59 protein-coding genes, 4 tRNA genes, 3 rRNA genes and 1 pseudogene (1 of these 67 running past the window's edge) are annotated in these 57,671 nt (G+C 31.2%); 10 read left to right on the forward strand and 57 right to left on the reverse strand.

Going from position 1 to position 57,671, the window contains the following annotated elements; translation table 11 throughout:
* Positions 1–31: 31 nt before the first annotated feature.
* The 4 genes from BQ5344_RS00005 to BQ5344_RS00020 form a co-directional block, all read right to left on the reverse strand.
* Positions 32–1,543, reverse strand: a 16S ribosomal RNA gene (locus BQ5344_RS00005).
* Positions 1,544–2,173: 630 nt separating this feature from the next.
* Positions 2,174–2,250: transfer RNA gene (locus BQ5344_RS00010), tRNA-Met, on the reverse strand.
* Positions 2,251–2,253: 3 nt separating this feature from the next.
* Positions 2,254–2,330, reverse strand: a tRNA-Met gene (locus BQ5344_RS00015).
* Between the two features lie 25 nt (positions 2,331–2,355).
* Positions 2,356–2,443: transfer RNA gene (locus tag BQ5344_RS00020), tRNA-Leu, on the reverse strand.
* Between the two features lie 284 nt (positions 2,444–2,727).
* Here BQ5344_RS00020 and BQ5344_RS00025 point away from each other — a divergent pair.
* The 5 genes from BQ5344_RS00025 to BQ5344_RS00045 all read left to right on the forward strand — a co-directional run bounded on the left by BQ5344_RS00025 (position 2,728) and on the right by BQ5344_RS00045 (position 7,814).
* Positions 2,728–3,624, forward strand: coding sequence for a peptidyl-prolyl cis-trans isomerase (locus BQ5344_RS00025; protein ID WP_071123688.1), 897 nt, complete (start codon positions 2,728–2,730; stop codon positions 3,622–3,624).
* 182 nt (positions 3,625–3,806) lie between these two features.
* Positions 3,807–5,312, forward strand: coding sequence for a hypothetical protein (locus BQ5344_RS00030; RefSeq protein ID WP_071123689.1), 1,506 nt, complete (start codon positions 3,807–3,809; stop codon positions 5,310–5,312).
* Positions 5,313–5,418: 106 nt separating this feature from the next.
* Positions 5,419–6,168 carry a phosphonate ABC transporter ATP-binding protein gene (phnC, locus tag BQ5344_RS00035; RefSeq protein WP_021768824.1) on the forward strand — a complete coding sequence of 250 codons (750 nt, stop codon included), beginning with the start codon at positions 5,419–5,421 and terminating at the stop codon, positions 6,166–6,168.
* Positions 6,169–6,180: 12 nt separating this feature from the next.
* Complete coding sequence (locus BQ5344_RS00040) at positions 6,181–6,975, forward strand: PhnE/PtxC family ABC transporter permease (RefSeq protein ID WP_071123690.1); 795 nt, start codon at positions 6,181–6,183, stop codon at positions 6,973–6,975.
* A gap of 32 nt (positions 6,976–7,007) precedes the next feature.
* Positions 7,008–7,814, forward strand: a complete 807-nt coding sequence (locus BQ5344_RS00045; protein WP_235846081.1) for a PhnE/PtxC family ABC transporter permease — start codon at positions 7,008–7,010, stop codon at positions 7,812–7,814.
* 204 nt (positions 7,815–8,018) lie between these two features.
* On the opposite strand, the gene secY is transcribed toward BQ5344_RS00045, so the two are convergent.
* From secY to BQ5344_RS00180, 27 genes are all read right to left on the reverse strand, one after another.
* Entirely contained in the window at positions 8,019–9,326 is a 1,308-nt protein-coding gene (gene secY, locus BQ5344_RS00050; protein ID WP_036070397.1) for a preprotein translocase subunit SecY, read from the reverse strand.
* 46 nt (positions 9,327–9,372) lie between these two features.
* Positions 9,373–9,987, reverse strand: a complete 615-nt coding sequence (gene rplO, locus BQ5344_RS00055) for a 50S ribosomal protein L15 (protein WP_021768820.1) — start codon at positions 9,985–9,987, stop codon at positions 9,373–9,375.
* 5 nt (positions 9,988–9,992) lie between these two features.
* Positions 9,993–10,172, reverse strand: a complete 180-nt coding sequence (gene rpmD / locus BQ5344_RS00060; protein WP_006806072.1) for a 50S ribosomal protein L30 — start codon at positions 10,170–10,172, stop codon at positions 9,993–9,995.
* Positions 10,173–10,193: 21 nt separating this feature from the next.
* Positions 10,194–10,703 carry a 30S ribosomal protein S5 gene (gene rpsE / locus BQ5344_RS00065; RefSeq protein ID WP_021768819.1) on the reverse strand — a complete coding sequence of 170 codons (510 nt, stop codon included), beginning with the start codon at positions 10,701–10,703 and terminating at the stop codon, positions 10,194–10,196.
* Between the two features lie 18 nt (positions 10,704–10,721).
* The gene (gene rplR / locus BQ5344_RS00070; RefSeq protein ID WP_006806074.1) at positions 10,722–11,084 is read right to left on the reverse strand and encodes a 50S ribosomal protein L18; all 363 of its coding nucleotides are present in this window, start codon (positions 11,082–11,084) and stop codon (positions 10,722–10,724) included.
* 13 nt (positions 11,085–11,097) lie between these two features.
* Complete coding sequence (rplF, locus tag BQ5344_RS00075) at positions 11,098–11,631, reverse strand: 50S ribosomal protein L6 (RefSeq protein ID WP_006806075.1); 534 nt, start codon at positions 11,629–11,631, stop codon at positions 11,098–11,100.
* 32 nt (positions 11,632–11,663) lie between these two features.
* The gene (gene rpsH / locus BQ5344_RS00080; protein WP_006806076.1) at positions 11,664–12,059 is read right to left on the reverse strand and encodes a 30S ribosomal protein S8; all 396 of its coding nucleotides are present in this window, start codon (positions 12,057–12,059) and stop codon (positions 11,664–11,666) included.
* A gap of 21 nt (positions 12,060–12,080) precedes the next feature.
* Positions 12,081–12,368 (reverse strand): 30S ribosomal protein S14, encoded by a 288-nt coding sequence (gene rpsN, locus BQ5344_RS00085; protein ID WP_006806077.1) that lies wholly within the window; start codon positions 12,366–12,368, stop codon positions 12,081–12,083.
* A 30-nt stretch (positions 12,369–12,398) separates the two neighbouring features.
* Entirely contained in the window at positions 12,399–12,953 is a 555-nt protein-coding gene (gene rplE, locus BQ5344_RS00090) for a 50S ribosomal protein L5 (protein WP_071123692.1), read from the reverse strand.
* 25 nt (positions 12,954–12,978) lie between these two features.
* Positions 12,979–13,362, reverse strand: coding sequence for a 50S ribosomal protein L24 (gene rplX / locus BQ5344_RS00095; RefSeq protein WP_021768817.1), 384 nt, complete (start codon positions 13,360–13,362; stop codon positions 12,979–12,981).
* Between the two features lie 15 nt (positions 13,363–13,377).
* A complete protein-coding gene (gene rplN / locus BQ5344_RS00100) occupies positions 13,378–13,746 on the reverse strand; it encodes a 50S ribosomal protein L14 (protein WP_012806357.1) in 369 nt (122 codons plus the stop codon).
* A 97-nt stretch (positions 13,747–13,843) separates the two neighbouring features.
* Positions 13,844–14,104 carry a 30S ribosomal protein S17 gene (rpsQ, locus tag BQ5344_RS00105; protein WP_006806081.1) on the reverse strand — a complete coding sequence of 87 codons (261 nt, stop codon included), beginning with the start codon at positions 14,102–14,104 and terminating at the stop codon, positions 13,844–13,846.
* 11 nt (positions 14,105–14,115) lie between these two features.
* A complete protein-coding gene (gene rpmC, locus BQ5344_RS00110) occupies positions 14,116–14,307 on the reverse strand; it encodes a 50S ribosomal protein L29 (RefSeq protein ID WP_006806082.1) in 192 nt (63 codons plus the stop codon).
* A complete protein-coding gene (gene rplP / locus BQ5344_RS00115) occupies positions 14,307–14,732 on the reverse strand; it encodes a 50S ribosomal protein L16 (protein ID WP_006806083.1) in 426 nt (141 codons plus the stop codon). Before rplP ends, rpmC begins: the two co-directional genes overlap by 1 nt.
* 1 nt (position 14,733) lies before the next feature.
* Entirely contained in the window at positions 14,734–15,390 is a 657-nt protein-coding gene (rpsC, locus tag BQ5344_RS00120; protein ID WP_006806084.1) for a 30S ribosomal protein S3, read from the reverse strand.
* A gap of 25 nt (positions 15,391–15,415) precedes the next feature.
* Entirely contained in the window at positions 15,416–15,754 is a 339-nt protein-coding gene (rplV, locus tag BQ5344_RS00125) for a 50S ribosomal protein L22 (RefSeq protein ID WP_006806085.1), read from the reverse strand.
* A 46-nt stretch (positions 15,755–15,800) separates the two neighbouring features.
* Positions 15,801–16,073, reverse strand: coding sequence for a 30S ribosomal protein S19 (gene rpsS, locus BQ5344_RS00130; RefSeq protein WP_006806086.1), 273 nt, complete (start codon positions 16,071–16,073; stop codon positions 15,801–15,803).
* Positions 16,074–16,285: 212 nt separating this feature from the next.
* Positions 16,286–17,113: a 50S ribosomal protein L2 gene (rplB, locus tag BQ5344_RS00135; protein ID WP_021768816.1), complete on the reverse strand. Its 828-nt coding sequence runs from the start codon at positions 17,111–17,113 to the stop codon at positions 16,286–16,288.
* A 210-nt stretch (positions 17,114–17,323) separates the two neighbouring features.
* Complete coding sequence (gene rplW, locus BQ5344_RS00140) at positions 17,324–17,608, reverse strand: 50S ribosomal protein L23 (protein WP_006806088.1); 285 nt, start codon at positions 17,606–17,608, stop codon at positions 17,324–17,326.
* The gene (rplD, locus tag BQ5344_RS00145; RefSeq protein ID WP_021768815.1) at positions 17,608–18,252 is read right to left on the reverse strand and encodes a 50S ribosomal protein L4; all 645 of its coding nucleotides are present in this window, start codon (positions 18,250–18,252) and stop codon (positions 17,608–17,610) included. The genes rplW and rplD overlap by 1 nt, the downstream gene beginning before the upstream one ends.
* Positions 18,253–18,273: 21 nt before the next feature.
* The gene (gene rplC, locus BQ5344_RS00150) at positions 18,274–18,900 is read right to left on the reverse strand and encodes a 50S ribosomal protein L3 (protein ID WP_021768814.1); all 627 of its coding nucleotides are present in this window, start codon (positions 18,898–18,900) and stop codon (positions 18,274–18,276) included.
* Positions 18,901–18,967: 67 nt separating this feature from the next.
* A complete protein-coding gene (rpsJ, locus tag BQ5344_RS00155; protein WP_012806349.1) occupies positions 18,968–19,273 on the reverse strand; it encodes a 30S ribosomal protein S10 in 306 nt (101 codons plus the stop codon).
* A gap of 193 nt (positions 19,274–19,466) precedes the next feature.
* The gene (gene tuf / locus BQ5344_RS00160) at positions 19,467–20,651 is read right to left on the reverse strand and encodes an elongation factor Tu (protein WP_071123693.1); all 1,185 of its coding nucleotides are present in this window, start codon (positions 20,649–20,651) and stop codon (positions 19,467–19,469) included.
* A 78-nt stretch (positions 20,652–20,729) separates the two neighbouring features.
* Positions 20,730–22,814 (reverse strand): elongation factor G, encoded by a 2,085-nt coding sequence (gene fusA, locus BQ5344_RS00165; protein WP_071123694.1) that lies wholly within the window; start codon positions 22,812–22,814, stop codon positions 20,730–20,732.
* A 157-nt stretch (positions 22,815–22,971) separates the two neighbouring features.
* Positions 22,972–23,442 carry a 30S ribosomal protein S7 gene (gene rpsG / locus BQ5344_RS00170; RefSeq protein WP_012806346.1) on the reverse strand — a complete coding sequence of 157 codons (471 nt, stop codon included), beginning with the start codon at positions 23,440–23,442 and terminating at the stop codon, positions 22,972–22,974.
* A 32-nt stretch (positions 23,443–23,474) separates the two neighbouring features.
* Entirely contained in the window at positions 23,475–23,843 is a 369-nt protein-coding gene (gene rpsL / locus BQ5344_RS00175; protein WP_006806098.1) for a 30S ribosomal protein S12, read from the reverse strand.
* Between the two features lie 592 nt (positions 23,844–24,435).
* The gene (locus tag BQ5344_RS00180; RefSeq protein ID WP_071123695.1) at positions 24,436–25,149 is read right to left on the reverse strand and encodes an N-acetylmuramoyl-L-alanine amidase family protein; all 714 of its coding nucleotides are present in this window, start codon (positions 25,147–25,149) and stop codon (positions 24,436–24,438) included.
* A gap of 259 nt (positions 25,150–25,408) precedes the next feature.
* Between BQ5344_RS00180 and BQ5344_RS00185 the strand changes: the two are divergent.
* Positions 25,409–26,884, forward strand: a pseudogene (locus BQ5344_RS00185) (carbon starvation CstA family protein).
* 146 nt (positions 26,885–27,030) lie between these two features.
* Positions 27,031–27,582: a phosphatase PAP2 family protein gene (locus BQ5344_RS00190; protein WP_021769636.1), complete on the forward strand. Its 552-nt coding sequence runs from the start codon at positions 27,031–27,033 to the stop codon at positions 27,580–27,582.
* Here BQ5344_RS00190 and BQ5344_RS00195 read toward each other — a convergent pair.
* The 22 genes from BQ5344_RS00195 to BQ5344_RS00300 form a co-directional block, all read right to left on the reverse strand.
* A complete protein-coding gene (locus tag BQ5344_RS00195) occupies positions 27,551–29,020 on the reverse strand; it encodes a tetratricopeptide repeat protein (RefSeq protein WP_071123696.1) in 1,470 nt (489 codons plus the stop codon). The two genes, BQ5344_RS00190 and BQ5344_RS00195, sit on opposite strands and share 32 nt — an antisense overlap.
* 62 nt (positions 29,021–29,082) lie before the next feature.
* Positions 29,083–29,706, reverse strand: coding sequence for a protein adenylyltransferase Fic (gene fic, locus BQ5344_RS00200; RefSeq protein ID WP_071123697.1), 624 nt, complete (start codon positions 29,704–29,706; stop codon positions 29,083–29,085).
* 29 nt (positions 29,707–29,735) lie between these two features.
* Entirely contained in the window at positions 29,736–30,638 is a 903-nt protein-coding gene (locus BQ5344_RS00205) for a regulator (protein ID WP_071123698.1), read from the reverse strand.
* Between the two features lie 94 nt (positions 30,639–30,732).
* The gene (locus BQ5344_RS00210; RefSeq protein WP_071123699.1) at positions 30,733–32,664 is read right to left on the reverse strand and encodes an ABC-F family ATP-binding cassette domain-containing protein; all 1,932 of its coding nucleotides are present in this window, start codon (positions 32,662–32,664) and stop codon (positions 30,733–30,735) included.
* 179 nt (positions 32,665–32,843) lie between these two features.
* Positions 32,844–33,815 (reverse strand): transposase, encoded by a 972-nt coding sequence (locus tag BQ5344_RS00215; protein WP_071123700.1) that lies wholly within the window; start codon positions 33,813–33,815, stop codon positions 32,844–32,846.
* 177 nt (positions 33,816–33,992) lie between these two features.
* Positions 33,993–35,399, reverse strand: coding sequence for an MFS transporter (locus tag BQ5344_RS00220; protein ID WP_071123701.1), 1,407 nt, complete (start codon positions 35,397–35,399; stop codon positions 33,993–33,995).
* 79 nt (positions 35,400–35,478) lie between these two features.
* Positions 35,479–35,838 (reverse strand): fluoride efflux transporter CrcB, encoded by a 360-nt coding sequence (gene crcB / locus BQ5344_RS00225; protein ID WP_071123702.1) that lies wholly within the window; start codon positions 35,836–35,838, stop codon positions 35,479–35,481.
* A 114-nt stretch (positions 35,839–35,952) separates the two neighbouring features.
* A complete protein-coding gene (locus tag BQ5344_RS00230) occupies positions 35,953–36,531 on the reverse strand; it encodes a DUF937 domain-containing protein (protein ID WP_071123703.1) in 579 nt (192 codons plus the stop codon).
* Positions 36,532–36,567: 36 nt separating this feature from the next.
* The gene (locus tag BQ5344_RS00235; protein WP_071123704.1) at positions 36,568–37,218 is read right to left on the reverse strand and encodes a lipoprotein; all 651 of its coding nucleotides are present in this window, start codon (positions 37,216–37,218) and stop codon (positions 36,568–36,570) included.
* A gap of 226 nt (positions 37,219–37,444) precedes the next feature.
* Positions 37,445–37,684: a 30S ribosomal protein S18 gene (gene rpsR, locus BQ5344_RS00240; protein ID WP_021769626.1), complete on the reverse strand. Its 240-nt coding sequence runs from the start codon at positions 37,682–37,684 to the stop codon at positions 37,445–37,447.
* A 56-nt stretch (positions 37,685–37,740) separates the two neighbouring features.
* Positions 37,741–38,160 carry a single-stranded DNA-binding protein gene (locus tag BQ5344_RS00245; RefSeq protein WP_071123705.1) on the reverse strand — a complete coding sequence of 140 codons (420 nt, stop codon included), beginning with the start codon at positions 38,158–38,160 and terminating at the stop codon, positions 37,741–37,743.
* A gap of 103 nt (positions 38,161–38,263) precedes the next feature.
* Complete coding sequence (rpsF, locus tag BQ5344_RS00250; protein ID WP_036071314.1) at positions 38,264–38,548, reverse strand: 30S ribosomal protein S6; 285 nt, start codon at positions 38,546–38,548, stop codon at positions 38,264–38,266.
* 222 nt (positions 38,549–38,770) lie between these two features.
* Positions 38,771–39,892 carry a cell division protein FtsZ gene (gene ftsZ / locus BQ5344_RS00255; protein ID WP_071123706.1) on the reverse strand — a complete coding sequence of 374 codons (1,122 nt, stop codon included), beginning with the start codon at positions 39,890–39,892 and terminating at the stop codon, positions 38,771–38,773.
* 60 nt (positions 39,893–39,952) lie between these two features.
* Complete coding sequence (locus tag BQ5344_RS00260) at positions 39,953–40,621, reverse strand: cell division protein FtsQ/DivIB (RefSeq protein WP_036071311.1); 669 nt, start codon at positions 40,619–40,621, stop codon at positions 39,953–39,955.
* A gap of 94 nt (positions 40,622–40,715) precedes the next feature.
* Positions 40,716–41,579, reverse strand: coding sequence for a UDP-N-acetylmuramate dehydrogenase (murB, locus tag BQ5344_RS00265; protein WP_071123707.1), 864 nt, complete (start codon positions 41,577–41,579; stop codon positions 40,716–40,718).
* 37 nt (positions 41,580–41,616) lie between these two features.
* Positions 41,617–42,972, reverse strand: coding sequence for a UDP-N-acetylmuramate--L-alanine ligase (gene murC / locus BQ5344_RS00270; protein ID WP_021769620.1), 1,356 nt, complete (start codon positions 42,970–42,972; stop codon positions 41,617–41,619).
* Between the two features lie 33 nt (positions 42,973–43,005).
* Positions 43,006–44,055: an undecaprenyldiphospho-muramoylpentapeptide beta-N-acetylglucosaminyltransferase gene (gene murG, locus BQ5344_RS00275; protein WP_071123708.1), complete on the reverse strand. Its 1,050-nt coding sequence runs from the start codon at positions 44,053–44,055 to the stop codon at positions 43,006–43,008.
* Between the two features lie 43 nt (positions 44,056–44,098).
* Entirely contained in the window at positions 44,099–45,223 is a 1,125-nt protein-coding gene (locus BQ5344_RS00280; RefSeq protein ID WP_071123709.1) for an FtsW/RodA/SpoVE family cell cycle protein, read from the reverse strand.
* Positions 45,224–45,263: 40 nt separating this feature from the next.
* Complete coding sequence (gene murD, locus BQ5344_RS00285; RefSeq protein ID WP_071123710.1) at positions 45,264–46,643, reverse strand: UDP-N-acetylmuramoyl-L-alanine--D-glutamate ligase; 1,380 nt, start codon at positions 46,641–46,643, stop codon at positions 45,264–45,266.
* Between the two features lie 182 nt (positions 46,644–46,825).
* Positions 46,826–47,914: a phospho-N-acetylmuramoyl-pentapeptide-transferase gene (gene mraY / locus BQ5344_RS00290; protein WP_021768803.1), complete on the reverse strand. Its 1,089-nt coding sequence runs from the start codon at positions 47,912–47,914 to the stop codon at positions 46,826–46,828.
* 90 nt (positions 47,915–48,004) lie between these two features.
* Positions 48,005–49,384 carry a UDP-N-acetylmuramoyl-tripeptide--D-alanyl-D-alanine ligase gene (locus BQ5344_RS00295; protein ID WP_071123711.1) on the reverse strand — a complete coding sequence of 460 codons (1,380 nt, stop codon included), beginning with the start codon at positions 49,382–49,384 and terminating at the stop codon, positions 48,005–48,007.
* A gap of 252 nt (positions 49,385–49,636) precedes the next feature.
* Positions 49,637–51,058 carry a glycoside hydrolase family 1 protein gene (locus BQ5344_RS00300; protein ID WP_071123712.1) on the reverse strand — a complete coding sequence of 474 codons (1,422 nt, stop codon included), beginning with the start codon at positions 51,056–51,058 and terminating at the stop codon, positions 49,637–49,639.
* Positions 51,059–51,478: 420 nt separating this feature from the next.
* Between BQ5344_RS00300 and BQ5344_RS00305 the strand changes: the two genes are divergently transcribed.
* The 3 genes from BQ5344_RS00305 (at position 51,479) to BQ5344_RS00315 (ending at position 54,172) form a co-directional block, all read left to right on the forward strand.
* Positions 51,479–52,951: a hypothetical protein gene (locus BQ5344_RS00305; protein WP_071123713.1), complete on the forward strand. Its 1,473-nt coding sequence runs from the start codon at positions 51,479–51,481 to the stop codon at positions 52,949–52,951.
* A 103-nt stretch (positions 52,952–53,054) separates the two neighbouring features.
* Positions 53,055–53,531 (forward strand): phage head-tail adapter protein, encoded by a 477-nt coding sequence (locus tag BQ5344_RS00310; protein ID WP_071123714.1) that lies wholly within the window; start codon positions 53,055–53,057, stop codon positions 53,529–53,531.
* 89 nt (positions 53,532–53,620) lie between these two features.
* Positions 53,621–54,172, forward strand: coding sequence for a hypothetical protein (locus BQ5344_RS00315; RefSeq protein WP_071123715.1), 552 nt, complete (start codon positions 53,621–53,623; stop codon positions 54,170–54,172).
* Positions 54,173–55,077: 905 nt separating this feature from the next.
* On the opposite strand, the gene BQ5344_RS00320 is transcribed toward BQ5344_RS00315, so the two are convergent.
* The 4 genes from BQ5344_RS00320 to BQ5344_RS00335 all read right to left on the reverse strand — a co-directional run.
* Positions 55,078–55,509: a DUF6314 family protein gene (locus tag BQ5344_RS00320; RefSeq protein ID WP_071123716.1), complete on the reverse strand. Its 432-nt coding sequence runs from the start codon at positions 55,507–55,509 to the stop codon at positions 55,078–55,080.
* 297 nt (positions 55,510–55,806) lie between these two features.
* A tRNA-Asn gene (locus tag BQ5344_RS00325) sits at positions 55,807–55,883 on the reverse strand.
* Positions 55,884–55,898: 15 nt separating this feature from the next.
* Positions 55,899–56,011: ribosomal RNA gene (gene rrf, locus BQ5344_RS00330) — 5S ribosomal RNA — on the reverse strand.
* A gap of 61 nt (positions 56,012–56,072) precedes the next feature.
* Positions 56,073–57,671, reverse strand: a 23S ribosomal RNA gene (locus tag BQ5344_RS00335) (it continues 1,307 nt past the right edge of the window).

The following is a 57,671-nucleotide window of genomic DNA, read 5'->3' on the forward strand; positions in this document are numbered from 1 at the left end:
GAAGAAGCAGTGTAATGAATTAACTCCTTAGAAAGGAGGTGATCCATCCGCACCTTCCGGTACGGATACCTTGTTACGACTTCACCCCAATCACTATCCACACCTTAGATGCCTTCCTCCTTGCGGTTAGACCGGCAGCTTCAGGTGCAAACAACTCTCGTGGTGTGACGGGCGGTGTGTACAAGACCCGAGAACGTATTCACCGCAGCATTGCTGATCTGCGATTACTAGCGATTCCAGCTTCATGAAGTCGAGTTGCAGACTTCAATCCGAACTTGGACCGGCTTTAAAGATTCGCTTGGCGTTGCCGCTTTGCAGCTCTCTGTACCGGCCATTGTAGCACGTGTGTAGCCCAGATCATAAGGGGCATGATGACTTGACGTCATCCCCACCTTCCTCCTGCTCTTCGCAGGCAGTCTCGCTAGAGTCCCCAACTTAATGATGGTAACTAACGATAGGGGTTGCGCTCGTTGCGGGACTTAACCCAACATCTCACGACACGAGCTGTCGACAGCCATGCACCACCTGTCTCTACGTTCCCGAAGGCACTGCCTGTTCTCACAGGCATTCGTAGGATGTCAAGATCTGGTAAGGTTCCTCGCGTTGCGTCGAATTAAACCACATGCTCCACCGCTTGTGCGGGTCCCCGTCAATTCCTTTGAGTTTCAGCCTTGCGGCCGTACTCCCCAGGCGGATTACTTATCGCATTTGCTTCGGCACGGACACTCTTCATGCCCACACCCAGTAATCATCGTTTACAGCTAGGACTACCAGGGTATCTAATCCTGTTCGCTCCCCTAGCTTTCGCACTTCAGCGTCAGTTGCCGTCCAGTGAACTATCTTCATCATCGGCATTCCTGCACATATCTACGAATTTCACCTCTACTCGTGCAGTTCCGTCCACCTCTCCAGCACTCTAGCCAAACAGTTTCCAGGGCAGGCTTGCGGTTGAGCCGCAAGTTTTCACCCCAGACTTGTCTGGCCGCCTAGATGCCCTTTATGCCCAATAATTCCGGATAACGCTTGCGACATACGTATTACCGCGGCTGCTGGCACGTATTTAGCCGTCGCTTCTTCTGCAGGTACCGTCACTTTCTTCTTCCCTGCTGAAAGCACTTTACAATCCGAAAACCTTCTTCGTGCACACAGAATTGCTGGATCAGGGTTGCCCCCATTGTCCAATATTCCCCACTGCTGCCTCCCGTAGGAGTAAGGGCCGTATCTCAGTCCCCTTGTGGCCGTTCACCCTCTCAGGCCGGCTACCTATCATCGCCTTGGTGAGCCGTTACCTCACCAACAAGCTAATAGGACGCAAAGCTCTCCTGCAGCATCTCTTTTCATTGCCAGGCACATGCGTGCCGGCAATTGTATCAGGTGTTATCAGTCGTTTCCGTCTGTTATCCCTATCTGCAGGGCAAGTTCTTTACGCGTTACTCACCCGTCCGCCTTGGCTAGGCTGTGCAAGCACAGATTTGCCAAAGACTTGCATGTGTTAAGCATTCTGTCAGCGTTCATCCTGAGCCAGGATCAAACTCTTCATTCAATATATTTTACATATATTTAAATTTCACCTTTATCTTGACGAGAATCTTGTTTTACAACAAGAGCTCTTGACTATTATTTATCTTTTACACATTATTGCTTCTTCTATTCTTATCTCAATTGTCCTGCGACACGATTTCGTATCGACAAGATATATATTATCATAACTGAATTTATTTGTCAACTACTTTTTTTCAAAAAATTTGTGTTTTTGTATAGCTGTATTGTACAATCAAGTATAATACTAAAATATATCATAAAATTACATACTAAATTTCTCTCTATTTAAAGTAAAATATTTTCTTAACTATAAAACTTAGTTGATAAATAACTACACAAAAAATTAGAAAAAAGTGTCTAATATTTAATAATGATTTTTTTTATAACTTTAGTTACGTTTGTTGTACTCAGAAATCAATGAGTTTTATTTAATATCAAAATTTGAAGATAGGATGAAATGTAAGTTTATTTTTCTACTGGAATATACTTAATTTAATAGACTCATTTTAATTTATCAATTTTTCCTTTTAAAACTTAACTAAGAATATGAATCCTTGTTAATTTAATATGTATATTTTTGTTTATAAAAAAAATACCTACAACAATTGTAAGTATAACTTGATTAATATAGTGGTGCCTAGAAGAAGATTCGAACTTCCGACCCTACGGGTATGAACCGTATGCTCTAGCCAACTGAGCTATCTAGGCATTTGGTGGCGGGAGCTGGATTTGAACCAACGACCTTCGGGTTATGAGCCCGACGAGCTACCATGCTGCTCTATCCCGCGACAATTAATGTAGTTTATTATTAAGTGGTGCCTCGGGCCGGACTTGAACCGGCACGGGATAAATTCCCACAGGATTTTAAGTCCTGTGCGTCTACCGATTTCGCCACCAAGGCTTAACTTACTTAAAAAGTAAACTTACAGATAATATTATATAGTATTTTTTTGCATTTGTCAACAATTTTTTTAACAGAATATAATAAAAAATGTTCTAAGATAATACATATGTAACAAGAGTATACAAAAAATAAAGGTTTTTGAGTTTTATCTTTTTTGATTTTATTTGTTTGAACCTAAATTTTTACTCTGTCAAAGAAATTAAAAGTTTGAAATGTTTGTAATGTTATGATATACTAAAAACATAAATTAAATATAAAAATTAGTTTGGAGGACAACTATAATGAAAAATAAAATTAAAGTAGGCATTTTGACCTTATTATGTATATTTGTAATTGCTTGTGGAAATAATAGTGGGCAAAGTGGGAAAGTTTTGTTTGAATCATCAGATAAAAAAATAAAGGTATATGAAAATGAAGTTAATAATGAACTGGAAAAGGGATTATTTTCTAATGGTCTAACTGCAAAAGATCTTAGTCCTGAACAAATTGCACAGATGAAACAGTCTATTATAAAAAATATTGCTATAAATAGAGCAATTGCTTTGAAAGGAAAAGAGCAAAAACTTAATAATGATAAAAAATATACTGAAAGCCAAAATATTTTACAAGAGCAGTTATTAGCTAATCTAGCTATATTTAATGAACTTAATGAAAAAGCAAAAGTTAGTGATGACGATGCAAAAAATATTTATGATGCAAATGCAGCTAATTTTACACGTCAGGAAGATACTGTGAGATTACAACTCATTGTATTTAACACTTCTGATTCTGCAAAGGCAAATCAAGTATTAAAAGAAGCTGTTGCAAACCCTGCCAATTTTACTGCCTATGCACAAAAATATAATGCAAGTATTCAAGGGGTTACTGAAAATGGTGAAACTCAGGAAATTCCATTGAGTCAATTAGAAAGCCGTTTTGGTCCTTTAAATGAAGCTATTAAAAATGTATCTGCTGGACAAATTGTAAATAACGTAGTTACTGTTGGAAATGATTTATACATTGTAAAAGTTTTAGAAAAAAATACAAAAGGATTGATTCCTTTTGAAAAAGTTAAGGAAGCTATAAAAAGTCAATTAAAAACTCAAAAAAGACAAGTTGAACAACAAAAATTTGTAAAATCTATAACTGACGAATATAAATTGTCAAATATTGATGAAGCAATAAAAAATATTAAATAACTTATTTGTATTTAAAATTAAATAAAAATTATATTTTAAAGTTTAAAATTCAATTTTGAATTATTTTGGATAAGTTTCAGAAAGGAGCTGTTTTAAATAGATATAAAATTTATAGCATCTATTTTTAACAGCTTATTTAATGTAAATATTAAAATAATAAATTCTTAAAAGGAGGTTATTTTGTGAAAATATTAAAATGGCTATTAAGCCTTGTTTTAATAGCTTTGTTCGTACTACTTTGTAGTGTAATGTTTTCCAGTAACATTGTTTCGTATATGACAAAAACTAAACATTCAGAATTTGAGAATGTAAAATTTTCTATAAAAAATAATGAGATGGTTTTTGATAATTTTGTTGTTAATGGAAAAAATTTGGGAAAAGGACGAGCTAATGTTGGAGTTATCGGAACTGGGCTGTTTAAGCTTGTTCCAAAATTGACACTATCTAACTTAAAGCTAGAAGATGTGAATCTGGAGGATATTTATAACGAAAAAAGTTCTCAGATTGATACTTTTACCGATAAAATAAATTCTCTTACTACTCAGGAAAAAGCTGATAAATCAACAGCTGACTTTATTAAAGAAACAACAACTAAAGTTACAACTTTGACAACTAATACTGATAATTTTATTAATAGTAAATTACGTGAAAATATTGAAAAAGTTAATGTGTTAAAACAGGATTATGTGGGACTTACAGATTTAAAAAGTAAAGCTCAAAAAATTATGGAACTAAATAATGAAATAAAACCTTTGGCAAAATCTATTAATATTGAAAAGGAAAATATTGAAAAAACTATAACTGAAATTGAATTGGAGCGAGATATTGCTCTTACAAATGTTTCTGACAACTTGACTAAACTAGAAAAAGAAATTTCATTAAATGATTTTAATAACATTAATTCCAACAATAGTGTTCAAAATATGAATCTATACATATTTTTGGATAAAGGAAAAGACTTAGAAATTTCATTAAACAGTGCCTTAAAAGCAACTGCTCTTATAAAAGAAATAAAAGATTTAAATGTAAGAATAGCTGATATTGATATCAATGATGGAAAAATCGTTGCTAAAGGTCTAAATGGAGATAATACACAAATTAGTGGAGAAGTTGTGATGGAAAATAATGCAAAGGCATTTATAAAAGGACAAAATAATGGTTATGAAATTACGTATAACAAAGATAATTTTACTTCAAAAACAATGTTTTTTGCTAACAAAATCAGTACAATTATTGAATACTCAAAAAATGATTTACTCGAAGGAAAAATTATAAAATTAGCTTCAGAGCTTGTTCTTGAAAATAACAATTTTAAAAACTTGAATCATACTGTGCTAACTGATGAGGAAAAAACTTTATTGACTCAAAAAATTGAAAATTTAAGAAATAACAATTACCAACAAATTATGGCTAAATATGAAGAAGATAATAAAAATATTGAAACGCTAATTGACAATGTTTATGTACAAAAAAATAAACTTGATAAACTTCAAAGAGATTTATTATCGCTAGGAACTATTATTACATTTGAACAACCAACAACTAATACAGCTACAGAAAATACTAATCAAACTAATAATACTTCGATTAATATTTTAAATAATTCAAGTAATAATAATAGCAATGGCAATATGAAAAATACAAACGAAAATCAAAATCCAAATAAAATTAACATTGGAAATAGATAAATTTTTAGAAACTATAATAGGCATACTACAACTGATATGCCTTATTTTTTAAACTTTTATTTGTATAGTAAAACTACTTTAATAATCTTATAGAAAGGAAATATTTATGTTATTAAGTATAAAAAATGTTGAAAAAAAATATAACAATGGGACAAATGCCTTGAAAAATATTTCATTTGATGTCGAAAAAGGTGAATTTATCTCGATTATTGGTCCTTCAGGATCAGGAAAATCAACATTACTTAGAAGTATGAACAAAATGATTGATATTTCACAAGGTTCAATTTTATTTGAAGATAAAAATATTGAGAATTTGAAAAAAACGGAAATAGAAATTGTAAGACGAGAAATTGGAATGATTTTTCAAAGTTATAATCTTGTGGAAAGGCTTACTGTTATTGAAAATGTGCTTCATGGAAGGCTTGGATATAAATCGGTAATTGCTGGAATATTAGGTATTTATTCAGAGGAAGAGAAAAAGGAAGCTTTTAACTTTCTGGAAAAAGTAAATATGACTAAGTACGCCTATCGAAAATGTAACGAATTATCTGGAGGTCAGAAGCAACGTGTAGGGATTGCAAGGGCAATTATGCAAAAACCAAAACTATTACTTTGTGATGAGCCAATTGCCTCTCTTGATCCTAAAACTGCTGAAAATATAATGGACTATTTAAAAAAAATTGTTTCCGAACTGAAAATTACGTGTATTGTGAATCTTCATCAAGTTGATATTGCCAAAAAATATTCTGACAGGATCATTGCCTTGAATAAAGGCGAGAAAATTTTTGACGATAAAACAGAACGGCTTACAGATGATATGATCGAATTTATTTATAAAGATGAAGAAAATACTTGATAAGGAGGTTTTATGAAGTTAAGTAAAAAAGATATTTTTAAGCAAAGATTTTACTCTAAAATTATATTTATATCAGCAATTATTCTAATTTATACAATATCCTCCATTATTGCAGGCTTCCAGAATGGGATGGCATTTTCTTCAATTCCAGCTGGAATCTTTTGGCTTTTACAAAAATTTATCCCTACACAGAATGCTTTGCAGTATTTTCCAGAAATTATGGATTCCGTAATAAAAACAGTTTTACTTGCCATAACTTCCACAACAATTTCCGCAACTTTTGCGCTATTTCTTGCAATAATCGGATCTAATTCAACTGGAATAAATATTTTTACAAAAATTATAACAAAGATAATTGCTTCTTTTTTTAGAAATATTCCAATTGTAGCATGGGCGTTAATACTTGTATTTTCCTTTAAGCAAAGTCAATTTACAGGATTTCTTGCACTATTTTTGATAACATTTGGATATTTAACACGTGCCTTTTCCGAAACAATTGACGAGGTGGCAAGTGATGTAATTGAAGCACTAAAATCAGTAGGAGCTTCCTATTTTCAGATAATATTCTGCGGAGTTATCCCAAGCGTTTCCTCACAGCTCCTGTCTTGGCTTCTGTTCTTTATTGAAACTGGCGTGCGGGAATCTACACTGGTTGGTATTTTAACAGGAACTGGAATAGGATTCACATTTAACCTGTATTACAAAAGTTTTAGGTATGATGCCGCTGGACTCGTAATTTTAACAGTTACGGTTATTGTAATTGGAATAGAAATTCTGTCTAACAAACTTAGAAAAGAAATGATGTAAAACAAATTAACAGAAGGAAGGTGAATTTTCTTTTGGAAAAAATAAAGATAAGAAAACTTACAAAATCAAAAATTTATTTATACGCAACTTTATTCCTATTGTCAATTATTACAATTTATACATTGATTACAATGGATTTTGGCAATGTAAATATCGCTGAAGCTGCTGACCATTTTTTTAAAGATTTGAAAACGATGTTCTTTTCTCCAAAATTATCAGATAGATACACCTATAGCCAAGTTTTTCAAAGCCTTATGGTAACAATTGCTTTAGCAGCTTTAACAACAATTATAGGTTCTTTTATAGCTCTATTTCTATCTTTCTTTGCAGCGCAAAATTTATCAAGCAAATATGTTTCTAAAATTATAAAATTAAGCATAACATTTTTCCGTGCTATTCCAACAATATTATGGGTTATGGTATTTTCAGTCGTTGCAAATGTTGGTGTAGAAGCGGCAATTATAGGAATGACTTTTCACAGCGTTGCTTACCTTGTAAAAGCCTATTCTGAAAGCATAGAAGAAATTGACAACGGAATTATCGAAGCTCTTAGAGCAACAGGTGCTTCATTCTGGAAAGTTATTTTTCAGGCTGTATTGCCAAGTACAAGCACTTCTCTTCTATCATGGACATTCATCCGTTTTGAAATCAATTTTACAAATGCTGTTCTTGTTGGAGCTGCTGCAGGTGCAGGTGGAATTGGATACGATATGTTTATGTCGGGAAGCATGTATTTTGATATACGAGAAATTGGGATATTTGTATATCTGATATTTGGTGTTGCAATTATATTGGAACTTATTTCATATTTATTAAGAAAAAAATATTTGAAAAATTAACTACTACATTTTAATAACTATTATTTTTTAGTAATTTTTTTAGAAATGTTGTGAGATAATACATATGTGACAAGAATATACATTTGAAATTATCAATAGAATAAATATTATTATGCAAGGGAATCAAAACCCCCTTGTTCAAACAAAAAAAGCACACATTTAGTGTGCTTTTAAAATTATATTTTAATTATTAAATTTTTATTTTTAACGATTTCTTTTGTTTATAAAACCTTTCATTTGCTTAACTGCCAAGTAAGAATCTATTTGTAATAGTAATTCTACTGCAGTTCCAACTAAGATTAGTAAACTTGTTCCTCCAAGCATAACTGGAAGTTTTAAGATATACCCAAACCATATATTTGGCATAATTCCCAATAATGATAAAAATATCGCACTTCCAAATGTTACTCTTGTTGCAACTTTTTCCAAATAATCAGCAGTTTCTTTTCCAGCTCTTACTGTTGGAATTGTTCCTCCGCTTTGCTTCAAATCATCAGACACTTTGTCTGGATCAAAAGCAATAGTAAGTGTGTAGAAAAATGAAAATACTGTAATTAATATTGCAAATAATAATAAATATAAAACTCCTTTTGGCTCAAACTGAGCTGCTAAAAAGTTTTTTAAATCTCCAGTTTTCATCATTGAAACTAAAAACGGTGGGGCTGCCATTAATACTGATGCAAAGATTATTGGCATTACTCCAGACATATTTATTTTTAATGGTAAATATGTTCTTTTTCCAACTGTACTTTGTCCCCCACCAAATCCAAGACTACCTTTTCCTGCATATTGAATAGGTATTCTTCTTTCAGCAAGCTGTACAATTACCATTAGTGCAATAAATACCACAAATGCTACAATTGATAATCCTAATAGAACTTTTCCCATTCCGCTAGGTAATCCAGTAAACATAGCACTGATAACAGACGGAAGTCCTGCAACAATATTTAAGAAAATCAACATTGACGTACCATTTCCAATACCTCTTATTGAAATTCTTTCAGAAATCCACATTAAGAATGAAGTTCCACCTGTAATTAGAACTACTGTACTAAGTATGAATTTTGGACCTGGTTCCAATACTAATCCTTGATTTTGCATTAAAACTGCAATTCCAAATGATTGAATTATTGCCAATACAATTGTTACATATCTTGACCATTGAGTTATTTTATCTCTTTCTTTTCCACCTTCTTTTTGCATTTCATCTATTTTAGGGAAAATAACTCCTAATAATTGAAATACGATGGAAGCATTAATATATGGGACAATTCCCAACGCAAAAATTGAAGCTCTTTCAACAGCTCCACCCGAAAATAAATTTAAAAATTGAGCAATTGCATTTCCCTGCTGGAAATTTTTAAAAGCCTCTGTATTAATTCCCGGAACTGCTATATGAATTCCAACTCTTGCAACCATTATCATAAGTAATGTAAATGTTACTCTTTTTTCTAGTTCGGGTATATTAAAAATAGCTTTTACCCTGCTTGTTACTGCTTCAGCTAGAGTCAATTCTATCACTCCTTTAGTGTATGAAGAAAAAGCAAGATATTAAATCTTACTTATTCCCATCTTCTTTTTTATTATTTCCTGCTTTAGCTGAATATGATTTTACTTCTAATAATTCTACATTTCCTCCAGCTTTTTCAATTAATTCTTTAGCTGTTTTAGAAACTTTGTGTGCTTTTACAGTTAGTTTTTTATTAACTTCTGCATTCCCTATGATTTTTAACAAACTTGTAAAATCTTTTTCCTTTACATATGATTCAATATTTACATTTAAATATTCTCTTACAGCTCTTCTACCTTTTGTATTTCTTAAAGCTTCATCCGAATATTTTGTTATAAATTTAGGGTTTTTAACTATTCCATTTTCAACTAATGTTTGTAAACTAACTACATCTCCATCATTAAATCTTTCAACAATGTCAGCCAATGTAATTACTATTATATCTTTTTTAAACGGTGCATTAGAAAATCCTCTTTTAGGAATTCTTCTAATAATAGGCATTTGTCCACCCTCAAATATAGGTGATACATATGAACCTGATCTTTGTTTTTGTCCATTGTGACCTTTACCAGCAGTTTTTCCCCAACCAGTTCCGTGTCCTCTCCCTACTCTTCTTCTTTCTCTTTTCGATCCAGCAGCAGGTCTTAATTCATTAAGATTCATCTATTCTAAACCTCCTCTACTTTAAGTAAATAAGAAACTAATTTAATTTTTCCTTCTATATCAGCAGTTTTGTTATGAACTGCGCTTTGACTGATTTTTCTTAATCCAAGTGATTTTACAGTCGCAACATGATTAGGTTTTCTTCCATTAATTCCTTTTACAAGCGTTACTTTTACTTTAGACATTAATTTTACCTCCTAACCTTATTATCCTAAAATTTCTTCAACTGATTTTCCTCTAAGTCTTGCTACATCTTCAAGAGAACGCAATTGTTTTAATCCTTCTAAAGTTGCTCTTGCAACATTATCTTTAGTTTTTGAACCTCTAATTTTTGTAAGTACATCTTTTACACCTGCTAGCTCTAATAATTCCCTAGTTGCTGAACCAGCGATAACTCCTGTCCCTTTTGAAGCTGGTTTCAATAATACAGAAGTTGCATTATATTTACCAATTTGCTCATGTGGCAATGTTCCACCTTTTAATGAAACAGTTACTAAGTTTTTCTTAGCATTTGCAATAGCTTTTCTGATTGCATCAGGTACTCCGTTAGCTTTTCCTAAACCGATACCTACTTTTCCTTTTTCATCTCCAACAGCTGCTAATACTGAGAACGAAATTCTTCTTCCTCCTTTAACAGTTTTAGAAACTCTGCTTATTCTTAAAAGTCTTTCTTTATATTCACTTTCTCTTTCTCTGTTATCTCTATCTCTAGCCAAAATAAATCCTCCTTATCTTTAGAATTTTAATCCTGCTTCTCTCGCAGCATCTGCAACAGCTTTAACTCTTCCTGTGTAAACGTATCCTCCTCTGTCGAATACAACAGTAGTAATCCCTTTATCTAATGCTTTTTTAGCAATTCTTTCTCCTATTTGTTTAGCTGCTTCGATATTTGAACCTTTTTCAATTTTTGCACCTTTTTCAATAGTTGATGCAGAAACTAAAGTATTTCCTGTTGTATCATCAATTACTTGAACGAAGATATTTTGTAAACTTCTATACACAGCAAGTCTAGGTCTTTCAGCAGTTCCAACGATTTTTTTTCTAATACTTCTATGTTTTTTTTGTCTTAATTTATTTCTATCAAGTTTTTTTACCATTAAAATCTACCTCCTATCCTTTCTTACCTTCTTTTCTTCTAATTACTTCATCAGCGTATTTAACACCTTTTCCTTTATATGGTTCAGGTGGACGTTTAGCTCTGATGTTTGCAGCAACTTGTCCAACTAATTGTTTGTCAATTCCTTCAACAGAAATTTTAGTATTTCCTTCAACTTTGAAAGTAATTCCTTCTACTGCTTCAACTTCAACTGGATGTGAATATCCTAAAGATAATGTTAATCCTTTTCCACTAGCTTGTACTCTATATCCTACTCCGACTAATTCTAATCCTCTAGTAAATCCTTCACTTACTCCAACAATCATATTGTTTAAGTTTGCTCTTGTAGTTCCATGAAGAGCTCTTATATTTGGTAAATCATTTGGTCTTTCAAATGTAATTTCATTACCATCAATATTTACTTTAATTTCACTGCTTAATTCTCTTACTAATTGTCCTTTTGGCCCTTTTACAGTAAAAGTGTTCCCATCCTGCTTAACTTCAACACCAGCAGGTATAGTTATAGGTTTCTTACCTATTCTTGACATTGTTTATCCTCCTAATTTATAAAATGCGTAAATTACCACACGTAGCAAAGAACTTCTCCACCAACATTATGCTTTCTGCATTCCTTGTCTGTAATAACACCTTGTGGTGTTGAGACAATGGCAATTCCTAATCCACCTAATACTTTAGGTAAATTTTCTACAGATGTGTAAACTCTTCTTCCAGGTTTTGAAATTCTTTTCAATCCTTTAATTACAGCTTCTCCATCTACAGTTTTTAAAGAAACAACTATATTTTTTATAGCTCCTTCTTCTTTAATTTCGTAACCGTTTATATATCCTTCATTTTTTAATATATTTGCTATACTTTCTTTAATTCTTGAAAATGGTACTGCAACTTGTGCATGTTTAGCCATGTTTCCGTTTCTGATTCTAGTAAGCATATCAGCAATAGGATCTGTTAAATACATTAATTCTTCCTCCTCTCAAAATTACCAACTTGATTTTTTTACTCCAGGGATAACTCCCTCTCCTGCTAATTGTCTGAACATAACTCTTGAAATACCAAATTCTCTCATATATCCTCTTGGTCTTCCGTTAATTTGACATCTATTTCTAACTCTTGTAGGCGAAGCATTTCTTGGTAATTTAGATAATTCTAAAATTGCTTCTCTATCACCTTTTTTAGCTCTTGCTTTTAATTCAGCTCTTTTAGCTGCATATTTATCAACTGTTTTTTCTCTTTTTAAGTTTCTTTCAACCATTGCTTTTTTAGCCATTGATTAAATTACACCTCCTTCAAAATAATACTATTTTGCAAACGGCATTCCGAATGCTTTTAATAAAGCTCTTCCTTGCTCATCATTTTGTGCTGTAGATACAATTGTAATTCCTAATCCGAAGATTTTATCTACTTTATCAATTTCGATTTCAGGGAATACGATTTGTTCTTTTAATCCTAATGTGTAGTTTCCTCTTCCATCAAATCCTTTAGATGAAACACCTTCAAAATCTCTTACCCTTGGTAATGTGATACTGATTAATCTGTCTAGGAATTCATACATTTTTTCTTTTCTTAATGTAACTTTTGCTCCAATTTTTTGTCCTTCTCTTAATTTAAATCCAGCTTCTGATTTTCTAGCAGCTCTTGCTACAGGCTGTTGTCCTGTAATTTGTGCTAATTCAGCAATAGCTGTATCTATTAATTTAGGATTGCTTACTGCTTCTCCAATCCCCATATTCACTACTATTTTATCAAGTTTTGGCACTTGCATAACATTAGATAAATTTAATTCTTTCAATAATGATGAAACTATTTCATCTTTGTATAATTTTTGTAATCTTGGAATATATTTTTCAGCCATTTATTACATCCTCCTCTCTAAAATATTATATTTCATTACCAGATACAACTGATATTCTTACTTTTTTTCCATCTCTTATTTCTTTTCTTACTCTTGTAGGTTTTCCTGCTCCTTCATCCCAAAGCATTACTTTAGATGAGAAGATTGGCATTTCTCTTTCTACAACTTCGCCTTGTGGGTTCATTGCATTAGGTTTAATATGTCTTTTTTTGATATTTACACCCTCAACAATTATTTTTCCAGTTTTAGGGAATACTTTTAATACTTTTCCAATTTTTCCTTTATCTCCAGTTTGTGTACTGTTTTCATTACGTAACAAATCTTTTGATCTACCACTAATTACAATAACTGTATCTCCAGTTTTAACATGTAATCTTCTAGGTACTGATTTTAAGTTTGGTTTAGCCACGTTTAACTCTCCTTCCTATAATACTTCTGGTGCTAGAGAAACTATTTTCATAAAGTTTTTCGCTCTTAATTCTCTTGCTACAGGTCCAAAAATTCTTGTCCCTCTTACTTCTAATGCCGTATTCAAAATAACTGCCGCATTGTCATCAAATTTTATATATGAACCATCTGCTCTTTTTAATTCTTTTCTAGTTCTAACGATTACAGCTTTAACTACATCACCTTTTTTAACGTTTCCGTTTGGTATAGCTTCTTTTACAGTTGCTACTACGATGTCTCCAATTTTACCGAATCTTCTTCTTGATCCACCTAATACTCTAATAACCATGATTTTTTTAGCTCCAGTGTTATCAGCAACATTAAGCATCGATTGTTGTTGAACCATTTAAAATTTCCTCCTCTCAAATATTAACTCACACTATTTTCTTCTTAATTTTAATATTGAAAATAAAACATCAAGCAATTTTCTTAATAAGATCAAATTATTTAGCTCTTTCTAAGATTGTAACAACTCTCCATCTTTTATCTTTACTTAATGGTCTAGTTTCCATAATTTGCACTTTATCTCCGATTCCACAATCATTGTTTTCATCGTGTGCTTTATATTTTTTAGAAGTTTTTACTCTCTTTTTATAAAGTTTGTGTAATTTCATTGTTTCTTCAATAACAACTACAGTTTTATCCATTTTATTAGAAACAACAATTCCTTCTCTTACTTTTCTTTCGTTTCTTTTATTTTCCACTCTTGATCCTCCTATTTACCAGTTTTTTCAGTTACAACAGTTTTTAGTCTTGCTATTGTTCTTTTAACATCTCGTATTTTAGCAGTGTTTTGTAATTGTCCAAGAGTTTTTTGAAATTTTAAATTAAACAATTCTTGTTTCAATTCATTTACTTTAACTTCCAATTCTTCCAATGATAATTCTCTAATTTCGTTAATTGTCATTACTTATCACCACCTACTTCTTCTTTTCTAACAAATTTAACTTTTATAGGTAGTTTATGTCCAGCTTTTCTTAATGCTTCTTTGGCTTTCTCTTCTGATACTCCACCAACTTCAAACATTATTTTATTCTTTTTAACTACTGCTACCCAACCTTCTGCATTACCTTTACCTTTACCCATTCTTGTTCCTTCAGGTCTTTTTGTATAAGGTTTATCAGGGAATATTCTAATCCAAATTTTACCTTCTCTTTTAAACGTTCTGTTGATTGTTACCCTACAAGCCTCAATTTGTCTTGAAGTAATCCAACCAAATTCTTTAGCGGCAAGTCCAAATTCACCAAAATCAACTTTATTTCCTTTAGTTGCTACGCCACCCATTTTTCCTCTGAACTGTTTTCTATATTTCGTTCTTTTAGGTATTAACATATTATTCGTTTTCTCCTTCCTTTGTAGTAGAAAGAACTTCACCATTAAATATCCATACTTTTAATCCTAAAGCACCGTATGTAGTGTGTGCAGTAGCTGTTGCATAATCAACATCTGCTCTTAAAGTATGTAGTGGTACTCTTCCTGAAAGTGTCCATTCACTTCTTGCAATTTCGGCACCATTCAATCTTCCCGATACCATAACTTTAATTCCTTTAATCCCAGCTTTTTCTGCTCTTTGAATAGCTTGTTGAACTGCTCTTTTATAAGCAACCCTTTTTTCAATTGCAGTTGCAATACTTTCTGCTACTAATTGAGCGTCTTTATTAGGATTTTTGATTTCTTGTACTTTAATTTGTACTCTTTTACCAGTTAATTTTTCCAATTTTACTTTTAAAGCTTCAATTTCTTGACCTTTTCTTCCGATTAAGATTCCAGCTTTTCCAGTTTCTATGATAACTGCTACTTCTGTAGGTGATGTTCTTTCTATTTGAATAGAAGAAATCCCTGCGTGGTAATAGTTTTTCTTAACATATTCTTTTATTTTTAAATCTTCGTGAAAGTTGTTTACGTATTCTTTTCCCTCAGCGAACCATTTTGAATCCCAAGTTCTTGTGATTCCTAATCTTATCCCCCTAGGATCTACTTTTTGTCCCACAGACTTACCTCCTTATTTGTCTAAATTAATCTTCTCTTTCATCAACTTCTACTGTGATATGAGCTGTTGGTTTTCTAATAACATCAGCTCTTCCCATTGCTCTTGGGCTGATTCTTTTTAGTACAGGTCCTTTATCAATTAATATTTTTGAAATAAATAATTTATCAGGATCCATGTTGTTATTATGTTCAGCGTTTGCAATTGCTGATCTTAATGTTTTTTCTATGTATAATGCTGCTTTTTTATTTGTAAATTTTAAAATGTTCAATGCTTGCAATGCATTTTTCCCTCTTACAATATCAGCAACTAATCTTGCTTTTTGAGGGCTTAATCTTTGGTATTTCAATTTAGCTACTACTGCCATTCAAAGTCCTCTCCTTTCATCAATGTATGTATATCGGTTATTTTAATTATTTTTTACCTTTTTTAGCGTCTTTTCCATGTCCATAGAAAGTTCTAGTTGGTGCAAATTCACCTAATTTATGTCCAACCATTTCCTCAGTTACATATACAGGTATATGTTTTTTACCGTTATATACAGCAAAAGTATGTCCAATAAATTGAGGGAATATAGTTGATCTTCTAGACCATGTTTTAATAACTTGTTTTTTACCTCCCAATGCTTCTATTTTTTCTAATAAATATGCATCAACAAAAGGTCCTTTTTTTAATGAACGAGCCATTCTTTCCTCCTTATTTCATTTTTTAAATCGAGAAATGTTACTCAATACATCTCATTTTAATATTCAATTCAATGTATCAAGCAATATTTTTACATTCAGCCAAACTGTTATTTAGATATGTTATCTGTTTGCTTGACTGGCACAGTCCATTTCTGCGTTTTTCATCTAAAAATTGTATTATCAATATTGACATTGACTTTATTTTTAAACTACTATTTTTTTCTTCCTCTAACGATGAATTTATCACTAAGTTTTTTACCTCTAGTTTTCTTACCAAGTGTAGGTTTACCCCAAGGTGTAACTGGTGATTTTCTACCAATTGGAGATCTTCCTTCTCCTCCTCCGTGTGGGTGATCCACAGGGTTCATTACAGATCCTCTAACATGAGGTTTTCTTCCTAAGTGTCTATTTCTTCCAGCTTTTCCTAATGATACTAATGAATGTTCAGAATTTCCTACTGATCCGATTGTAGCCATACATTCTTTATGAATAAGTCTTAATTCTCCAGATGGTAATTCCACGTGGCAGTAAGTTCCTTCTTTTGCAACAAGTCTTGCAGCTGTTCCTGCTGATCTTGCTAACTGTCCACCTTTACCAGGCATAAGTTCTACATTGTGAATAACTGTCCCTACTGGCAGGTCTTTTAATTTTAACGCATTTCCAGGTTTGATATCTGCACCTTCTCCTGCTAATACGATGTCACCTTTTTTAAGTCCATTTGGAGCCAAGATATATCTTTTTTCTCCATCAACATAGTGCAGCAATGCGATATTTGCAGTTCTATTTGGATCATACTCAAGAGTTGCAACTTTTGCAGGCACTCCAATTTTATTTCTTTTCCAGTCGATTACTCTATATAATCTTTTGTGTCCTTTATGTCTGTTTCTACCTGTTCTGTGTCCATAGTTGTCAATTCCATAAGATGAATTTAATGGTTCAACTAAAGATTTCTCAGGTCTTACTTTATCTAAGTCCTTATTAACTAATATCGACATATGCCGTGTCCCACTAGTCATCGGTTTTAATTTTTTTATTGGCATAACTTATGTTCCCTCTCTTCCTATTTCTCTTTTTATTTGTATAATTATTCAAAAAATTTCAAATAATTTCTATAATTTTACATAACTTATCTATTATAGCATTTTTACTAAATAATTTCCACAAAAAAATATAGTTATTTTTACTTTTTCTAAAAATTATTTTTCGGGGAAATCCCCGAGAAATAGATGTTATGATTCTTGTAATTTGTTTTATCCTTCGTAAGCCGCAATAGATTCTCCATCTTTCAACTTAACAATTGCTTTTTTGATAGCAGCTGTTTTATACATTGACATTCTGAATCTTTTGTTTTTTGGTTTAATGTTTAAAGTATTTACACCTTGAACTTTTACATTGAACAGTTTTTCAACTGCATCTTTAATTTGAAGTTTGTTTGCTCTTCTATCCACTATGAAAACATATTCATTGTTTTCCAATAAATTTCTTGCTTTTTCTGTATTAATTACAGGTTTTTTGATAATATCAGTAATATGCATTATGCTAGCACCTCCTCGATAGTTGCAAGAGCTTCTTTAGTTAAGATTACTTTATCTTGTTTGATTAACCAGTAGATGCTTAAATCTCTTGTATTAATTGCTGCAACTTTTTCAATATTTCTAGTTGATAAATATAAGAAATAATCTCTATCTATATTATCAGTATCATCATTTGTTATATATAATTGTTTTACACCATCAAAGTTTAATGCTTTTGCAAAATCAATGAATGTTTTTGTTTTTGGTGTTTCCAATGTGAAATCATCTAATACGATTACATTTCCTTCACTAATTTTTGTTGCTAAAGCTGATTTTAAAGCTAATTTTCTAACTTTTTTATTTACTTTTTTAGCATAGTTTCTTGGTTTTGGTCCGTGAACTACTCCTCCACCTACCATGTGTGGTGCTCTTGTAGATCCTTGTCTAGCTCTTCCTGTTCCTTTTTGTCTAAAAGGTTTTCTTCCTCCACCTCTTACTTCTGCTCTTGTTTTTGTTGAGGCAGATCCTTGTCTAGCTTCAGCTAATTCTGCTACTAAAACTTCGTGCATTACGTGTTTATTTGGTTCGATTCCAAATACGTCATTATTTACTTCAATAGTTCCTGCTTGTGAACCGTCTAATTTATATATATTTAAAACTGGCATGTTATCCTCCTCTCTTTCCTATTAATATTTCTTTACCGATTTTTTGATAACTAAGTAACCGTTTTTGGGTCCTGGAACAGCACCTTTTACTAATAAAAGACTGTTTTCTACATCGTATTTGATAACTTGTAAGTTTTGAACTGTTACTTTTTCAGCTCCAAGTCTTCCAGCCATTTTTTTACCTTTTGGCACATTACTGTTTGATGCGGCTCCTCCTGCGTTAGAACCTCCAAGTCTATGGTTTCTTGAAACCCCGTGTGAAGCTCTGTTTCCACCAAAGTTATGTCTTTTCATAACTCCTGCAGTTCCTTTACCTTTTGAAGTTCCAGAAATATCAACAAATTCGATACCTTCTAATACATCTACTTTGATTTCTTGTCCTAATGCAAAGTCAGCTGGGTTAGTTACTTTAAATTCTTTAAGAAAACTTTTTGGAGTAACTCCTGCTTTTTTAAATATTCCTAATTCAGGTTTTGTTGTATTTTTTTCTTTTTTATCTCCGTATGCTAACGTGATAGCGTTGTATCCTTCTTTTTCTTCAGTTTTTATTTGTGTAACGAAGTTAGTTCCTGCTTCAATTACTGTTACTGGAATTAATTTTTCATCTTCGAAAATTTGAGTCATTCCGATTTTTTTACCTAATATCATTTTTTATTTTTCCTCCTTAATATATTGGTTGACAATTTTCTGTGAAATAGCCAACTTGTACTAAGCCTTATGATTGCTTAATTTCAACTCCCACACCTGATGGTAAGTTTAATGATGCTAATGCATTTACGATTTGTTGATTTGAATTTTTGATTTCTACAAATCTTCTGTGAATTCTCATTTCAAATTGTTCTCTTGAATCTTTATTTACGTGAACTGATCTTAAAACTGTATATTTTTTAGTTTTTGTAGGTAATGGAAGTGGTCCTGCTAATTCTGAACCATTTTTCTTAGCTACTTCTGCAATTTTTTTAGCAGATTGATCCAACAGTTTGTGATCATAAGATTGTAAATATATTCTTATTTTATCCAAAGTTTTTCCTCCTGTTTTATTTTTTCTCTTTGTTTTAGCAATTAGAGAAATTAGATTATAAAACCTAATTTCTCTTTTTATTCAGCATTTGCGAACTATTTTCTATTACATTTCTAAATATTATAACAAATATTTTCATTATCTGCAATATTTATTTTTATTTTATGTCTTAAAGAAAGTCCTTTAAAGAAAACTATTTAGTAATAGTTGCTACTACTCCTGAAGCTACTGTTCTTCCACCTTCTCTTATCGCAAATCTTAATCCTTCTTCCATTGCGATTGGGTGAATTAATTCTACTGTCATTTCAATGTTATCTCCAGGCATTACCATTTCTACACCTTCTGGCAAGTTTACTTCTCCTGTAATGTCAGTCGTTCTGAAGTAAAATTGTGGTTTGTATCCTGTGAAGAATGGTGTATGTCTTCCTCCTTCATCTTTTGTCAACACGTATACTTCTGACTTAAATCCTGTATGTGGATTGATTGTTCCTGGTTTAGCAAGTACTTGTCCTCTTTCCACTTCTTCTTTCTTAGTTCCTCTTAATAATGCTCCTATATTATCTCCAGCTTGTCCTGAATCTAATAATTTTCTGAACATTTCTACTCCTGTTACAGTAGTTTTTGTTGTTGGCTTGATTCCTACGATTTCTACTTCTTCACCAACGTTGATTACTCCTCTTTCCACTCTTCCTGTTACAACTGTTCCTCTTCCTGTGATTGTGAATACGTCTTCAATTGGCATTAGGAATGCTTGGTCTACTGGTCTTTCTGGTGTTGGAATATAGTCATCAACTGCATCCATTAATTCCATGATTCTGTCTACCCATTGAGCTTCTCCATTTAATGCTCCTAATGAAGATCCTTTAATTACTGGAACATCATCTCCTGGGAATCCGTATTCTGTAAGTAATTCTCTTACTTCCATTTCTACTAATTCTAATAATTCTTCATCGTCTACCATGTCAACTTTGTTCAAGTAAACTACGATATAAGGAACTCCAACTTGTCTTGCAAGAAGGATGTGCTCTCTTGTTTGAGGCATTGGACCGTCAGCTGCTGATACTACTAGGATTGCTCCATCCATTTGAGCTGCTCCTGTAATCATATTTTTTACATAATCGGCATGGCCTGGACAGTCAACGTGAGCATAGTGTCTGTTTTCTGTTTCATACTCAATGTGAGCTGTGTTGATTGTAATCCCTCTTTCTCTTTCTTCAGGAGCTTGGTCGATGTTTTCAAAATCAACTTTTTCAGCTAGTCCTTTTTCAGCCAATACTTTTGATATTGCTGCTGTTGTTGTTGTTTTTCCGTGGTCAACGTGACCTATTGTTCCTACGTTTACGTGTGGTTTGCTTCTCTCAAATTTAGCTTTTGCCATTGTTATAATTCCTCCGTTATTTTTAGTTTTTTTTAAGTTCTTTAATTATTTTTCTAAATTTATTCTTTTAAATTTTTATTATTTTCCTTGTCTTTCATCAATTACTTGTTGAGCAATATTTTTTGGAACTTCTACATATTTTTCAAATTCCATTGAGTAAGATGCTCTTCCTTGTGTTTTCGATCTCAAGTCAGTTGCATAACCGAACATTTGTGATAAAGGTACTTCTGCATTAATAATTTTTGCATTATTTCTGTCAGTCATTCCTGAAACTTGTCCACGTCTTGAGTTCAAATCTCCAATTACGTCTCCCATGTATTCTTCTGGAGTAGTAACTTCTACTTTGAAGATTGGTTCCAACAATACTGGATTAGCGGCTCTAAGTCCTTTTTTAACTGCCATTGAACCTGCTATTTTAAATGCCATTTCTGATGAATCGACTTCATGGTAAGATCCATCATACAATGTAACTTTTATATCTTGAACAGGGTATCCTGCAACAACCCCTGCTTCTAAAGCTTCTTGAATTCCTTTATCTACTGCTGGGATATATTCTCTTGGAATAGCTCCTCCAGTAATTTCATTAACAAATTCGTAACCTTTTCCGTGATTAGCTTCAACTTTCATCTTAACATGTCCGTATTGTCCACGTCCTCCAGATTGTTTTGCATATTTTTCTTCAACATCTGTTGCTCCATTAATTGTTTCTCTATAAGCAACTTGCGGTTTACCAACATTTGCTTCCACTTTGAATTCACGTTTCATTCTATCTACGATGATTTCCAAGTGCAATTCTCCCATTCCTGAAATCAATGTTTGTCCAGTTTCCTGGTTAGTTGACACTTTAAATGTAGGATCTTCTTCTGCAAGTTTTGCAAGAGCTGTTCCCATTTTTTCCTGATCGGCTTTAGTTTTTGGTTCAACTGCAATTTGGATAACTGTATCAGGGAATTCCATTTTTTCTAAGATAATCGGAGCATTTTCAGCACTCAATGTATCTCCTGTTGTAGTATCTTTTAGTCCAACTGCCGCAGCTATATCTCCAGAGTAAACTACATCAAGTTCTTCTCTCTTATTAGCATGCATTTGAAGTAATCTTCCCATTCTTTCTTTTTTACCTTTAGTTGAATTTAATACATAAGATCCTTTTTCTAGTACTCCTGAATAAACTCTAAAGAATGATAATCTTCCAACAAATGGATCTGTAATGATTTTAAACGCCAATGCTGAGAATGGAGCATCATCTCCCATTTCTCTTTGAATAGGCTCTTCAGTTTTAGGATCAGTTCCATTAATTTTTCCACCGTTAATGTCTAGTGGTGACGGCATGTAGGCAACTACTGCATCAAGTAATGGTTGAATCCCTTTATTTTTGAATGCTGTTCCACACAACACAGGTACAACAGTTCCTTCAATTGTTGCAGATCTTAAAGCTTTTTTGATTTCTTCTTCAGAGATTTCTTCTCCACCAAAGTATTTCTCCATCAATTCATCATCAGTTTCAACTACAGATTCAATCATATGTTCTCTTGCTGTTTGAGCATCATCTAACAACTCAGCCCTAATATCAACAACTTCATAATCTGCTCCCATAGTTTCATCTTTAAACAAATATTCTTTCATTGTTACCAAGTCGATAATTCCTTCAAAATTATCTTCTGCACCAATTGGCAATTGGATTGGTACACCATTTCCACCTAATTTTTCTTTGATATCGTTTACACACATGTTAAAATCTGCTCCGACTCTATCCATTTTGTTAAAGAAAGCCATTCTTGGTACGTTATATTTGTCAGCTTGTCTCCAAACTGTTTCTGATTGAGGTTGCACTCCGTCAACTGCTGAGAATACTGCAACTGCTCCATCTAATACTCTTAATGATCTTTCTACCTCAACTGTAAAGTCAACGTGGCCTGGTGTATCTATTATATTAATTCTGTGTCCATTCCAGAATGCTGTTGTCGCAGCTGATGTAATTGTGATTCCTCTTTCTTGTTCTTGTTCCATATAGTCCATCGTAGCAGCTCCTTCGTGAACTTCTCCGATTTTATGGTTTACTCCTGTATAAAATAAAATTCTTTCAGTCGTAGTTGTTTTTCCGGCGTCTATATGTGCCATGATACCAATGTTTCTAGTATCTTTTAAAGCAACTTTTCTTGCCATTTAATTTTTCCTCCTTGTTTTTGTAAGCTACTTCTTTATCTATAAAGTATATTTAAAATTTGAAACAATATTTTTATAAATCCAGTTCTGAAAAAATGAATTTCGTAAAAATACAAACATTTTTGAATACTTAACAATCTTTTTTAAACAAATAAAATTACCATTTGTAATGTGCAAACGCTCTATTTGCTTCAGCCATTTTATATGTATCTTCTTTTTTCTTAATTGATCCACCTTCATTGTTAGCAGCTGCAATTAATTCTTTTTTCAATTTGTTTACCATTCCGTATTCTTTTCTTTCTCTCGTATATCTAACTAACCATCTGATTGCTAGAGTTTGCTGTCTTTCTTTTCTTACTTCAACTGGTACTTGGTAAGTTGCCCCTCCGATTCTTCTAGATCTTACTTCTAATTGAGGTCTTACATTTTCCATTGCTCTTCTGAAAACTTCAATTCCTTCTTCTTGAGTTTCTTCAGTTATTTGTTGCAATGCTGAATAAAAAATATGCTCAGCTAATGATTTTTTTCCATCTTTCATTAATCCGTTAATGAATTTAGTTACTACTTTATCGTTAAATTGAGAATCTGGTAATACATCTCTTCTTTCCGCTCTTCTTCTTCTTGACACTTAATTGTCCTCCTTACTTTTTTAAAAATTAATTACCCTTTTTTCGCTCCGTATCTTGATCTACCTTGTTTTCTGTTTACAACTCCTGCTGTATCCAATGCTCCTCTGATTATTTTATATCTAACCCCCGGCAAATCTTTTGTTCTTCCTCCTCTTAAAAGAACGATACTATGTTCTTGCAAGTTGTGTCCGATTCCTGGAATATAAGCAGTAACTTCGATTCCATTTACTAATTTAACCCTTGCTACCTTTCTTAAGGCTGAGTTAGGTTTTTTAGGTGTAGTTGTATATACTCTTACACAAACCCCTCTTTTTTGTGGATTACCTTTCAATGCAGGTGATTTTTTCTTTTTCTCAGTTGTACTTCTACCAAATCTTACTAATTGATTAATAGTAGGCATCTGTTTTCCTCCTCTCAAATTTCTTTGATTTATATATTTATTCTCGCGTTATATTTCAAAACTAAAACTTTTTATAAAGCTCATTTCTTCAATCTACATTTGATAAAGCTGCATTTGACAAAGTTTTTTATTGTTGCTTTTCCTGCAAATTTACTTTATCAAACATAAGTGCATACCTATTTTAAGTATATCGATTTACTCTAAAATTCACTTCAAAACACATTATTTTGATAAATAATATATTTTTTCAAAATTTAGTTATGAGTTCTAACCTAACTATTTTATACTATAAAAGCCCTTTTGTCAAGGGCTATAAAAGATTTTTATTCAATAATTTTTCAAAGGAGTTCTTATTTCAAAAAATATTTTAAATTTTCTTCCTAAATTTCCTATTTTCCATTCTGGCTTGTTCCTTCATACCTTAAAATATTCTTTTGCTTAAACTTTTTCATGTAATATTTTACTTTATTTACTGTCCAGTAGATTATACCCAAAATTTGGACTATTTTATAAAAACATAAATTATATTTTTCAACAAAAAAATAAAGCACCTATCCAAATTTCTTCAAAGCACTTTATTTAAAATTTTAAATTATTTTTCTCTTAAATATTTTTCAATACCATTTACCATTCCTGTTACCATTTTTTCCTGATATTCTGGTGTTGACATTTTTCTGTCTTCTTCTGGATTTGACATAAATCCAAATTCAATCAGCGTATTTGTAACTTTAGACCAGTTTGTTCCTGTTAAGTCGTCACGATAGGATACTCCACGATTTTTGGCTCCTGTCGCTTTTACGTATTCTGATAATATGTCACGTGAAAATTTGTCGCTGGATTTTTGGACACTTTTTGTGTATGGATTTTTTGGTGAAGAAGTCAAAACTGAAGCTCCCTGTGTTGAGGAATTATTAATTCCATCAGCATGAAGTCTTATGTATAATGAACATCCTGCGTTGTTTGTCTTGATTGCACGTTCTTTATTACTAATATCTACATCGTTTGTTTCACGCACCATAAACACTTTATACCCTTTATTTTTTAAAGCATCTCTTAATTTTAACCCAACTTCCAGCGTAAGCTGATATTCGTATTTTTTAGTTGCCACTCCTCTTGTTCCCGATGAAACTTTTGGCTTTCTTGTAGATGAGCCTGGCGCAATTTCTTCCAAAGCTGAATTTCCTCTAACCTGATGTCCTGGATCAATACAAATTAGCTCATTATTATTCCCGGCCGCATTTAATGGAGCCGCCATCATTAAACCTGCTGTCGTCACATATAACATTTTTTTTATTCCTTTTATCATTTTTCCTCCTAAAATTTTTTATTTAACACCAGTATCTCTAAAATTCTCCTTTTTAATTTTAATTTCAACATACTGTCATCATTTCAGTTTAGCACATAATTAGAAAATTAACAACAACTTTTTTTAAATTTATGTTAAATATTTTCAAAATTACACTTGTTTTTTTTAAAAATCAAGCTATTATATTATTAATAGAATAATTTTAAAAATTTTTATATAGTAAATAAATAAATATTTAAAATTATAGGAGGTTTTTATTATGATTTCTTTCATTTTAGCGATTGTCGCACTTATTTTAGGTTATGCATTTTACAGTAAATTTGTAGAAAAAGTTTTCGGAATAGAACCTGACAGAATGCCACCTTCAATCGAATATTACGATGGTGTCGACTATGTGGAAGTTAGCACTCCAAAAGCGTTTCTGATTCAATTTCTAAATATTGCTGGAACAGGTCCAATCTTTGGAGCTATTGCAGGGGCTTTATGGGGTCCAGCCGCATTTTTGTGGATTGTCTTTGGATGTATATTTGGAGGAGCTGTTCATGATTTCTTGATTGGTATGCTTTCACTTAGGGATAAGGGGAGCAGTATTGGTGAACTTGTGGGACAAAATTTAGGCGTTGTGATGCAGCAGATTATGAGAGTTTTCTCAATTGTTTTACTTCTTTTAGTTGGAGTAGTGTTTATAAAATCACCTGCTGATATCCTTCACAATCTGATTCCAGGTGTGAGTGCCATGACTTTTACAATCATTATCATCGCTTACTACATTTTGGCTACAATCCTTCCACTTGATAAAATTATTGCCAAAATTTATCCAATATTTGGTTTTGCATTGCTGTTTATGGCGATTGGTATTGGAGGAATGTTAATTTATGGATAATTTACAGGAGCTTTTGCAATTCCTGAAATTACTGAAATTTTTAAAGGAAATCCACATCCTAAAGGAGTATCAATGTTCCCTTACTTATTTATCTCAATTGCCTGCGGTGCTGTAAGCGGTTTCCATGCTACTCAGTCTCCAATGGTTGCACGTTGCATAAAAAATGAGACTGAAGGAAGAAAAGTTTTTTATGGCGCAATGATTGCAGAAGGTGTTGTTGCATTAGTTTGGGCTGCCGCTGCAATGACAGTATTTGGCGGAATTAAAGAACTTGCCGCTGCCGGAACTCCTGCAGTTGTTGTAAATAAGGCATCTGTTCAATTACTTGGTGTATTTGGAGCATTTCTGGCTGTGCTTGGTGTTGTTGCCTGCCCAATTACGTCAGGAGATACTGCCTTTAGAGGCTCAAGATTAATTATTGCTGATATTTTCAAAATTAAACAGGCCCCAATAAAAAATAGATTTTTAATCGCAATACCTTTATTTATTGTTGGTATTTACTTGACAACTATTGATTTTAACATTATCTGGAGATACTTCGCATGGGCAAACCAAACTTTGGCGGCAGTTTCATTATGGACTGCAACAGTATGGCTTGTTAAGAAAGAAAAACCATTCTTATTCGCATTAATTCCTTCAATGTTTATGACAATGGTTGTTACAACCTACATTGTAATTGCTCCAGAAGGATTTGTAAGATTTTTCAAGAACATTCCTGTTCACACTATTGAATTTTACGGAATATTAATCGCAAGTGTAGTTACAATTATCTGTACAGCATTGTTATTTAATTATAAACATCATTTGCATGGAAAATCTCATCACGCTGGACATTTACACATTGCAAAATAAAATAATTAAATAAATAAAAAAATGCAGTCAAACAAGGTTTTATTCAGAATTCTTTGCTTGACTGTTTTATTTATTTTATTTTTCACTTTATTTTTTGAACTTTTTCATATATAATATCCCTAAAAATAAATTATTTAGGAGAAAAAATGTTAAACTTTATACAAAATATTGATATTTTTATTATTAAACAATTTTACAATTTTCAACACAGCTTAAATTCTAAGTTACTAAGCAGCATATTGATATTTTTTACCAACTTAGGAAATCACGGATTAATCTGGATTACAGTGACATTATTCTTGCTTTCTATCAAAAAATATCGAAAAATCGGATATTTAGCGATAATTTCATTGATTATAAATGCAATTATTGTAAATGTAATTTTGAAAAACCTCACACATAGAGCAAGACCCTTTACAGAAATATCTGACATTATTCTTTTAATCAAAGCCCCAAAGGATTTTTCTTTTCCTTCAGGACATACTTCAGCATCTTTTACAATGGTATATATTTTTTACAAACATTTAAAAAAATATTTTCCAGCTGTACTGATAACAAGCATTATTATTGCCTTTTCAAGGCTATACTTAACTGTACATTTTCCAAGTGATGTTTTGGCTGGATTGCTTATTGGATTGTTTGCTGGGTTTTTGGGGGAGAAAGTTTTTAATAAGAAAAATAATTTGATGAAAAGTTAGGATTTCCTAGCTTTTTTTGTATAAAATATATCAAATCTTCATCATATTCAATTTCGTAATCTTTTGTTAAAATTTTATTGTCAAGATTTTCTCCTAATTCTTCCAACAAATCTTGTACATTTTTTATTATAATTTCTTCAAGTTCGATCAAACCTGATTCATTTAATATTTTAAATGCCCATTCTTTTGATTTTTCTTCATCTTTCTCTCTATTATTATACATCATTTCTTCCATTCCAAATGCATATTTTATATCAGCTGAAGCTTCATATAATTTGTTTACTTCTTCTCTATCTTGTTCAACAAAGTTAATATTACATTCATAAAGCATTCCAAGAGCATAAATCGCTCTGGCATCTCCCATTTCTTTTCCAATTTTATACCATTTTTCAGCTTCTTTTTCGTTTTTTTCGACTGTATCTAGATATTTTCCAATTTCGTAAGCTGCCTCTTTTACTCCCAGTTCATACGCCTTTTCAAATGTTTCCTTAGTCTTTTCTCCATTTCCTTCTAGATAATACGATTTTGCAAGTGCTAAATACCCTCTTTCATTATAATTTGTCGATTCAACAAATAATTTTCGAGCATTTTTATAATCTCGTTTTTTCACAAATTCATTTCCTTGATTAATTAGTTCCGCGTATTTTTTGTCTTTTTCATTTCCAAGCATAAACTCAATATTTTTAATTATTTCAAAAGTTAATCCTGTAATTTGTTTTTCGTTCAGCAATTTTTTCTGCCATTCAACAACTTTTTCTTTCCTGTTCTGTTTAAAGTACAAACTAACGAGATTATATATTATCCTAGCATCTTTTGTATCAATTGTCTTTAAATAAAGTTCTTCTGCTTTTTTATAATCTTTATTTTCTTCAGCAATTTTACCTAGTCTGATTGTTGAATTAATATCCCCTTTTTTCATTCCCTCATTATACCAATCCAACGCAAGCTGAGTATTCCCCTCTATCTCCTCAATCATCCCGAGATAATAAGCCGCTTCTTTCACTCCATCATTATATGCAAAACTAAACATACTAACTGCATTCTGTCTATCTTTTTTACAATAGTAATAAAATTTCCCCAGTTCATAATTCCCTTTTATGCTCAAGCCCGATGCTCTTTCCAATTTTTCCTTTGCCCTTTTAAAATCTCCAAAAAACATATCTTCGTATGCATAGAAAATAATTTTCTGATATTCTTCATTTCTTGCTTCATCATTTTCATGATAATTGTTTGAATAATCAATTTCAACAATATCATCTATTGAAACAACTCTATGTCCAAATCTGTCCACATTATCAGTTTCCTCATCATTTTTCCTATTTTTATTTTCTCTTTCTCTAGAAAAATTATCATATTCATCCATTTTTTTACGATTTCTAAAATTCATCATTATAAAAACTATAACTATCCCAATTATTATTGCTATTACTATTTCCATCCCCACGCTCCTTACTCTTTTGAAACTTCTCCTGCAAACTAGCCCAATTTTAAATATTTACTTTATATGTTTAACACATCATATTTCCTCATATTTTCATATTCATAAGACTGATTTATACCATTCATGAATACATCTCTGCTTTCCACATTTTCCGTCAAATTCTCTTTCAAAAGAAATTTTAATTCCAAATCATTAATCATACTTCTTTTCATCGCTGATAAATAATCATTTCTACTGATATTTTGCCAATTCACACACATTCCAAGCCTTTTTATCAACATCTGATCCAGCCAAATTCTAGTCGCTCTTCCGTTTCCCTCATAAAATGGATGCATTATATTCATCTCAACATATTTCTCAATTATTTCCTCAAAAGTATTTTCAGGCATTTTAGAAACTGTCTTTAAATTATCTTCAAGATACATCGCACGACAAAACACAGTATCGCCTTTCCGAATATCGTGTTTTCGGACTTCTCCAGCCGTTCCAAAACATTCTTGAAATAAATGCCTATATATTTCCTTCAAGCCTTCAAAAGTTCCCACTTGAATATTTTTCAATATTTCATTATCAAATAATTCTCTTGCCCTTTTTTTACTCAAAAATTCTTCATCATCTTGTGAAACTAACCTTTTTAAAATTTTGTCACTTTCATTTTCCGAGCTGTATTTATTATTTGCCATTTGTTTTTCCTGCTTTCATAAAATTATTCTTATTTTTGAAAAACCATTGAATTATACAATGCCTCAAATAAAGGAAGTTTTACTACCGCTGTTGCCCTTTCAGAAAAAATTATTTCATCTTCTCTTGTTTTTATTTCTAACATTCCTCCAAAATTTCTAGAAACTTTTATTGGCTGTAGCCTATTCCACGGATAAATTGCACCATCCACAACTAATCCTTCTTTTTTTATTATTAACTTATTATTTGGCTTTTCAAAAACTTTACTAGCATCATTTTGAAGTCTGTCAAGAGGCACAACTTTATCTCTCATAGCTCGATAAACTCTATCTCTACGCTTTCCAAGAAAATCTCTTTTACGGTAATCGGCTTTTATGTCTTCTTCTGAACGCACACCAAAAACTTCTTCCCCACCTAAATTTATAATTTCTTTGGAAACAGGGATTCTGTCAAGCAGATGGTTTTTTAGAAGACTTTGTATAGTTTGTGATGGAAAAGCTATTTCAGATATTGTTCTCCAGTAATTTTTATTATTTCTATAAGCCAGGAAATCCCCTGAATATGTTGTTATTATAAAATATTTCAAAGATTTATAATCTATATCTTCATTTTCAACATTTGTAACAAAAGTATTTTCCTTCAATTCCACAGTTCTTATCCCATTAAACAATATCGTCATCAATATCGAAAAACAGCAAAATACCGAAACTATCAGACCAAGCATCGTCACTTGAAAAAAAGGCATCAAAATCCCAGAAATTCCACCAATAATAACCCATTTTATTAAATTTCTATACGTAACTGTGCTAAATTTTATAAACACTTTCTGATTGTCTGAAATATCCACACAGTTTACTATTTTTTCTTCTTTCCTCCCTAATTCTAATTGCTCTCTCATTCTTTCCGTTTCTACGTAGCTTTTTTCATTTTGCATAATTTTTATCCTCCTAAGTTTTTTGTATTTTTATTTAAATATTATTTTTTATTATTTTTTATTATTTTTAAATTTTTCCAAATGAATTTAAATCCTACTCCAAACTCTCCAACTCCCCACTCTTCACATCCCACTCTTCGATTTTCTCCATCTCTTCTTCTTCCAACTTGTCCAACTTTTCCTGCACTTCCATCAGTTTTTCCATATTGTTTTCTTTTCCAGCCTTTTCGTATTCTGCGTTCAAGTTTTCTCTCATTTCTGTGATTTTTTCCATTTCCTTTTCCAGTTTTTCAATATCACGTTTCAATTTTGCGATTTTTCTTGACTGTTCCTTCTGCTCCTGATATGAAAGTTTTTTCTCTTCCTTCGTTTCAAGGTCTGTTCCTTGAGAAGCTGTTTTTGCTGTTTTTAGGCTTTCTTTGTAGTCTTCGTAATTTCCTTTGAATTTTGTAAGTCCGTTTTCGTCAAGGCAGTAAATTGTGTTGCAGATTGTGTCTAAAAAGTGTCGGTTGTGAGAAACGACTAGCATTGTTCCGTCAAAATCCTCCAAAGCGTCCTCCAGCACTTCGATGGAATAAACATCTAGATGGTTTGTCGGTTCGTCTAAAATCAAAAAGTTGGCTTTTTCCATGTAAAGTTTCAAAAATGCCACACGGACTCTTTCCCCACCACTTAACATGCTAATTTTTTTCTGTACATCGTCGCCTGAAAACAAAAATCCGCCTGCAAGTGTTCGCAAATATTCTTCTGTTAAGTCAAGTGAATTATTTATTTCCTGTAAAATTGTGCTTTCCTGTGAAAATTCCTGATGATTCTGATCATAATATCCGATTTTTAACCTTGTTCCAAACTCAATTTCCCCTGTATCCTTCGGCAACTTATCCAAAAGTATTTTTAGAAGTGTAGATTTCCCAATCCCATTTTTTCCAATAATTCCAACTCTTTCTCCACGGAAAAGCTCAAAATTTATATTATTCAAAACTTTTTTTCCGTCAAAGCTTTTAGACAAGTTTCTAACTTTCAACACATTTTCCCCGCTCATTTTAGCCGCTTCAAATTTTAGCCTCATTCTTTGCGGATTAAATACAGGATCTTCCATTCTCTCGATTCTATCCAGTATTTTTTGCCGTCCTTTCGCCTGTCTTGCCTTTATTCCAGCTCGAAATCTGTCAATGTATTCCTCCATTTTCTTAATTTTTTCCTGCTCCTTCTCATACCGCTTGATTTCCCCCTTCAAAATCATCTCTTTTTGAAGAATAAACGATGAAAAGTTGCCATCATACTTATGCAATTTTTTATTTTCCAACTCAAAAATTTTTGTACAGACATTATCCAAAAATATTCTATCGTGAGAAACAAGCAAAAACGCCTTATTATACTTTTTCAAATAATCCTCAAGCCACTCAATCGAAATCAAGTCCAGATGGTTTGTCGGCTCGTCTAAAATCAGCAAGTCAGGTTCAGACAAAAGCAGTTTTGCAAGTGAAACACGTGTTCTTTCCCCACCGCTCAAATCCTGCAACAACAAATTCTCATATTCTCCAGTAAGCTCAAGCCCTGTAAGCACCTGCTTAATTTTGTATTCAATCTCATAACCATTTTTTGCCTCGTAAATAGAAGAAAGTTCAGCAGATTTGTTAATCAGCTTTTCCATTTCATCTTCGTTCGCTGTTCCCAAAAGCATATTAACTTTCTGAATCTCATCCCAGATTTTTCTCTCTTCCTCAAAAATGGTCATCATTTCCTCATAAATCGTATTTTTTTCATCTGAAAACTCTGTATTCTGTGACAAATACCCAATTTTTGTAACCCCACTTTTCACAATTTCCCCAAACTCATTAAGATTATTCTCATTCCCATCAATCCGCTCTTCCCCCAAAAGCATCCTGATAATCGTAGACTTCCCAGCCCCATTTACCCCTACAAGCCCAATTTTATCTCTTTCTTCAATCGTAAAATTAACATCTCTCAAAATATATTCCCCTGCAAATTGCTTATATACCTTGTTAAACTGAACTAAACTCATTAAATTTCCTTTCCTTTTCTCTGTTATTTATCAAATTATTTTTATTTAAATTTATTTTTAAATTATATCATTTTTGATATTTGTTTACAATGTTTATGAAATTTTTGAAATCATATAAAACATAACAAAAATAAAAAAAGACTCCATTCAATAAAGAACAAAGCCTTTTTTCATAAATTTTATTTCTCAATTCCCAAAACTTTGCAATTTCTCACAAATAAAAATGAAACATCTTCAACCAATATTTCCGATTTAGCAACAAAAATTCCAGTCATTTTATCTATTTCTTTTAAAATTATTTTCTTGTTATCAAATCTTTCAATTATCCCAAATTTTTCAGAATATGATTTCTCATGCTCAAAATGCACTAATATTTTATTCTCAAAGCACTTTTTCAAAACTTCTTCTATTTTCATTTTTACAATATTTGGAAAAATTTTTTCTAAATTTATATCTTTTGTTTCTATTAAATTAATTCTATCGTTAATTTCTTCAATATCAGAAATTTTTAATATAGTAAATTTATAATCGCCAAAAAATAAATCCTTCTCGTTAATCAAAATATGATTATCATCTTGAAAAATAATATCACCTAAAACATCCTCTAAATCATAAACTTTTATTAATTTATTTTTTTTAATTTCATCGTCTTCTACAATAATATCTTTTATAACATTTTTTCCTGCTCTTATAATTTTTACTCCGTATTTTCTTATAATTTCTTCTTCGTTTTCATCTTCTTCATCACAAAAATGAAACCAAAAAAACTCATCTGAATTTTTAATTAAATAGCCATTGTTATTCCAATCTCTGTCATAAGAAATTTGTAATCTTATTTTATTTTTTATAAAATATTCAAATAAATGTTCAAAAAAATTATCTTTTCTTAAAATAACAGTTTTCCCTTTATTTAAAGTTCTTTCTCGTATTTTCTTCTTCATTAATTCTAAATACCATTTTTTTCTTCCTAATTTCTTTAATTCTTCATCTTTTAAAAATTTGTATCCTTCATACTTTCCATACGGATTAATAGATGTGAAAATATGAAAGTTATTACTGTTTCCAATATAATTCCCAACAGAAAATCTATCTCCTAAGCGTGAATATTCCAACAACTCATCTTTCCCAATTTTCTCTAAAATCTTTTTCATAAAATTCTCCTATTCTACAAAACTTTTACTCATTTTTAAAAGTCTAAAAACCCCAATAAACACAATATTTTTTAATGTTTGATTTCCTTATTTTTCTACATTCTTTGACAAGGGGTCTTGATTCCTTGCTATACTACTCAATTTCTGCAACTTTTTACTCTTATAGCTGGCTACAAATCAATTATATTCCTTAGTTTCATCCAATTTATCATCAACATTCTTTTCCTTATCTACATTTTGTTCATCAGAATCCTCATTTTTTCCTTTATTAGAATGAATAACATATCTTGAGCCTGAAAACATTATTTTGGAAAACATGCTTTTTATTCTACTGCTTCCGCCAGGATACACAAATGTTTTTTCAAATGAATAAACTCTCGTTAATTCCAGCAATGAAAATAATCTCAAAATAAATCCTATAACAAAGGCAAACCTTATTGTGTAAAATTGTTCCCCGAAAATATAAATTACTCCGTTATTTATAAATTTTCCCAGTATTCCACCAAATAATCCGGCTAATATTGCTGAAAGCCCTGAAACCATAGCATAAGCTCCCACATACGCATCAGCAGGCTCGCCTGAAACTTCCATCATAAGATTCAGCAAACTTAATGTTATCGCTGTAAATCCTATCGCATCAATTACTGCGGCTGCAAAAAGCATTGACATTTTATTATCCTGAGTCATTGAAAAGTAGGTAAGTACGTAATATGTTGTAAAAAATATTCCCATTCTTAACATTGTCTTGTTTCCGTATTTATCAGACAATTTTCCATAAACTAGATAAAGTATGCTTGATAATATCGCTGTTAGAACTCCCATTTGGGAAATGAACATTGTATTTACTCCAAGCACTTTTATTCTATAATATTCTGTCATTGGCTTTAGAAATTCCCACGTAAATAGCCACACAGAAGCAAATTTTAAATAAACAACAAAATTTTTATTTTTAAACGCCGTCTTTATGCTCACTTTTTTCATATCACTTTCTGAATCAGGCACATAATGAAGACACATAAATACTGCTGAACCTATTGCCGAAAGCGACATTGCCGTTGTCAAGATGAGCATTGCATTTTTCCTATCTGGTATTGACAAAACATATCCATAAAACAAAGTATAAACCACAGTAGACAACGACGAAAACAAATTACGTTTCCCAAAATATTTTCCTCTTTCCCTTTTATCAATAATCTTTGTCATCACAGCTGTCCAGACATTATTTGAAAAAGGCGAAACAAGAGCATAAATAAACATTACCGCAAAATAGACTTCCTGCCTTCTTATATCAAAAAAAACAGCAAAAGGCATAACACAAATAACCATCCTTGAAACAGTCGCCGCTATTACCATCGTCCTTTTCCTACTCCCAAGCAGAAGATTTACCCGCTTAGTAAATATCTGCAGCAAATATCCTGCTGTTGGCAATGATGATACAATTGATATAAAAAAAGAACTCATATTAAAATAAATCGCCAAGCTCAAAAGCACAAAACTCTGCATCCCTACTGAATACCCATTAAAGAACATAACCTCCAGTATCGCATATTTTTTCGTATTTTCTATTGAATGTTCCTTATCCATATTAACTCCTTCACTAAATATTCAAGTTTTTTCATACCAAAAATTAATAAAAATATTCCAATTTTTTACATTACACTTTTTATGCCGCTCTAACAATCCCTCTTCCAATAAAAACTCCCACAATCGACAGTACAACACTCAAAACCGCATATCCCAATGCAATCCAATTGTTTCCTTTCTCAATCAAGTTATACGTTTCCAGCGAAAATGTAGAAAACGTCGTAAATCCTCCACAAATTCCGACTCTCCAGAATAAACTCCAATTCTGTGAAACCTGCTTCCCAGCCACCACCTCAACAACAACCCCAATCAATATTGCTCCCAAAACATTCGTAACAAAAGTCTGTACAGGAAAGCTCACTTTCAGAGGCACAGCACTAATCAAATATCGAAAAATTGCACCAATTCCCCCACCAATTCCAACCATCAAAAATTTCATTATTTACCATCCTTAATAATTAAAAATTTAGATAAAAAAATTAGGCTTTTGTGAGATAACTTTAAAAATAAAATAGTCCCTTTGCCTAATTAAATACATTTATTTTACAATATTTTATTTTTTGTCACCAAAAAATTTCCCAACTAATCCCATTACATCATCCATAACATTTCCATCTTTATTTGAATCTAAAAGGTTTGTAACCATGCTCATAATTCCACCTTCCCCTGCGAAATTTGCCGCAAGGTTTGATGTCAGATTTCCAATTCCTTGTGCATCCAGGTTATTTTCTTTTTTTTGTTGTCCCAATGCACCTAAAACAAGCGGAGCCAACGTTTGTAAAATTTTCATGCTTCCTTGACTGTCAAGCCCACTTGATTGTGAAACAGCGTTTGCTACATTTTGAGTATTATTCCCAAATAAATGCCCCAAAATTCCTGCTCCATCCTTCAAATCAGGATTTTGTAAATAATTACCTAGATTGTTTAATACTGAACCATCATGTTGATTTAATGCGTTATTCAACCCTTCCGCTTTTTCACTGCTATTTGCATTTTTATTAACTGCCGCCAATATAGCTGGTAATGCTGCCGCAACACCATTTTTAACTTCTGGACTGTTTCCTCCAACCTGTTCAGCCAGTTTTCCTAAATCCTGTCCTTGTAATAATCCTAATAATGCTTCTAAATTCATTTTTCCTCCTGTGTTTTATCTCTTAAATTATTATTTTTATTTTAAATTTACTGCTACTTTATTAACTTTTTCATCCTTATTTTTAAAATTTAAATTTTGAATGCTAGTTACAGCATTTTCAGTTTCCGATTCCCTTGCATAAAATATAAATTCACTTGTTACAGAGTCAATTCTTATGCCATAAGTTATTCCATTTGTATATGTCAACAAACTTGACAATTCCTTATCTCCCAAAGTAGCTAATATTTTTGTATAAATCAATCTAGCTTCGGACTCCTTGATATTTTCGTCAGACACTTGTATCAAATTAATTACCATATTTTCAATTATCGCAAGATTAGCCCCATCAACTTTTCCTACCTTTAAAAATATACTGGTAGCACTTATCCCACTATAATCAAGTGCATAAACAGCATCTCCCTTTGAATGTATTTTAGCATAATAGTAGTTTTTGTTTTCATACACCAATTTTTCAAAATCTCCAATGCTTATTTTATTATCCTTGGACTTTGTAGAAAAAGTTTCAATTATTTTTTCAATCGAATTATTTGAAAAAATGTTTTCCTTTGTAGTTTTATTTTGTACATTTTCTGGATTTTTCTTTTTTTCCTCATTCTCCTTTTTTCCACAACCCACCATAAAAACAAATAAAAAAAGCAAAATTACTACTCTACTTTTATTCAACATTTTACTACCGCCTAATTTTGATATACTAAAATTTCTTCAAAAATGAATTAGTAAGACTTATCTTGATAATCAATTCTTTATTTATAAGAATCCAATTTTGAAGTAATTTTATACATTATACAATATAAATCTTTATTTTTCCATATTTTTTCACAAAAAAAGACTATCTAAAAATAAGTTGTACTCATTTTAAATAGTCTTAAAAATTTATAAAAACAAAAACTTATTATTTTTCAATTTTTGTATAAGGCATTAAAGCGATTTGTCTAGCTCTTTTAATTGCTTTAGCAATTTTTCTTTGAACTTTAGCTTCTAATCCTGTTACTCTCGCTGGAGAGATTTTTCCTTTATCGTTCATAAAGTTTTTTAACAATTCAACGTTTTTATAATTAATATCTTCTATTTTAAATTTAACTTTTGGACGTCTTTTTCTTCTTTTAAATTCTGTAACTGGTTTAGCTCTCATTAATTTGCACCTCCTAAAACTTTTATGGCAAAAATCATAAATTTGCCTAGCTATTATTAAAATGGAAACTCTTCATCGTCATCCATATCATCATTATCAAAATCATCATTTTGCACTGGTTTATTATTGCTATTATTAAAAGATTGTTGTTGTTGATATCCACTGTTATTTCCTGAATTTCCTGCACTCTCGACAAATTCAAAGCTGTTTACAACAACTCTTATCATTCTTCTTTTTTCACCGTTTTGTTCATAACTACTTACACTTAAACGACCTTGTACAAGAATTCTATTACCTTTTCTAAAATATTCAGCAATTGTTTCAGCTGTTTTTTCCCAAACAGTACAGTCAATAAACTCCACTACATCTTTTGTTTTTTGCACAGCTAACGAAAAATTTGCAAATGCTTTTCCTCCTGAAGTAAATTTTAACTCAGGATCTCTTGTCATTCTTCCCATTAGTATTACTACGTTCATGAATTTCCCCCTAATTTTTTATATTTATTTTACAATTTAAAATAACAAAACCTCAAATTTAATTTATAAGTATTAACCCTCTTATAATTTAAGTTATTTCAAATTAGTCATTTTTAACAATCATATATTTCAAAAGTGATTCGTTAATGTTTAATTTTGCTTCAATTTCAGTAAATTGAGTTCCATCAGCTTGGAATGTTGTTAAAACATAATATCCATTTTCTTTTTTCTTAATTGGGTAAGCTAATTTTCTATCTCCCCAGATTTCTGTTTTAACTTCAGTTGCTCCACCAGCTGTCAATGTTTTTTCTACAAATGCAACTCCAGCTTGTTTTTCTTCATCTGTCAATTGTGTAGACAAAATAAACATAATTTCGTAATTTCTCATTTCTTTCTCCTTTCCTATGGCTTTTTAGCCCTACTTCCATAAATAGAGCAGGTTCTATAATTATATCAAAAAAAAATAGCAAAATCAAGTCATTTTCAACAAAATTATTTAATTAACATATTTTAAAAAAATTAATAAACAAAAATAAAACTATTTAAAATGTTTTTATTAAATAGTTTGTATTTTTATGATATTCTTAAACTTAATAAATTTATTTATGAATTACTCTTCAAAAAATGGTGGTAATACAAAATCATTTGCATCTTCCATTTTTTCTTCTTCATAATCGTTTTCTTGATTTTGATAGTTATTTTCTTTATCAACTTGTTCTGTTTTGTTTTCTGCTTCCACTTTTTCTTCTGATGGTGCAAATCTAATTGTTTTTGAAGCTTGTATATTCGTTGTCAAAAATTCTTCTTCAAAATCTGTTGCGACTAAAGAAACACTTATTGTTCCTTCTAATTCAGGTTCCATAATATAACCCCATAATAAATTAGCTTTATCATGTCCAGCTTTTTCTGAAATTGTTTGAGCAACTTCTTGAATTTCTTGTAATCCAATGTCTGGTCCAGCAGTAACATTTATCAAGATTTTTCTTGCTCCTTCAATAGATTTTTCCAATAATGGACTGTTTAATGCCTGAGCTGTTGCACTCTTAGCTTTTTCATCTCCATTTGCTTCTCCAAATCCTAACATTGCAATTCCCGAATTTTGCATAATAGATTTTACATCTGCAAAATCCAAATTTACAATTCCTTGTTTTGTAATTAAGTCAGAAATCCCTTTTATTCCCATTTTCAAAACACCATTTGCTTCTTTAAAAGCATTCATCAATGAAATATTCATTCCTGGTATTTCAAAAAGTCTGTCATTTGGAATAGCAATTAATGTATCAACATTTTCTTGTAAATTACTAATACCTACTGCAGCGTTATTTTTCTTTAATGGCCCTTCAAAACTAAATGGTTTTGTAACAATAGCTACAGTTAAAATTCCCATTGCTTTTGCAACTTCAGCAATAATCGGAGATGCTCCTGTACCTGTTCCTCCACCCATTCCAGCAGTTATGAACAGCATATCTGTTCCTTCTAACACTTCTTTTATTTTTTCTTCGGATTCCTTTGCAGCAATCCTACCTTTTTCAGGGTCTGCTCCAGCTCCCATTCCTTTTCCTAAAAGTACTTTTATAGGTGCCTTTGATCTATCTAAATCTTGCTGATCTGTATTTATAGCTATAAAATCAACAGTTGTTATGTTACTTTCAATCATATCATTTATTGCATTTCCACCTGCTCCACCTACTCCTACTACTTTCAGTTTCGCTGCATTACTAAAGTTATCCATTTTTTCTTTGCTACTTAGATTATTATAACTTATTTAAAGTAGCTTCTCCTTTCTCTTTTTTTACGATTTCACAACAATATCTATAAATCTTAAATCCATAGAAGTTACGGGTTTTTCTTTTTTTATTCTCTCGTATAGCTTATATGCATCATTATATTTTTTTTCTGTTACTAAAGTATCTGTTATAATTTTTACATTATTAATCAGTACTATTTCATAATTTTTTTCAGATTGTCTTATTTCTGAAATCATAGCATAAAAATCTTTATTTTTTATTTTAGAAAGTATTGTCTTTATTTGAGCCAAACTTTCATCACTTGTGTACTCTATTACAGGAATATTTTTCGAAGGATCTTCCAAAATATCACCATATATATTCAAATCTTTATCTGCTAAAAGTGTTTTATCTCCTTTTTTCACGTATGCATAAGGTTCTCTTTCTTCTAAAATTACCTCTATTTTACTTGGAAAAAGTTTTCTTACCGATACTTTTTTTACTCTCACATCGGTTTTTATAAGATTTTCAATTTCATTGGTATTTAGATACACAATATTTTTACCTTTCATATGCTCTAGCTGAGTAGCTATGTCTTGTTTTAGTAATTTTGATTGCCCTTCAATTAGAACTTCCTGAATTTTAAAATAATCTGTATCAATAAATCTTTTACCAAAAAACATCATTCCTGCCAATAAAAATAATAAAATTAATACTTTAACTGACTTTTTCATATTTAAAACTCCGTTTTTTCTATTATTATACACTTTTTTTTGATTTTATTCAATATATTAAATAAATTTATTTAAAATTATTTCAAAATTAAAATTATTTATCATTATTTTTTAAAATTATTATTTCTGTTTCCAATTTTACTCCAAATTTTTCAAATACTACTTCCTTTACATGTTCAATAACTGAAATAATATCGTTAAAAGCAGCATTGCCTAAATTTGTTACAAAATTTGGATGTTTTGGGGAAATTTCCACATCCCCAACTCTATAGCCTTTTAAACCAGCATCTGAAATTAGTTTTGCCGCAAATGTACCTTCTGGATTTTTGAATGTGCTTCCTAAATTTGGCAAATCCAATGGATGTTTTGTTTTTCTTTGCTCCCTTTTGTCCTCTGAAGCAGCCTTATCAAATCCAAAACCAAATTTAAACAAGGCAGAAACTACAATCCATTTATTTTCTTTTATTTCAGTGGTTCTATATTTAAAGTTCAAGTCTGTTGTCTTAATTTTTACAATTTCTCCATCGTTTTTACAAACTTCCACTTCTTCAATGCAGTCAAAAATTTCTGTTCCATAAGCTCCACCATTCATATTTACAAGCCCACCAACAGATCCCGGAATACCAGTAATATTTTCTAGCCCTGAATAATTATTTTTTTCCATAAAATCTATCAAATCATCCAAGTCTAGTCCTGCTTCCACTCTTACCAAATCATAATCACCTTTTTTTTCTTCAACTGTTATATTCTTCAATCTTTTTAATGATAAAAAACTTATATCCAAATTTCCATCATTAATAAGAGTGTTTGTCCCATTTCCTAAAAGAAAAATATTACTTCTAGTTTGCAAAATTTCCTTTAATTCTTTTTTATCATCTATGAAAATAAGCTCTTTTGCAGTTCCGCCAACTTTCATATTTGAATATTCCTTCATCTTGGCATTTTTTATTATTTCCATTTTTTATTTTATTCTCTCCCTCTTTGGATTTTATTTCTTATTTTTCCATCTTTCTCAAATCATTCGCAATCTCATGAGCCACCTTTGATACACTTCCAGCTCCCATAAACACATAGGTATTCCCACTATTTGTATCATTTTTTATTATTTCTTCTATTTCTTCCTGAGTTTGTACTCTGACATTTCCTCCGATTTTTTCTGCAAGCAATTCTGAAGTTACACCATAAGTATTGTCTTCACTTGCTGCATAAATTGGAAGTAAAATCAAGTCGTCAGCATCTTTTAATGAATTTACGAAATCATCAAAGAAAAATTTTGTACGGCTGTATCGGTGAGGCTGGAAAATTACAGTTACTTTTCCTTTTTCAGTATTGTGTGCTGCATTGATTGTTACTTTTACTTCTGTTGGATGGTGAGCATAATCATCAATCAATCTCAAATTATTGTCATAAATAACTTGGTATCTTCTATTTGCACCTTTAAATTTCAAGATCCTTTCTTTCACTTTTTTCATATTACATTTAAACTCGTGTGCAAAATAAATTACTGGAAGTGAATTTGAAACATTGTGCTCTCCAGGGATACTTAGGCTGAATGTTCCTAAATCTTCACCTTTTTTCACAACTTCAAAACTTGTTATTCCATTTTCCACTCTTATATTTTTCGCATAAATATCAGCGGTTTCATCTTTTATGCTATACCAAACTACATTTTTATTTTTTATATTAAGTCCAACTTTCTCTATCGTATCTTTACAAAGTATCGCTATTTTTTCTGTACTGTCTATAAACTGCTCAAATGATTTTTTTATATTTTCAAAAGTCCCGTGATGATCCAAGTGATCAGCTTCAATATTTGTTACAACTGAATATTTCGGTTTAATGTATAAAAATGAATTATCACTTTCATCAGCTTCAGCAATAAAATATTCTGAATTGCCAATCTGGCTGTTACTTCTTATTTCTGGAATAATTCCTCCAACTACTATAAATGGCTCCTTTTCCAAAAGCGCTACGCTCATCATTGAACTTGTTGTAGTTTTTCCGTGAGTTCCTGCCACAGCGATTCCATCAAATCTGTTCATTATTTCAGCAAGCAGTTCCCCTCTTTTTATTTTTTTTATATTATTATCTACAATGTATTTGTACTCAGGGTTTGTTTCCTTAATCGCAGTTGAATATACAAATAAATCTATTCCTTTGTCCTTTACATTTTCCTCAACTTGTCCTATATAAACCTTTATTCCCATTTCTTCCATATCTTCTGTTACAGGCTTTCTTTCAAGATCTGAACCTGCCACGTTAAATCCGTCTGCTGCCAGAATTTTTGCAAGTCCGCTCATTCCAATTCCGTTTATTCCGCTAAAATATACATTATTTATTTTTGTTAGCATTTTTCCTCCATATTTTTTTCCTAATTTTTATTCTTAAAGTCCCATTTCTCCAACTATTGTTTCTGCTGAGTTCCCTTTTTTCAAGGTTTTTACATTTTCACTCATAAATTCCAGCATTGATGCCTGTCGAACTATTGACAAAGCTTCGTCTATTGCTTTTTCTACTGTTTCATTTGTAAAAATTTTTGCACCATTTGCATATTCTAGCACCTCTGCATTTTCCTTCTGGCCAACAAAATCGTATGGAATCAGTACTGATGGCTTTTCAAGCTGAATAAGTTCAGAAATAGTTGAAGCTCCTGCACGACAGATTACAATGTCAGAAGCTGCCATTAATTCTGGAACATTTTCAAAATATGGTTCAACTACTGCTGTTCCAAAATCTCTTATTTTGCAAGTTGATGCTTCATAATTATCTTTTCCAGTTGCCCAAAATAAGCGTATTCTCTCATCTTCTGTTATTGTCTTCCACTTTTTCAAAATTGCTTCATTTATGTTTTTTGCACCAAGACTTCCACCTATAATAAGGATCATTCTTTCATTATCCTTTATTCCAAGTTTTTGCCTTTCCTCCTGCTTGTTTTTCCCATAAAATTCTTCCCGCAACGGATTTCCCGTTACAACAAATTTGCTTTTATATTTTTCCTTAATACTTTCAAGTGTATTTTCAAAGGCAATAAATACCTTTTTTGCACCTTTGTAGAACCATTTGTTAGCCTGACCCATTGTATGATTCTGCTCTTGCAAATAATATGGTATTCGTAATACATTAGCCGCTATTAGCACTGGTATTGTTATATAATTTCCAAATGCCACAATTTTTGTAGGCTTTTCTTTTTTTAGCAGTTTTATTGCACTTGCCGTTGCCGTTATCATTTTAAATCCTGATTTTATACTTCTTAAAGGCAATACATCCAGCCCAATAAATCTAAAATTTTCATTCGGAACAATATCCTTTTCCATTCTATGCTTTGTGCCAATAAACAATGTATCTATGCCTTTTTCTCTAACTTTTTTTGCAATTGACAAGGCTGGATAGATATGTCCACCTGTTCCTCCTGTAGTAAATACTACTTTTTCCATTTTTATTTCCCTCTCGTTTTTATTTATTAGTCAAAATTCAGTTCTACATCATATAATCCATTTCCCTTAGTTTATCAAGGTTTCTTCCCATTTCCTGCTTATATAATGCCCGCAGTATGTTATAAACAATTCCTAGAGTCAACATAACCACTATCATTGTACTCCCACCATAGCTCATCATTGGAAGAGGTATTCCAGTTGATGGTATTAACTGACTTGCGACCGCTATATTTCCAATTATCTGAGTGGTAAGCATTATGAAAATACCACTTAAAAGATATTTTGCATACAAATCCTTTATTTTTCTCAAGGCAATTCCTATTATGATTAGCAAAGCTGCGTACAATCCTAATAAAAATAAAACTCCTAAAAATCCATTTTCTTCAGCAAATCCTGAAAAAATATAATCTGTATGTATTTCTGGCAAAAAATTATATTTTTGTAAACCATTCCCATAAAATCTTCCACTAAATTTACCATTTGCAATGGCAATAAGTGATTCAGCAGTTTGTCCTCCGCCATCTTTAGATTTATATTCAATAAGTCTGTTTACTCTATACCCAGTTGTTGTTATTGCAAGCCATCCACCAATTCCTATTATTGCAGCATAAGTAGAAATTATTGAAAATTTTATTTCTGAAATAAATAAATAAGTCAACGCTATTATTGTAATTTGTGCTGTGCTACTAAAAGACTTTTCCAATAAAATAAGACTCATGTATATGAATGCAACAAACATCATAATTCCACTTGATATTTTAGGAAATTTCTTTATTTTATTTTGAGTTTTATACTTGTACGCAAGTGTGGATAACATAATAATTAAAAATAATTTTGAAAATTCTGAAGGCTGTATAGAAAGCCCTCCGATTTCAAGCCAACGTGTCGCTCCATTTTTTGCTTTTCCTGCAATCAGAACCAACACAAGACCAAAAAGCCCTATAACATATAAATATCTAGCTATACCCTTATATTTTTTATAATTTAAATTAGCTGTAATCCAAAATGATATCCAACCTAAAAACAGCCACAATCCCTGTTTTATTAATTGATAATAACCTTCTTTCCCTTTTGGAAAACTAAGACTTGCTATCGTTATAAGGCTCAATGCTGAAAATATTATAATAATAATTACAAAACTTGTTCCCAATATTTTTTTACTATTCACTTTTTTCTCCTAAATTACATTTTTTTCTAAAAAATAAAAATTATTTCCCTAAAATTTTTTGTGTCAATTCCTTAAAGACTTTTCCTCTATGTTCAAAGCTTTTAAATTGGCAAAAGCTCGATGTTGCAGGTGAAAACAGTACTGTCTGATTTTGTGAAAAATCCACATTTTCCTTCAAGTAATTTAGTACATTTTCAACTGTTTCCAAATTTTTATAATTTTTATATCCAATCTTTTCCATATCGTCAATCAAAATCTGAGCATTATCCCCAATTAAATAAACAAAGTCAACTTTCTCCTTAACTCTTTCAATCAAAGGCATATTATCAATTTTCTTATCATCTCCACCGAGAATCATAATAATCGAATTATTAAATGAATCAATTGCTTTTAATGTTGATTCTACATTTGTTCCCTTAGAATCATTAATAAATATTGTATTTTCTTTCACAAAAAAATTTTCAAGCCTATGTTCAAGAGCGTTCGTTGATTTTAAAAATTCAGCTAATTTTTCATTTTTCACATTTAATATTTTTGCTGAACTTATCAAAAATAACATATTTTCCAAATTATGTCTACCTTTTAATGACAATTCTTCAGTTTTTAATAAAATTTCTGAAATTTCATCAATTTTTTCACCAAAATTCTGAATTTCATCAACCCGTTTACTCAAATCCTTCATTATACGAATATTATTTTCATAAACAAAAACTGTTCCTTTTGTCTCTTTACTTAAATAAACTTTTTGAGCCTTTATTTTCTCCTTTATCCCATTTCTTTCATACAATTCTGCAAAAACTTCATCATCCAGATTAATCAATGCAAAGTCATCATCTGTCTGCTTATCAAAAATCGCAAACTTTGTAATATAATAATCTTCTACCGAATTATATCGTGTCAAATGATCTGGAGTTAAATTGATTATTCCAGCGATATTTGAATGAATTTGCGGATTATTTTCCAGTTGGTAGCTGCTAAGCTCCAGTACAATATAATCCAGCTCTTCTTCATCAGCCACCAATTTTGCAAACGAAAAACCTGCATTCCCAGCAAGTTTTGCACGAAATCCAGCAAAGTTAAGTAATTCTGCCATTTTTGTAGATGTTGTAGTTTTTCCATTTGTCCCAGTAAACGAAATAATTTTTATATTTTTATCCACATATTTATAAGCCAGATCAATTTCTGAAATAATCTTAACACCTTTTTCCTTGGCAACTTTCAAAAGTTCTGCCTTCCACGGAATCCCAGGACTTTTTACTATAAATTCAACCTTTTCCTCATTCAAAAGCCTAATTCCCTCTGCTGATGGCATTGCAGCCTTATCATCTATCAAATACACTTCATATCCATTTTTTTCTAGCAATTCCTTAGCACCAAGCCCACTTAACCCAGCACCAAATACAATTCCCTTTTTATCCATATGATTTTTTCCTCTTTCTATTATTTATTTTATATTTCTAAATTCCAAATTCTTAAGTACTCAACTAAATTAGTTTTTATAAAAATAAATTTATTATATTCTTATTTACAATTTCATTTTTTATAAAACAATAAATAAAAACATAATTTAATTAGTTTGCAGGGGAAAATCCCCCGCTTTATTTATCTTAATTTCAAAATTACAAATGTTAATAGACATGTCATTATTGAAACAATCCAGAATCTTATTGTAACTTTTGTTTCAGGTAATCCCAGCAGTTCAAAGTGATGGTGAATTGGTGCCATTTTGAATACTCTTTTTCCGAAAGTTTTAAAGTGCCAGACTTGAATCATAACTGACAAGGCTTCCATAATAAATATAAATCCAGCAATTGGTAATAACAGCTCTTGTTTTATGAAAATAACAATTATTCCTAAAATTCCACCTAATGTTAAAGAACCTGTATCTCCCATAAACATTTGTGCTGGATAAAAATTGTACCATAAGAAACCGATTAAAGCTCCGATTACTGAGGCTAAATAAACTATCATTTCAGCTGCTTGTGGAACGTAATAAAGATTTAGATATTTTGCATATTTTACATTTCCGGTTAGATAGGTAATAATTAAAAGCGTGATACTTACCACAATTGTAGGTCCGCTCACAAGTCCATCCAGTCCATCTGTCAAATTTACGGCATTTGACGAGCCGATTATTACAAATGCCACAAAAATAAAGAACAGAATTGGAGTTATGTATAAATATGAATTTTTAATTAATGGATTTATTATTGAAAAATCAATTGTTTTGCTTACAAGTCCAAATTTATATACAAATCCAAATGTTAATGCTGTAATTATCAATTGTCCCAGTATTTTTTTCTTTCCAGAAAGCCCTTTCTTGTGCTTTGTCAATTTTAAATAATCATCATAAAATCCAATTGTTGTAAATAAAATTGTAATTATAAACAAAAATACAATAAATTTATTCGTAAAATTACCAGCGATAGCAGTTGCAAATAAAATTGCACCAATTATTAAAAGTCCTCCCATTGTAGGCGTTCCCGACTTGTCAAAATGTGACTTAGGTCCTTCCTCTCTTGCTGTATCTCCGTATTTTTTCTTTTTAAGCCAAGCAATGAAAGGTTTCCCACAAATTAACATAAATAAAAATGCAATCATAAACGCCACAGACGCTCTCAACATTATTGATTTAAAAACACGTAAAACTCTCCAGTTATTTATAAATAACTCTTGCAGTAAATATAACATTCTTTATTATAGAGTTTTTTACCCAATAATCCATATTTAAACAAATTATACAGTAATAAAAAACTCTTCTCCTTTCTTTGTTTATAATATTTATTTTTCTATGATTTCTTCTAATCTCATTCCTCGTGATGCTTTTAACAGCACTGCCTTTTGTTCAGAAATCTGTCTTATTTTTTCTTTTATTTCTTCTTTTTCATCAAAATGTCCAAATTCCTTGTTTTTTAAATTTTCATTGTCCACATTTTCCTTTATTTTTTCGAATAGACTTTTCATCCTTTCTCCAAATAAATAAAGTTTGTCAAATTTTGTAGTTTTTATTGTATTAAAAAGGTTGCTATGAAGTTCCAGTTCATTTTCTCCTAGTTCCAGCATATCTCCTAGAACCATTATTTTCAGTCTGTCGTTATATATTTGGGAAAATGTTTCAAGTGATTTTTCCATAGACATTGGACTTGCATTATAGGCATCGTTAATATATGTTGTATCGCCGTTTTCAATTATTTGAAACCGCATTCCAGTCAAGCCAATATTTTTCACAGCTTCACTGATTATTTTATCTTCCATTCCGAATTGTTTAGCTACAGCAATCGCCATAACTAAGTTTAATACATTATGTTCTCCTAGAACATTCGTCTTATAATTTCTTTCAACTGTACTTTGACAAATTTTTCCAAAATATTTCAGAAAAAAATCAGTTCCATTTTCGTTAAAATGAACGTCCCCATAATAAAAATCAGACGTCTTCTCCCTAAACTCATTATTTCCTAGATTCAAAGCCTTTACAACTTCAATATTTTCAGCTTTTACATTTTTTAAATAATCATCATCTCCATTGATTACAAGTGTATTTTTAATATACGGAATAATTTCCGTTTTTGCCAAAAATACATTTTCCTTCGTTTTTAAAAATTCCAGATGTGATTCCCCAATGTTGGTAATTACATTAATATCAGGCAATGCAATCTGCCCAAGAAGATCAATTTCTCCAAAACCGCTCATTCCCATTTCTAGAATAATAAATTTGTCATCTTCTTCAGCACGCAACAAAGTGAAGGGTAATCCAATATGATTATTGTAATTCCCTTCAGTCTTTTTTCCTTTATATTTTTGTGAAAGCAAATGGTAAATCATGTCCTTTACAGTAGTTTTTCCATTACTTCCCGTAATTCCAATTACTTTTATATCTAAATTTTTTCGCCATTCCCTAGCAAAATTTTGTAAAAATTCAACACTATCATTTACAAAAAATGCACGATTAGCATATTTTTCATCTATTTTTAAAGTTTTACTGTCATAAACAGCAAAAGCACCTTTTTCCAACGCTTCATTAACAAAATTGTTCCCACCTCTGATAGCAACAAAAATATCATTTTTACCAAGTTCTTTCGAGTTAATCGAAATATTATTTATCTCAAAATCTGATATTTCTACTTTATTAAAGAAACTTTGAAACACTTCAGCTTTATTCATAAAATTTCTCCAGATTCCTATCTAATTTAATACTTTTTTCACAATTATTCGCATTATAAAATTATATCATTTGAAGAGCATTTTTTCAATATATTTTTATTTTTTTTTCAAATTTTTCTAAAAGAATTTATCTTATGCACAAATCCGCTTAGAGTCAAGCTGGAAAAATTATATAAACCTAAAATTTCAGCAGAATAACCTCAATTTTTAAGTATATTTTTAAAATAATTTTACCATAAGTATCTAATTTTATTAATTATTTTTAATATCCCAGCCATCAATTTCGTTAGTTTCAGAAACTTTCTTTATCCAATACCCTGATTTTTTTACTGTCTTTATTTGCGTTGGTAAATCTACCGAGATAAATCCGTATCTGTTTTTGTAGGCATTTGTCCAGGACCAGCAGTCTATCGGTGTCCAAGTGTGGTAGCCAAAGCAGTTTGATCCTTCTTCTATTGCTCTATGAAGATGTGTCAGATGTTCCCTAAAAAAATCTATTCTGTAGTCATCTTCAATTATCCCCTGTTCATTCTTAAATTTTTCTTCTCCTTCAACTCCCATTCCATTTTCTGAAATAAACCATTTTATATTTTTATAGTTATCCTGAATATTTTTAGCAATATCATAAATCGCCTGTGGATAAATTTCCCATCCTCTGTAAATATTCATTCTTTTCCCCGGCATATCATAATTTTCAAAATATTTATCAGGCAGCCAGCCATTTTTAGAAATATCAAATTCCGTTTCTCGAGCCTTTATTCTTCTTGGCTGATAATAATTCACCCCTAGAAAGTCAACTGTATTTTCTGCAATAATTTTTAGTTCCTCTTCTGTACTTTCCCACAAGACTCCATCCTTTTCCAGTATTTCTATCAATAATTCAGGAAATTTACCATAAATCGCAGGATCTAAAAATGAATTATTAAAAAACACATCTGATATTTTGGCAGCCTTTACATCCTCTTCATTTTCACTCCTTGGATATGATGGGGTTAAATTCAAAATTATTCCTATTTCCCCATCTTTTTTCAGCGGCTCTGTTTTTCTAAATTCCTCAATTGCTTTTGCTGAAGCAAGTGCTGTATTATATAAAACCTGCATAGCCTTTTTCCCATCTACAATAAGCGGATAATGAAACTGATACATGTACTGTGCTTCCACAGGTACTATCGGTTCATTAAAAGTAGTCCAGTATTTCACCTTGTCCCCAAACAGCTCAAATGCTTTTCTGGCATATTTTACAAACAATTCAACTACATGCTTTGATTCCCAGCCGCCATATTTTTCCTGCAATTCTATTGGCATATCAAAATGGAACAAGTTCATCACAAGAGTAATCCCATTTTTCTCAAATTCCTCTATAACCTCTGTATAAAATCTCACTCCATCCTCATCAACTTCCCCAGTTTCAAAATCCTTTATGAGACGTGTCCATTGAATCGATGTTCTTAATGAATTAAGCCCTATTTCCTTATATAATTTTATATCTTCCCTAAAGCTATTATAAAAATTTGAAGCCACATCCGGACCTATACCATCAAAAAACGCCTTCTTATCCATATCAAACCAGTAATCAAATATATTTCTATTCTTTTTATTAAATCTTCCTTCACTCTGCGGTCCAGAAGTAGCCGATCCCCACCAAAAATTATCTGGAAATTTCAATTTTGCCATACAATATTCCTCCATTTATTTCATATTTCTATTTTCCTTCAATATGTACTTACACCCTCATAAAATCCACTGATAAAATTTTATAATTTCTAAAACCTAAATAATACTTAAAGTGTCATTACTGTTATTATATTCCATTTTTATAAAAAATCAAATCTTTTATAACCAAAAAGTTCACATCTGATCACTCTCATTCCAAGTAAAATCAAAACTAAAATTCCAATCAACTTTTTTATAATATTTCCTTCTCTCATCTTATACTTTTATCATTTTACCTAATTTTTTTTATAATTCTCTTTCGTTTACGTTTTCATTACAATTCTTTTATTTTAAAAATTTTCTCTATAATGAATATATAGAAAATATAATACAATAATGCTATAATAACAAAACAAAATTTGCTAGCAGGAGAGGTAACTTATGAAAGAACTATTTAAAAGTAAAATAGAAATTATCGAATTTTTCAAAAAATTTTTTATACAAAAAAGAAAAAAAGAACTGGAAAATGAACCAAAATTATTAAATGAACTAAATAAAAAATCAACCTTGCTAAATAATCAGCTAAAATTAAAAAATACAAATAAAACTAAAATAAATAAGCAATTGGAAAAAATTCAAAATATAAAAAATGGCAAAATACAAATTATAAATGTAAATAGATATGTTTTAAGGTTTCTGCTAATAGTCCTATTTTATATTTCATTTTTAAATCTTGCGTTAAATCTAAAAGGCTACAACTACTTTATATATGCTTCAGCTGTTATTATAATAATATTATCGTTTTTGTCAATGCTTATAACTTTTATTATTAAAAAGAAAATTTTTACTGCTTATTTTTACGACTATAGTATTAAAAAAATTCTTCCAATGGCTGTAATTTTCTTTGGAGTAGTCTACTTTCTTAATTCTTACAAAAACGAACTTGAAATATTAAATAAAAAATCCATTCTAATAAAAAACGCAGAAATAAATTCAATAGACGAGTTAAAAAACAGCACTCTCGAAATTGTAAACAAAGATGGAAAAACAAAATGGAAAGTAGATAAAAATTTAAAAATTCTTACTTACGAAAACTCTCAAAAGGGAAATATAAATATCACAGATACAGTAATTGACGACAATAACAATGTAAATTTATCTTTTATAAATGAAAAAAATGAAACAATATGGCTAAAAGGAAAGATAATTTATTTCAACTGGGATACCGTAAAAATAAAACTAAAAAATAAAAAAATTATTGAAGGAGAAGTATATGGAAAAATAATTAAGCTGGAAACTGGTGAAACTTTAATATTAAACAATAATTTTGAATTACGGGATGAAAGTAAAAAAATTAGTGATTTTGGTGTGATGGGAACTAGCTTAAATATCAAAAAAATTATAAATAATTTTTTGTTTACATTTTTAATAATTTTTATTTTAATAGAATATGAATACTACAATTTTCCATTTGAAGAAAAAGAAAAAATAGTATCCAAATTAATGCTAAATGAAAAAAATACTCTAACAATAAAAAAATCTGTTTTTTCAATCCTCAGAACAATAAAACTGCTAATGTTCCCAATAGCCTTAATTCAAACGCTACTAATAAGAGATTTTATCTTCAGTCTATTTTTTGACAAAAATCTAAAAAAAGGCTACGACATAATAAACGTCCTCGTATCCTATTTTTCAAAATCATACTTGCTAATTTTTATAATACTCCTGCTCCCAATACTAACAGAGTTATTTAACATTCTAAAATTAATTAAACGCTACATAATATTAAATAAAATAGACAGATTTTCTAACATAAAGAAAAAAAGAAATTATTCTCGAATAATGATTTATAACAGAAAAAAAAATAACCGCTATCTAAATTCTTTTATAAACAGAACTTCTAAAAAAGAGTAATTCTACTAAAAATTTTCCTGTATTAAAATCTAAACTAGATTATATAAATAATATAGAAAATATAATTTGAAAATACGAATAAAGTAAAGAAAGGAGATCAACTATGAATAAGTTTTTCAAATTATCATTGTTATTTACTTTTATAGTTGCTATTGGTCTATTTTATAGAAATCATTTAAAAAAAGCAAGAATAAATGTATCGGATTGTCCAAATAATCGCTATATGGCAAACAGAAAAGAATACTATGAAAAAAATTATAAGATTTTTAAAGAAAGGCAAATAAAATTTTATATAGATGATGAAAATGGAAAAATGCGAGAAATTGCTAATCAAGATGAATTTTTCACTTCATTAAGAGAAGCTAAAGATTATGCTTATGAAATAGTTGGAAAAAAATGGTTCTATACAAAAAGAAAGTTATTTGGAATAGCATTTGGAATTGATAAGGAAGCAAAAATAAAATATATTTCAGTACCAGAAAAAGAAAAGAAAAATATATTAAAAAATATAGATAAATATCCTGAAAAGAATATAGAAAATAAATGTGTGCTAGTAGAAGTGCTGAAAGGCAATTATTAAGAATACTAGAACAAAAATAAAAACAACTTTAAATTTTAAATATTTTTAAAAACAAAAATGAAGCATTAAAATTAAAAAAGGAGATAAAAATGTCAGAATATAGAACAGTATCAGCAGCAGCAATGTTAGGGACATATGAAGATTTTTTAGAATTATTTGAAAAAGGATATGAAGATAAAGAAAGTGTCTTGAAAAGTAATATTTTATATGATGCCTTAAGAAATAATAATGACGAAGCATGTTATAAAATATCAATTTTTTTAATAAATAAAGGTGCTAATATTAAATACAGAACAAAGGAAGGAACTACTTTATTTTTTCCTTTATTTGAAAGTGGAGGGAATGATATAGCTGGAACAACAGAATTATGCAGAATTTTTTTAGAAAAAGGAGCAGATATAACAGCATTATACAAACCATACAGAATTGTAGTTTTTAAAAATATTTTTAATTATTTTACTGATGAAAACGAGATGATTCCACTATATAAATTAATCTTTTCTCAACCAGGATTACAATTATTAACAAAAGATAAATGGGGATTAACAGCTTTAGAATTTGTTAAAAGGTGTCAGAAACCAATAGCATTAAAAATGATGGAAGATTATATAAAAAAATATAATCTAAAAGAAAATAGTTAGAATTTTTAAATAACCGTTGTTGTAAAAGACAGCGGTTATTTTTTTAAATTAATACTACTTCTCATTTAAATAGTAGAAATCAGAAAATTCATCGAATCAAAGCCTTTTGTACAAGATTGTACTATTTACAATCTATGTATTTATAAAATATCCTATAATTAAATTTAATCATTAAGTATTCGTCTTAAATACTTTTGTAATTTTATTTATTAATAATAAGCAGTTTTTCAAAATCTGAATAAAAATCTCCTATACAAATACTTAAAAATTAGATTTGATTTTTTTAACTAATTATTATAAAATTTTATTACTATTTTTTAAATGAATTTAGTATAAGTTACTTTATTTCAATATTTAAAAATAGGCTGTGTCTGAAAACTTAAAATCTATATTATTTTTTTGATTTTAGAAATTGTACAAAGCACAATAAAATAAGCATTTACTATTTTTGATTTTGGAAAATTTGTTAAAAATTTATCATTTTGAAAATTTTCAGATATTCCTTAATATAAATTCTAGATTTTAACTCTATAATCAGTTTAACAAGCAAAAACTGCATTTTAATTTCTTGCTAAAAATATTTTTAATAGACTCGTTCGGCAACTTTATATTTTTTATCTCTAATAAGATGTCTCGCTCCCTTCAGAGTAATATTTATCTCATTACATTTTCAAATTCAACATAGTTATCGAACAGGTTTAATAAATTAATTATTTAAACGAAGTTTAGTATCAAGTATACTAGATGTATTCTCTAACCTAAGTTTTTTCATTTCCACAAAGGGTAACACCCCTGCTTCAGAATATTTATTTTATTAAATTCTAAATACATATAGTTATCAAACAAGCCTACACTAAACACACTCTACTTCAACACTTTTCAAAAGTCCTGAATTGACTAAATTTCTATGTTAAGTACGTGTATTCTAAAACTTCATTCTTCTTTTCCCCCTTTACTTTTATAAACAAACAAATTCTATTATCCAAAATTTTCATTTCTCCATAATATAAATCAGGACTGCACAAATATTCTTTCTTCATCATAAATTCCCCATCACAAAATAAAAACTCAAATATCTTCTCATAATCACCATTTCTAAACCTATAAAATCCAATATAATTTTCCTTAAACTCCCATAATTTTCTATCACTATACCGAATATCATTATCTAGAATAATTTCTTCAATAAAATACAACCTATCTCCTTCTTCTTTAATCACAACATTCCCTTTGCCAACATAATTCCAACCTGTCGAAGACCCTTCCAAACTCTTTGCCTTAAAAGATATCCTACTAACATTTCTCATAATTTCATAAATATCCATAATCCTATCCATACTATTTCTCCCGTAATTCCAAACATCTTCCAATATATTTATTACAGTATATCAAAAATAAAGTACAAAATAAAGAAAACAAATACTATTTATCTATTTTTATAAGAAAAGTTATCCACCTTATAAACAAAAAAAGACAAAATACTTTTTTCAGAAAGTATCCTGTCCAAGTCATCTATATTTTTCATAATGCTATATTATCTTCATCTTTACAAAACTATTTATTAATATATTGCACATCCTCTATTTCTTTTTATTTTAAAATTTATCTACTTTTTGAATATTTTAAAAAAAAAATGGCGTCCCCGGTTGGACTCGAACCAACGACCCTCTGATTAACAGTCAGATGCTCTAACCGGCTGAGCTACGGAGACACACAAAAGAAAAAAGTTTGGCAACTACCTATTTTCCCGGGACGAATCCAAGTATCGTAGGCGTAAACAGACTTAACTGCCGGGTTCGAAATGTAACCGGGTGTATCCCTGCTGCTAACATCACCAAACTTTAAAAACTAAATTGTCAAGTTAAGACAATGAGAAATAAATAGTAGTAGTAAAAGATTAATTAAAAAGCAGATGTAATATTAGTACCAGTCAGCTGAATGCATTGCTGCACTTACACCTCTGGCCTATCAACCATGTGTTCTCCATGGATACTGCGAATACTCATCTCAAAGTCGGTTTCTCGCTTAGATGCTTTCAGCGATTATCCGTTCCAGACGTGACTACCCAGCCATGCCACTGGCGTGACAACTGGTACATCAGAGGTCTGTCCAACCCGGTCCTCTCGTACTAAGGTCAGATCTTTTCAGTATTCAAGCGCCTGCAGTGGATAGGGACCGAACTGTCTCACGACGTTCTGAACCCAGCTCGCGTGCCTCTTTAATGGGCGAACAGCCCAACCCTTGGGACCTTCTCCAGCCCCAGGATGAGACGAGCCGACATCGAGGTGCCAAACACTTCCGTCGATATGGACTCTTGGGAAGTATCAGCCTGTTATCCCCGGGGTAGCTTTTATCCGTTGAGCGACGGTCCTTCCATACGGAACCGCCGGATCACTAACTCCTACTTTCGTACCTGCTCGACCCGTCAGTCTTGCAGTCAAGCTCCCTTATGCGTTTGCACTCTTAGGCTGATTTCCATCCAGCCTGAGGGAACCTTTGAACGCCTCCGTTACTCTTTGGGAGGCGACCGCCCCAGTCAAACTGCCCATCTAGCACTGTCTCCGTTACCAGATTAGAATTTCAACGGCATATGGTTGGTATTCCAACGACGACTCTGTTAAAACTGACGCCTTAACTTCACAGTCTCCCAACTATCCTATACACACACAGCCAAAACCCAATGCCAAACTACAGTAAAGCTCCACGGGGTCTTTCCGTCCTACTGCAGGTAGTCGGTATCTTCACCGACATTACAACTTCGCCAGGTCTCCAGCCAAGACAGCTCCCAAATCATTTCACCATTCGTGCAGGTCGGAACTTACCCGACAAGGAATTTCGCTACCTTAGGACCGTTATAGTTACGGCCGCCGTTCACCGGGGCTTCAATTCGAATCTCTCAATCCTCCTCTTAACCTTCCGGCACTGGGCAGGTGTCAGCCCATATACGTCGCCTTTCAGCTTAGCATAGACCTGTGTTTTTGGTAAACAGTTGCTTGGGACTCTTCACTGCGGCCTGTTTCCCCTTGAGGTGTTTCTCCTCTCAAGTATATCAGGCACCCCTTCTCCCGAAGTTACGGGGCTATTTTGCAGAGTTCCTTAGCTAGAGTTATCCTGTCGGCCTTAAGTTTCTCACTCTGTCCACCTGTGTCGGTTTACAGTACGGGCACTATTTCTCATCGATAGAAGTTTTTCTCGGCAGTGTAGGATCTGTGACTTATGCTAATGCACTTCCCCATCAGGTCTCACATTTAGACACGCGGATTTTCCTGCGTGTCCATGCTACGCCCTTAGAAAGACTATTCCGTCAGTCTTCTCACATACCTTCCTGCGTCACTCCGTCTCTCAAGCGATAATAGTGGTACAGGAATATTAACCTGTTTTCCATTCGCCATCACAATTTTGCTTATGCTTAGGTCCCGACTTCCCCAGGGCGGACAAACCTTCCCCTGGAAACCTTGGACTTCCGGCCGGCGGGATTCTCGCCCGCCTTCTCGCTACT

Source organism: Leptotrichia massiliensis (assembly GCF_900104625.1).
Lineage (GTDB): Bacteria > Fusobacteriota > Fusobacteriia > Fusobacteriales > Leptotrichiaceae > Leptotrichia > Leptotrichia massiliensis.

What these genes read in the sequence shown, in the direction of transcription:
- BQ5344_RS00025 (WP_071123688.1), top strand. Translation starts at nt 2,728, where the DNA reads ATGAAAAATAAAATTAAAGTAGGCATTTTGACCTTATTATGTATATTT.
- phnC (WP_021768824.1), top strand. Translation starts at nt 5,419, where the DNA reads ATGTTATTAAGTATAAAAAATGTTGAAAAAAAATATAACAATGGGACA.
- BQ5344_RS00040 (WP_071123690.1), top strand. Translation starts at nt 6,181, where the DNA reads ATGAAGTTAAGTAAAAAAGATATTTTTAAGCAAAGATTTTACTCTAAA.
- rplO (WP_021768820.1), bottom strand. Translation starts at nt 9,987, where the DNA reads ATGAATCTTAATGAATTAAGACCTGCTGCTGGATCGAAAAGAGAAAGA.
- rpmD (WP_006806072.1), bottom strand. Translation starts at nt 10,172, where the DNA reads ATGTCTAAAGTAAAAGTAACGCTTGTAAAAGGAATTAATGGAAGAAAA.
- rplR (WP_006806074.1), bottom strand. Translation starts at nt 11,084, where the DNA reads ATGGTAAAAAAACTTGATAGAAATAAATTAAGACAAAAAAAACATAGA.
- rplF (WP_006806075.1), bottom strand. Translation starts at nt 11,631, where the DNA reads ATGTCAAGAATAGGTAAGAAACCTATAACTATACCTGCTGGTGTTGAA.
- rpsH (WP_006806076.1), bottom strand. Translation starts at nt 12,059, where the DNA reads ATGTATTTAACAGATCCTATTGCTGATATGCTTACTAGAATCAGAAAC.
- rpsN (WP_006806077.1), bottom strand. Translation starts at nt 12,368, where the DNA reads ATGGCTAAAAAAGCAATGGTTGAAAGAAACTTAAAAAGAGAAAAAACA.
- rplE (WP_071123692.1), bottom strand. Translation starts at nt 12,953, where the DNA reads ATGGCTGAAAAATATATTCCAAGATTACAAAAATTATACAAAGATGAA.
- rplN (WP_012806357.1), bottom strand. Translation starts at nt 13,746, where the DNA reads ATGGTTCAACAACAATCGATGCTTAATGTTGCTGATAACACTGGAGCT.
- rpmC (WP_006806082.1), bottom strand. Translation starts at nt 14,307, where the DNA reads ATGACAATTAACGAAATTAGAGAATTATCATTGGAAGAATTGGAAGTT.
- rplP (WP_006806083.1), bottom strand. Translation starts at nt 14,732, where the DNA reads ATGTTAATACCTAAAAGAACGAAATATAGAAAACAGTTCAGAGGAAAA.
- rplV (WP_006806085.1), bottom strand. Translation starts at nt 15,754, where the DNA reads ATGGCAGTAGTAGCTAAATTGAAATACCAAAGATTAAGCCCTCAAAAA.
- rpsS (WP_006806086.1), bottom strand. Translation starts at nt 16,073, where the DNA reads ATGGCTCGTTCATTAAAAAAAGGACCTTTTGTTGATGCATATTTATTA.
- rplB (WP_021768816.1), bottom strand. Translation starts at nt 17,113, where the DNA reads ATGCCAATAAAAAAATTAAAACCGATGACTAGTGGGACACGGCATATG.
- rplW (WP_006806088.1), bottom strand. Translation starts at nt 17,608, where the DNA reads ATGCATATTACTGATATTATCAAAAAACCTGTAATTAATACAGAAAAA.
- rplD (WP_021768815.1), bottom strand. Translation starts at nt 18,252, where the DNA reads ATGCCAGTTTTAAATATATATAAATTAGACGGTTCACAAGCAGGAACT.
- rplC (WP_021768814.1), bottom strand. Translation starts at nt 18,900, where the DNA reads ATGATATTAGGTAAAAAAATCGGAATGACTCAAATTTTCGAAGATGAA.
- tuf (WP_071123693.1), bottom strand. Translation starts at nt 20,651, where the DNA reads ATGGCAAAAGCTAAATTTGAGAGAAGCAAACCACACGTAAACGTAGGA.
- fusA (WP_071123694.1), bottom strand. Translation starts at nt 22,814, where the DNA reads ATGGCAAGAAAAGTTGCTTTAAAAGATACTAGAAACATTGGTATCATG.
- rpsL (WP_006806098.1), bottom strand. Translation starts at nt 23,843, where the DNA reads ATGCCTACTATTAATCAATTAGTAAGATTTGGTAGAAGTACAACTGAG.
- BQ5344_RS00180 (WP_071123695.1), bottom strand. Translation starts at nt 25,149, where the DNA reads ATGATAAAAGGAATAAAAAAAATGTTATATGTGACGACAGCAGGTTTA.
- BQ5344_RS00190 (WP_021769636.1), top strand. Translation starts at nt 27,031, where the DNA reads ATGTTAAACTTTATACAAAATATTGATATTTTTATTATTAAACAATTT.
- BQ5344_RS00195 (WP_071123696.1), bottom strand. Translation starts at nt 29,020, where the DNA reads ATGGAAATAGTAATAGCAATAATAATTGGGATAGTTATAGTTTTTATA.
- fic (WP_071123697.1), bottom strand. Translation starts at nt 29,706, where the DNA reads ATGGCAAATAATAAATACAGCTCGGAAAATGAAAGTGACAAAATTTTA.
- BQ5344_RS00205 (WP_071123698.1), bottom strand. Translation starts at nt 30,638, where the DNA reads ATGCAAAATGAAAAAAGCTACGTAGAAACGGAAAGAATGAGAGAGCAA.
- BQ5344_RS00210 (WP_071123699.1), bottom strand. Translation starts at nt 32,664, where the DNA reads ATGAGTTTAGTTCAGTTTAACAAGGTATATAAGCAATTTGCAGGGGAA.
- BQ5344_RS00215 (WP_071123700.1), bottom strand. Translation starts at nt 33,815, where the DNA reads ATGAAAAAGATTTTAGAGAAAATTGGGAAAGATGAGTTGTTGGAATAT.
- BQ5344_RS00220 (WP_071123701.1), bottom strand. Translation starts at nt 35,399, where the DNA reads ATGGATAAGGAACATTCAATAGAAAATACGAAAAAATATGCGATACTG.
- crcB (WP_071123702.1), bottom strand. Translation starts at nt 35,838, where the DNA reads ATGAAATTTTTGATGGTTGGAATTGGTGGGGGAATTGGTGCAATTTTT.
- BQ5344_RS00230 (WP_071123703.1), bottom strand. Translation starts at nt 36,531, where the DNA reads ATGAATTTAGAAGCATTATTAGGATTATTACAAGGACAGGATTTAGGA.
- BQ5344_RS00235 (WP_071123704.1), bottom strand. Translation starts at nt 37,218, where the DNA reads ATGTTGAATAAAAGTAGAGTAGTAATTTTGCTTTTTTTATTTGTTTTT.
- rpsR (WP_021769626.1), bottom strand. Translation starts at nt 37,684, where the DNA reads ATGAGAGCTAAACCAGTTACAGAATTTAAAAGAAGAAAAAGACGTCCA.
- BQ5344_RS00245 (WP_071123705.1), bottom strand. Translation starts at nt 38,160, where the DNA reads ATGAACGTAGTAATACTAATGGGAAGAATGACAAGAGATCCTGAGTTA.
- rpsF (WP_036071314.1), bottom strand. Translation starts at nt 38,548, where the DNA reads ATGAGAAATTACGAAATTATGTTTATTTTGTCTACACAATTGACAGAT.
- ftsZ (WP_071123706.1), bottom strand. Translation starts at nt 39,892, where the DNA reads ATGGATAACTTTAGTAATGCAGCGAAACTGAAAGTAGTAGGAGTAGGT.
- BQ5344_RS00260 (WP_036071311.1), bottom strand. Translation starts at nt 40,621, where the DNA reads ATGAAAAAGTCAGTTAAAGTATTAATTTTATTATTTTTATTGGCAGGA.
- murB (WP_071123707.1), bottom strand. Translation starts at nt 41,579, where the DNA reads ATGGAAATAATAAAAAATGCCAAGATGAAGGAATATTCAAATATGAAA.
- murC (WP_021769620.1), bottom strand. Translation starts at nt 42,972, where the DNA reads ATGCTAACAAAAATAAATAATGTATATTTTAGCGGAATAAACGGAATT.
- murG (WP_071123708.1), bottom strand. Translation starts at nt 44,055, where the DNA reads ATGGAAAAAGTAGTATTTACTACAGGAGGAACAGGTGGACATATCTAT.
- murD (WP_071123710.1), bottom strand. Translation starts at nt 46,643, where the DNA reads ATGGATAAAAAGGGAATTGTATTTGGTGCTGGGTTAAGTGGGCTTGGT.
- mraY (WP_021768803.1), bottom strand. Translation starts at nt 47,914, where the DNA reads ATGTTATATTTACTGCAAGAGTTATTTATAAATAACTGGAGAGTTTTA.
- BQ5344_RS00295 (WP_071123711.1), bottom strand. Translation starts at nt 49,384, where the DNA reads ATGAATAAAGCTGAAGTGTTTCAAAGTTTCTTTAATAAAGTAGAAATA.
- BQ5344_RS00300 (WP_071123712.1), bottom strand. Translation starts at nt 51,058, where the DNA reads ATGGCAAAATTGAAATTTCCAGATAATTTTTGGTGGGGATCGGCTACT.
- BQ5344_RS00305 (WP_071123713.1), top strand. Translation starts at nt 51,479, where the DNA reads ATGAAAGAACTATTTAAAAGTAAAATAGAAATTATCGAATTTTTCAAA.
- BQ5344_RS00310 (WP_071123714.1), top strand. Translation starts at nt 53,055, where the DNA reads ATGAATAAGTTTTTCAAATTATCATTGTTATTTACTTTTATAGTTGCT.
- BQ5344_RS00315 (WP_071123715.1), top strand. Translation starts at nt 53,621, where the DNA reads ATGTCAGAATATAGAACAGTATCAGCAGCAGCAATGTTAGGGACATAT.
- BQ5344_RS00320 (WP_071123716.1), bottom strand. Translation starts at nt 55,509, where the DNA reads ATGGATAGGATTATGGATATTTATGAAATTATGAGAAATGTTAGTAGG.